Origin of the sequence: Allorhizobium undicola ORS 992 = ATCC 700741, from assembly GCF_000621665.1 — a bacterium.
GTDB classification, from domain to species: Bacteria; Pseudomonadota; Alphaproteobacteria; order Rhizobiales; family Rhizobiaceae; genus Allorhizobium; species Allorhizobium undicola.
Map to the genome: position 1 here is coordinate 228,901 of NZ_JHXQ01000002.1, position 57,671 is coordinate 286,571.

Sequence of the window (57,671 nt, forward strand, 5' to 3'; positions counted from 1 at the left end):
ATTCCAGCGAGGCTTCGATGGGCGAGGTGGTGGCGTCGATGTCATTGCCGTAAAGGCAAAGACCGGCCTCCAGCCGAAGCGAATCCCGTGCGCCAAGCCCAATCGGTTCGCAATCGGGATGCTCCAGCAACGCCTTTGCCAGCGCCTCGGCCTTTTCCGCGGGCACCGAGATTTCAAACCCGTCCTCGCCGGAATAGCCGGAGCGGGAGACGATACAGGCGCAATCGAGCAGCGGAATCTCGCGAACATCCATGAATTTCATGCCGGATACCCCGGCGAACAGCTCACCCAGCACCTGTTCGGTGCCCGGCCCCTGAAGGGCGAGAAGCGCGCGATCGTCCAGAAGTTCGATCGTGCAGGTTTCTGAGAGATGCGCCTGCATATGGGCAAGGTCGGCCTGCTTGCAGGCGGCATTGACCACCACGAACAAATGGGTGCCGCGATTGGTAATCATCAGGTCATCGAGAATGCCGCCGGTCTCGTCTGTAAAGAAACCGTAGCGCTGGCGGCCTTCCTTCAGGCCAAGAATATCGACGGGCACAAGGCTTTCCAGCGCTCGCGCGGCATCTTCCAGCCTGCCGCTTTTCGGTGTGACAACCACCTGACCCATATGCGAAACGTCGAAAAGCCCGGCATTGGCGCGGGTGTGCAGATGCTCCTTCAGTACACCCGCCGGATATTGCACCGGCATGTCATAGCCCGCGAAAGGCACCATGCGCGCGCCAAGCGCCAGATGAAGGTCGTGAAGCGGGGTGTGATGCAGTGGGGTCGGGTCGGTCAAGATCGCCTCCGGTTCGTGCGGGCCATGCCTGCACATGCTCAAGACTTAAGGCACGGTCGTGCCGGTTCATGAGCCCCCTCTGTCCCTTTGCCTGAGATTGTTATCCCTTCGGCGCGGCCTGCCTTTCCAAGCAAGCCTCTCTCCAGAGTCCGTCAGCGCCTTGTGGTCCTTTTGCCTGAGAGTTTCCGGGGCGGTTGCTCCTTCGGCACCGGATCGAACCGGTTTCTCCCTACAAGGTCTTGCTCGCCATTATCTGGCCTTGGGGGCGCTTGGCAAGGGCCTGTGTCGCGTGGAAACAAAAATTTGTCGCTCGCAACGCTGGCATCCGGTTGCCGGATTGATGCAGCGCAAGGACTGTCCAGAGAAAGCCATGCATCAGAATGAGATGTGGGGTTGTATTTCCCGAGTTTGTGATTATGCCTTGAAAGGCGGGAGGACAAAGCTGACATGAGGAAAAGGGGAAGGCATATCGGCACGGGCCTGCGCATTTTCTGCGCCCTGGTGCTGCTTACCCTTGGCCTTGCGCACCGCCCCCCACCGGCGCTTGCCGATCTTCAGCTTTCCCTTGCTTTGCAACTGCCGGATGGCAGCTTTTCAGACCTTTGCCTTGGCGATCATGGCTTGGCGGATGGCCATGGCGATGCCGCTGGGCTTGTGCCCTGCGATGCCTGCATTCTGGCCGCCTCCACCGTACTGCCTACGGCTCCTGATGAAGCGCTTGACCGGCCCTATGCCGGGGAATTCGATAACTCTTTTTTCTCCCGGTTTTCGCTGCCCGATGGCGGAGCATGGGTTGAGCCGCGTTCGCGTGGGCCTCCCGTTTCGGCTTGAAATCCTTCATCCCTGACGAATTTCGCGGTGGCCGCCGGAAAATGCACCTGCGTGCGCGTGCGCCCCGCATGGAGAAAACTCATGAGAAAACCATCTATTGCCAATGCGGCCCTGCTGGGCCTTTCTGTTGCGTTGTTTGCCTCTGAGGCCAGCGCCCATGCCACCTTTGCCAATGGCGAGGTCAAGGCCGAATCATATGTTTCCGCCGTGTTGCAGGTGCCGCATGGCTGCGACGGCAAGGCAACCACGGAAGTGCAGGTGACACTGCCGGAGGGCTTCATTGCCGCCAAGCCGCAGCCCAAGCCCGGCTGGGATCTGGAGCTGACCAAGGGCAAATACCAGAAGAGCTATGACAATCACGGCAAGCCCATGACAGAGGGGCTGGTGCAGGTGCGCTGGAAAAACGGCAATCTGCCGGATGATTATTACGATACCTTCGTGATTTACGGCAAGGTTGCCGGTGTTGCGCCGGGAAGCAGCCTGCCGTTCAAGGTGGTGCAGCTTTGCGGCAGCGAAGGCAAGGTGGCCTGGGATGAAATCGCGCCCGCCGGAACCGATCCGCACAGCCTGAAAAATCCCGCACCCGTTCTGAAAATCGGATCCGGCGATGAAGCGGGACATTCCCACGGGGAGCATGACCATGCGGCCATGATGGGTGAGGGGGCGGCTCCAGCCCCGGCAGAGGCCGCGCAGGCACAGACCGGCGCCCTGTCCTTGAGCAATGGTTATGTAAAGGCAATGCTGCCGGGGCAGCCGGTTGGCGGCGGCTATGTCGTGATCGCCAATTCGGGCAAGCAGGATGACCGGCTCGTCTCGCTTTCATCCCCTGCGGCCGCGCGGGTGGAGATGCACGAAATGGCCATTGAAAACAATGTGATGAAAATGCGCGAGGTGAAGGATGGTTTTGTCATTCCCGCCGGCGGCAAGCTGGAGATGAAGCCCGGTGGCTACCACCTGATGTTCCAGCAGGTAAAAGAACCGTTCAAGGCTGGCGGCAAGGTGCCGGTGCAATTGACCTTTGAAAAGGCTGGCACGGTTTCAATGGAGCTTCCCGTCACGCCTGCGGGGAAATAAGGCCTCTGGTAACGACAGAGCGGTTCATTGTTTCACGGAAACATTGAACCGCTCTAACTATTTGTTTTTACGCATTTTCAGGAAAACCGGCTTCCACTTTTCCTGAAAATGCTCTAGGAGGGATCGCTGAAAGCGGTTCTCCTTTCATTCGGCAAGTTTTTCCGCTTCTTCATAGGCGGCCTGGGTTTCTTCCAGGCTGGCGCGGGGCTGTTTGTTCTGGCCCGCCCGCATGAAGTAAAGGCCCATGGCAGACGATTCCTTCAGGTTGGCAATCGTTGTCTCTGTTGCGCCCTCTACCCGGCGCTTCTTGGCGTAAACCTGCTTGGCAATCTGCCCGACATAATCCGTCTGCCCAACCCGTTGCGGTTTCAAAGTATCCGCAACGTAGCCAGCCGATGTTGCCGAAACTGACAGAACCTGTGTCATGGTGACATCCGTATTTTCGTGTCCATGGACGCTTGCGCCATGCAAGCGAGCAGATATGAAATCCAAGTATAGTGGCGTCCGATGGATGCTCCCTTAAGTAGAATAGATAATTTTTACTAAAATACCTCGGTTCCCCTCAAATCACGGTGTTTTGCGCAGGCGCTCGGCGGCTTTCACCCTTCAACTGCTTGTGAATTCAACGCCACCACGGCTAATAAGACCTGAAACAGCATGAGGTCATTATGATACAGATTATCTATGTCGCCCTTGGCGGGGCGTTCGGTTCTGTCCTGCGTTACTGGACGGGGCTGGTGACGCTGCGGCTTTTCGGCCCGTTTCTTCCGTGGGGAACCTTTGCGGTCAATCTGATCGGCTCCTTCTGCATCGGGCTTTTCGCGGAAATGATCGCCCGCCGTTTCGATGCCTCTGCGGATGTGCGCCTGCTGCTGATTACCGGCGTGCTTGGTGGCTTCACGACGTTTTCGGCCTTTTCCCTCGATGCTGTTACCCTCATCAATCGCGGCGATATGGCCTGGGCGCTTGCCTATGTGGCGGGCACGGTCGTTCTGGCGCTTGCCGCCGTCTTTGCCGGATTGGCGGCAGGAAAGCTGGTGTTTTGAGTTTTTTCGGTTCCTCGCATTTCCGAACCGGGGATTATAGGCTAAAGCCTGCCCAATCGATCAAAAAGCCGCCGTTGCGGCAGGACTGAAAACCCATGGCAGGCATAGAACACATCAAGGTAGAGCCGGACGAGGCAGGTATGCGTCTCGACCGCTGGTTCAAGATCCATTATCCCGGCCTTGGCTTCGGGCAGTTGCAAAAGCTTCTGCGCTCCGGCCAGGTGCGGGTGGATGGCGGGCGGGTCAAGACCGATGCCCGCGTGCAGCCCGGCCAGATGGTGCGTGTGCCGCCGCTGGATGTGGATGCGCGCGTGGTGAAAGCCGGCCCCATCGCCGGCAAGGATCTCAAGCATTCCGGCGATGGCGAATTGCTGGCCCGCATGTTGCTGCACGAGGATGACAAGGTTTTCGTGCTGAACAAGCCCGCAGGCCTTGCCGTGCAGGGTGGTTCCGGCGTTGCCCGCCACATCGACAAGATGCTGGAAGCATGGACCAGCCAGAAGGGCGAAAAGCCGCGCCTCGTTCACCGGCTCGACCGGGATACCTCCGGCGTGCTGGTCGTGGCGCGAACGCGCGGTGCCGCACAGAAGCTGACGGCTGCCTTCCGCGAGCGCGATACCAAAAAGACCTACTGGTCGCTGGTCAAGGGCGTGCCGCGCAAGCGCGACGACAAGATTTCCACATGGCTTGTCAAGGAGCAGACCATGGATGGCGACCGGATGCGCATTGCCAGGCATGGCGAGGATGGCGCCGATCACGCCGTGTCCTATTACAGGGTGATCGAAACGGCGGCACAGCGCCTGTCCTGGCTGGAGATGGAGCCCTATACGGGGCGCACGCACCAGCTTCGCGTTCATGCCCTGCATATCGGCCATCCCATCATCGGCGATCCGAAATATTTCATTGACGATCCCAACTGGGATTTTCCCGGCGGCGTGCAGAAGCGGTTGCATCTCCATGCCCGCCACATCGATATTCCCCACCCCAATGGCGGGCGGCTGAAGGTGACGGCGCCGCTGCCGCCGCATATGGTGCAGACCTGGAACCTGCTGGGCTTCGATCAGAACCATGGCGGAGACGACGAGGAATGAAACTCGTCCTGTTCGATTGCGATGGCACGCTGGTCGATAGCGCGGCGACCATCCACGGCACCATGCGGCGCACCTTTCTGGAATTCGGCAAGCCCGAACCAAGCCTCGAGCAGACCAAGGCAATCATCGGCCTGACGCTGGACATTGCCATTGCCCGCATCGACGGCAAGGATCATGCCGATGAAGAAGCCGTGGCGATGGCCGCGCATTACAAATCCCTCTTCACGGATGTCCGTAAGGACCGCAGCTTCAATGAACCGCTTTTCAACGGGATCGGCGAGGTCTTGGAGCGTATTTCCCGTGAAGACCATATTCTCATTGGCGCGGTGACGGGCAAATCGCGTCGCGGCCTGTCCTTCATTCTCGATCTTCATGGATTGTCGCAGCATTTCATCGTGCGGCGCACGGCGGATGATTGTCCTTCCAAGCCACATCCGGCCATGGTGACAGAGTGCTGCGTTGAAACCGGCATTGCCGCTGACAGGACCATCGTGATTGGCGACGCCATTTACGACATGCAGATGGCAAGGGCGGCAGGCGCAAAGCCGATTGGCGTGAGCTGGGGTTATGGCCCCGTGCCGGAGCTCGAAAAGGCCGGTGCCGCAGTTATTGCCCATCATCCGCTGGACCTGATTGACCTGATCTTGCAAGAGTAACGACATGCGTGACATTTTCGACGGACTGGCGCCTGAGCCGAGTGACCCGGATCCCGTGCGCCGGGCGCAGATACAGATGAAGCGCCCGCTTCCCAAGCGTTTTTACAAGAACGTGACCGTCACTGCCGCCGAGGGCGGCTTTGCCGTGCAGCTTGACGGGCGCGCCGTAAAAACGCCGGGCAAGAACCCGCTGGTCATGCCCACTCTTGCCGCAGCAAAGCTGGTTGCAGGTGAATGGCAGGCTCAGGGCGAAGAAATCGATCCCGCCTCCATGCCGCTGACCCGTCTGGCCAATACCGCCATCGATGCCGTGTCCCGAACCATGGACGAGGTGCTGGAGGATATTGTCCGCTTTTCCGGTTCCGACATGGTGTGCTACCGCGCCGACGAACCACAGGCTCTGGTGGAGCGGCAAAGCAGGGATTGGAACCCGATTCTCGGCTGGCTGGACGCGGTGCATGAGGTGCGCCTCATCACCATTACCGGCATCATGCACCAGGAACAGCCGCAAAACTCGCTGGCCGCCTTTCGCCGTGCCGTTGAGCGTCACGCGCAACCTTTTCCTCTGGCGGCGCTGCACGTCATGACCACATTGACCGGCTCTGCCGCTTTGGCTTTGGCGCTCGCCGATGGCTTCCTGTCGCTGGAAGAGGGGTGGCGCCGCGCCCATCTGGACGAAATCTGGACGGAGGAGCATTGGGGCGTGGATGCCGAGGCCGAGGCCCGCCGCGCGGCGCGGTTCGTCGAGATGCAATCGGCTTACGCGCTGCTGTCAGCCTGCAAGGACTGAACCGGCAAGCCTGCGGCAAGGCTTCAGGCCCATTGAAGGTTTAGTCTTTCCCTGGGCCTTGCCATGCTTCTCAAACGTTTTTCCCTCGGTATTCTGCTGGCGCTCTCACTGATCGTGGCAGGCTGCGTTTCGTCGCTGCTGCCCGACAGGCCGAAGAAATTTTACTATGACGTGCGCGCCGTCACCGTTCTTGCCGGTACAGATGTGCCGGTGGCGTTGGTTCAGGCGGTGGAGCGGCGTATGCAGGCGGCGGTCGAGGCGACCATTCGCCAGGATGTTGCGCCGCGCGTGATCCTCACGGTTCGCATCCGTGATTTTGCCACGGGCAGGGGATTGCAAAAACGCCTGAATGAAGCAGATGTCATGGTGCGCGCCATTTATGTCGAAAACGGCGCAACCGCCTCGGAAGGCAATTTCAAGGTCCAGACAGAAACGCTCGATCCCAAACTTGCACCGGAAAGTCTGGCGGAAGCGATCTCGGCGCGGTTGAGAAGCCTGTTTTCACTCACCGCGCCCAAGGTATGAAGCTTTTGTTCCTGACGCAGGACCGTGTCGATCCTACTGCATAATTCCTTAAATCGGAATCGATTTAAGGTGAAAATTATGCAGCAGATTTAAAGCGTTACAGCGTCCTTCGTGCGTTTGATAAAACGCACGGCGCTGTAGCCCCACTCCGGTCGGGTCATGTCCTGAAACGTGGATATGGATACAACTTTAAAGATTATCGGTGCCGCCTTGTAACGTTTTGTCCCTATTTCATTCCTGCGTCGATTTATGACTGGATCAAAATGGCGCGGCATCTCGCATTGGGGTGGGATGCCTGGGGCTTAATCCGGTTTCGGGGCGAAATCGGACCCGGAAGAGTTGTGGGGACAAAATGAATTTTACCAAAATAAGCCACGCATTGATTGTATCTGTTGCGAGCCTTTCGTTGAGTGCACAAACGATCATGGCGCAAGGCGTCGAGCCGGGCATGGCTGCGGATGCCGCAGGCGCGGCCGCCGCCGCACCGCAGCCCGCAAATGCCTGGGAGCAGGAATATGCCTTGTGGCAGGCATCGGCCAACGGCAATACGACTGCGGATTATCAGGCATATCTTGCGGCCTATCCAGCCGGCAAATTCGCGGATCTTGCCAAAAATCGTGTCGTGCGGCTGGAGGCAGAAGCAACGCCGCCTGCGCCAGCGGAGGTGAAGCCTGTCTTTACGGCGGGGACACCGCTCAGCGAAGATGCGCTGCTGGACAGGGGTGCGCGCCGGGAGGTGCAGGGGCGCCTGACCTCGCTCGGCTTCCGGACGGGCGGAACGGATGGTGTGTTCGGCAATAATACGCGCCTTGCACTGTCCAACTGGCAAAGCGTGATTGGCGCGCCGGTCACGGGCTATTTGAGCTATGATCAGTTGCAACGTTTGCGGGCCGACAGTCAAGGGCGCTACGAAGACTGGCTGAGCCAGCAGACGGCTGCAAGGCGGCCACCGCGTCCGGCAGGCCCGGTCCTCGAAGGGCCGGTTCGCAGGAATAACGATGGAGAGGTGGCGGCCGCATTGGCGCTTGGTGTTATCGGCGGCGCGATTTTGGGCGGCGCCATTGGCGGTGGTCGCCATCACGGCGGACCCGGATTGCATCGCGGGCCAATTGGCTGCGGCCCGCGCCCCTGCCGATAAGGCTCTCTGCCGCTGCTTTCTTGAGCGCCGATCCGACCGGATCCGATCGGCGCTCAATATTTTTTCTGAATGAAATTTTACCCTCGCGCAACGACGCACCATCAGGAATTTACGCCGGTCCGGTTTTTCGCGCGTCACGCGCAAGGCGTCGTTATTGACTTGAAACATGTCCCATCCTATCACTTGAACCGGATGGTTTTTTCTTCGGCAAAGGCTGAAGGGAAAAGCAAAAGGGAATGCGAAGGGGCTGACCCATACAGGGAGCTTCAAACGCAGCCGACCCCGCGACTGTAGAGCAGTGAGGGTTTTCCATCCGGTCAGGCGTTTTTGTCGTGGCGTTTCTGCATGGTGCAGGGCGGCGGCAATGGCAAAAGGCCGGAAAAGCCACTGGAGCGGCAAAGCGATAAACCGGGGCAGGACGCCTCTATCATCTACGAATCGTCCGCCTTTTCGCCTTGCTACTGCATATTTCCTTAAATCGGAATCGATTTAAGGTGAAAATTATGCAGCAGATGTAAAGTGTTACAGCGCCGTGCGTTTGTTAAAACGCACGGCGCTGTAATACCTCCGGGAAGGTGAGGAAAGCCTGTAGGACGTGGCCACCACGTCCCGACATTGCGAGCCAGGAGACCTGCCGTCCGGCACGGGCAATCAAGCCCAATTGGGGATTTCCCCGCCGCCAGCACGGAGGTTGTCGTGGCGAAACAGTGTATCGGTAGAGCGTCCGCGCTCTGCTCCCATTTGCGCACCTCTTCGGAGGGCGACCATGGTTGACGTTTTCTCCTCCGGCCGGGCGACCATGATCGCCGTCGCAGCGCTTTTGCTTGCGGCTGTTGCCTTTGCATTTCTCCCCATGGTGAAGAAATCCACCTTGCGTGATCAAGGTCACGTAACGGAACCTGCCGAAATGCCTGGAAAATCCGGGTCATCCACCTTTGGTGGCCGACTGGCGGAGCCTCGTGGCGATGTGCGGGGTGCGGAGGCTACTCCCTCTGCCACGCAGCGCAATGCGTGGCCGGGCTTCGTGCCGCGCTCCAGCGGGCTTTACACGGCTCCGGGCGGCAATTGATCCATGAGCAAGCAAAATTCGAAGCGCGTCTTCGTTCTCGGAGGCGCGCGCTCCGGCAAATCCCGTTTCGCCGAACAGATCTGCATCGAAACCGGGGCGGAGCGCCATTACATTGCCACCGGCCGCGCCTGGGACGATGAGATGCGCGCGCGCATCGCCAGCCATCGCGAGGAGCGCGGCCCCTTGTGGACCACGCATGAGGAGCCGCTTGCGCTTGCCGAAACCTTGCACCGCCTCGATGCGCCGGGGCGCGTGGTGCTGGTGGATTGCCTCACCCTGTGGATCACCAATCTGATGATGGAGGAAAGCCTCGACATCGTGGCTGAAAGCGCGGCGCTGGCGGAACTTTTGCCGCAGCTTACGGCCTCCGTCATTCTCGTTTCCAACGAAGTCGGTCTTGGCATCGTGCCGGAAAACCGCATGGCGCGGGCGTTTCGCGACCATGCAGGCCGCCTCCACCAGATGATTGCCGCCAGTGCCGACGAGGTGTTTTTCGTCGCCGCTGGCCTGAGCCTGAAAATGAAGGGTTGACCATGTTGCAACAGAAAATTCCCGCCACCGTCATCACCGGCTTTCTCGGCGCTGGCAAAACCACGATCATCCGCAACATGCTGATGAATGCCGGGGGCAAGAAGATTGCCCTCATCATCAATGAATTCGGCGATCTCGGCGTCGATGGCGAGGTTCTGAAGGGCTGCGGCGCGGAGAATTGCAGCGAGGACGACATTATCGAGCTGACGAATGGCTGCATCTGCTGCACCGTGGCCGATGATTTCGTGCCGACCATGCAAAAGCTTCTGGAACGGGACGTCAAGCCCGATCACATCGTCATCGAAACCTCCGGTCTTGCCCTGCCGCAGCCGCTGGTGGCGGCCTTCAACTGGCCGGATATTCGCACCCGCGTGACGGTGGATGGCGTGGTGACGGTGGTGGATGGCGCCGCCGTGGCGGCAGGGCGTTTTGCCGACGATCACGACCGGCTGGAAGCGCAGCGCGCCGAAGACGAAAGCCTCGACCATGAAAGCCCGATCGAGGAATTGTTCGAAGATCAACTGACCTGTGCCGATCTGATCGTCCTCAACAAGACCGATCTTCTCGATGCCGATGGGCTTTTGCGCGTCAAGGCAGAGCTTGCCGACCGCATTGCCCGCAAACCCGCCCTGATAGAGGCGCGGCATGGCGAGGTTTCGCCGCTGGTGTTGCTGGGGCTTGGCGCGGGCTCGGAAGCGGACATCGAAAACCGCAAGAGCCATCACGAGCTGGAGCATGAGGCGCTGCATGAAAGCGGCGTGCCGCATGACCATCATCACCACGATCATGACGAGTTCGAAAGCTTCGTGGTGCCGCTTGACGCCATTGCTGCTCCCGACCTTTTCGTGGAGCGGCTGAAGCCGATCATCGAAGCCCATGACATTTTGCGGTTGAAGGGCTTTCTCGACGTGCCCGGCAAGCCGATGCGACTGGTGGTGCAGGCGGTTGGCAGCCGCATCGAGACCTATTTCGACCGGCCCTGGGCGGCGGGCGAAAGCCGCAAGAGCCGTCTGGTGGTGATCGGTCTGCACGATCAGGATGCCAAGGCGATTTTCGATGCCATTCAGGCCGCGGCCTGATCCATGCATCTGCTGCTGGCCCAGAAAGGCGCGTTGAACGACGGGGAAGAGGCGGTCGATCTCGGGCAGTCGCCCGGCGATATTCTGTTTCTTTCCGCTGCGGATACCGAGCTTTCGGCGCTGGCGGCGGTTCTGGATGGGCCGGGCCACGCATGGCGGCTGGCCAGCCTGATGAGCCTCAAGCACCCCATGTCGGTCGATACCTATGTGGAGCGCACCGCAAGACATGCGCGGCTCATCATCATTCGTGCGCTTGGCGGCGCCAGCTATTTTCATTATGCGCTGGAGGCGCTTTGCGCCATCGCCCGCAAAACGGGGGCGGCAATTGCCGTTCTGCCGGGCGATGACAAGCCGGATGCGGGCCTTGAGACCTTTTCGACAGTGAGCGCGGCGGTGCGTCAAGCGCTCTGGGCCTATCTCTGCGAAGGGGGCGAGCGCAATATGCGCCACTTCGCTGCTTTCGCCGTATCGCTGTTGACAGGGGAAGAGCCGCCGCCGCCTGCCGAACCCCTGCTGCGGGCAGGCATATGGTGGCCGGGAAAAGGCGCGATTGGCCTTTCCGAATGGCAGGCGCTGGCGGGCGCAAGGCCGGTTGCCGCCATCTGTTTTTACCGGGCGCTGGTGCAAAGCGGCGAAACCAGGCCGGTGGAGGCTCTGGTGGACGCGCTGGAGGCACGCGGCATGGCGGCGCTGCCTGTTTTCGTTTCCAGCCTCAAGGATGCGCTTTCCAGCGAAACGCTGCGGCAGATTTTTGCCGAGGCACTGCCCGTTGTGGTGCTGAACGCCACCGGCTTTGCCGTCTCCAGCCCCGGCAGCGCCCATGGCGGCACCGTGCTGGATGAGCAGGGCGCCGTGGTGTTGCAGGTGATTTTCTCGTCCTCGCAGCGCGCTGTCTGGGAGCAATCGCTTCAGGGACTGAATGCGCGGGATCTTGCCATGAATGTCGCCCTGCCGGAGGTTGACGGGCGCGTGCTGAGCCGGGCGGTCTCCTTCAAATCGGCAGCGCGTTATGCGGCAAATGTCGAGACCAATCTTGTGAGCCATGAGCCTGAAGCCAGCCGCATTGCCTTTGTGGCGGATATGGCGGCAAATTGGGCGCGGCTTCGACAAAAGGCAGCCAGCGAACGCCGGGTGGCGCTGGTCATGGCCAATTATCCCAACCGTGATGGCAGGCTGGGCAACGGGGTTGGCCTCGATACGCCCGCAGGCAGCATTGAGGTGCTGCGCGCCATGGGCGAATCGGGCTATGAGGTGGGACGCCTTCCCGCAGACGGCGATGCGCTGATGGCGCTCATCATGCAAGGTCCGACCAATGCCGCCCGCGATGGCAGGGTCGTGCGCGAGAAAATTTCCTTAGCCAGCTACCGGAGATTCTTAGCCGGCTTACCATCAGATGTTTCCCAACAGGTTTTCTCGCGCTGGGGCGAGCCTGAAAACGATCCGTTTTTCGATGGCGATGGCTTTGCCCTGCCTTTGATGCGGCTTGGCCATGTGATGATCGGCATTCAGCCAGCGCGCGGCTACAATATCGACCCGAAGGACAGCTATCATTCGCCCGATCTCGTGCCGCCGCACGGCTATCTGGCTTTCTATGCCTTTTTGCGACAGGATTTTGCGGCAGACGCCATTATCCATATGGGCAAACATGGCAATCTGGAATGGTTGCCCGGCAAGGCGCTGGCGCTTTCGCAGACCTGTTTTCCAGAGGCGATTTTCGGGCCTTTGCCGCATCTTTACCCCTTCATCGTCAATGATCCGGGCGAGGGCACGCAGGCCAAACGCCGTTCCGGGGCCGTCATCATCAACCATCTGACACCGCCGCTGACGCGGGCCGAAAGTTACGGTCCGCTCAAGGATCTTGAAGCGCTGGTGGATGAGTATTATCAGGCCGCAGGCAGCGATCCGCGCCGTCTGGTGCTGCTGCGCCGGCAAATTCTTGATCTCATGGCAGATACCGGCCTTGATGAGGATGCGGGCATTACCCGTGGCGAGGCGCCCGAAAGCGCTCTCGAAAAACTGGACGCCTATCTTTGCGATCTCAAGGAGATGCAGATCAGAGATGGCCTGCATGTTTTCGGGCGCTCTCCCGAAGGTCGCCTGTTGATCGATCTGACCGTGGCGCTGGCGCGGCTGCCGCGTGGTGGCGGCCATGCAGGCGATGCAAGCCTGCAAAGAGCGATCGCCGCCGATTGCGGCCTCAATCGCACCCTGGATGAAGGCGGTTTCGATCCGCTCGATTGCGATTTTGCCGCTCCCTGGCAAGGGGACAGGCCCGAACCGCTGCTCGGTGCGACGGTTGATCCCTGGCGCAGTGCCGGTGATACGGTGGAACGGCTCGAAATTCTGGCCGCCCGCCTTGTCAGCGGCGAGATGCCGTGCCCGGCGCATTGGCACCGTACGCGGCTGGTGCTGGACGAGATCGAAGGCGTATTGAAGCCCGCCATCGTCGCTTCCGGCCGGGCTGAAATCCTCGGACTGATGCAGGGGCTCAATGGCTGCTTTGTCGCGCCCGGTCCATCGGGTGCACCAACCCGCGGCAGGCCGGATGTCCTGCCGACAGGCCGCAATTTCTATTCCGTCGATAGCCGTGCCGTACCGACGCCTGCGGCCTATGAGCTTGGGCGCAAGTCCGCCGAGCTGCTGATTGCCCGCTATGCGCAGGATCATGGCGAATGGCCCACCTCCTTCGGCCTGACGGCCTGGGGCACCTCCAATATGCGCACGGGCGGCGACGATATTGCCCAGGCGCTGGCGTTGATCGGCGTCAAGCCTTTATGGGACACGGCGTCCCGGCGCGTGACGGGCTATGAAATCCTGCCGCTGGCAATTCTGGGCCGTCCGCGTGTGGATGTCACCTTGCGCATTTCGGGCTTTTTCCGCGATGCTTTTCCAGAGCAGATAGCGCTCTTCGACAAGGCGATCCGCGCCGTTGGAATGCTGGATGAGGAGGCTGCGGAAAATCCTGTCGCCGCCCGGATGCAGGCGGACATAGCGGGCTTTCTGGCCTCGGGCCATACGCAAGAGCAGGCGCGGCGAAGGGCGAGCTACCGGGTTTTTGGCTCGAAGCCCGGCGCCTATGGCGCAGGCTTGCAGGCTTTGATCGATGAGAAGGGCTGGGAGCGCCGGGAAGAGCTGGCGGAAGCCTATCTCGTCTGGGGCGGCTATGCCTATGGCGCGGGAGATGAAGGGCGGGCCGAGCGCCAACTGTTCGAGGCGCGGCTGCAAGGGCTTGATGCCGTGGTGCAGAACCAGGACAATCGTGAGCATGACCTTCTGGACAGCGACGACTATTACCAGTTCGAAGGCGGCATGACGGCAGCGGTCGAAAGCCTGTCCGGCAAGCGGCCCACTGTCTATCACAACGATCATTCCCGGCCGGAAAAGCCGGTGATCCGTACACTGGAAGAGGAAATCGGCCGCGTGGTCCGTGCCCGCGTCGTCAATCCCAAATGGATTGAAGGCGTGATGCGCCACGGCTACAAGGGCGCCTTCGAAATCGCCGCAACGGTGGATTATCTTTTTGCCTTTGCCGCCACCACCGGGGCGGTGCGCCAGCCGCATTTCGAAGCCGTTTACCGGGCCTTCGTGCTGGATGAACAGGTGCGTGATTTCATGGCGGAGAAAAACCGGCCCGCCTTGAAGGAAATGGCCGCAAGACTGATGGAGGCAATCGACCGCAGCCTCTGGACGCCGCGCAGCAATTCCGCCAGATACGATCTCACCAGGCTTGCCGCCCTTCCATGAAGGAAACACCATGACCGACGCTCTACCCATCGAAACGCCCGAGGATCTGGCCCGCCACGCCGAGAAAATGGCAAAGAAAAAGGCCGCCCGCGACAAGATCATGGCCACCAAGACCGGAGAAAAGGGTCTGATTATCGTCCACACCGGCAAGGGCAAGGGCAAGTCCTCTGCCGCCTTCGGCATGATCTTCCGGCAAATTGCCCATGGCCGCAAATGCGCGGTGGTGCAGTTCATCAAGGGGGCGATGTCCACCGGCGAACGCGATTTGATTCTGGCGCATTTCACCGATCTTTGCGCGTTTCACACCATGGGCGAGGGCTTTACCTGGGAAACGCAGGACAAGGCCCGCGATACGGCCATGGCGCGGGCCGCCTGGGAAAAAGCCAAGGAACTGATCCGCGACCCTTCCCATTCCATGGTGCTGCTCGATGAGATCAACATCGCCATCCGCTACGACTATGTGCCGCTTGCCGAGGTGCTGACATTTCTGGCGGAAGAAAAGCCGCCCATGACCCATGTGGTGCTGACCGGACGCAATGCCGCCGACGGGTTGATCGAGCTTGCCGATCTGGTGACGGAAATGGAACTCGTGAAGCACCCCTTCCGCTCTGGTATCAAGGCGCAGGCCGGCGTCGAATTCTAGAGCATTTCCGGGAGAAGTGTAGTAACGGTTTTCCGTCTGGAAATGCGCAAAAACAAAAGCTTGGAGCGCGTCTCGTGAACCGGTGTTCACCGGACGCGCCCTAGATAAACGGCTTCAGAACCCCATCCACACGCGGATGGGGTTGGTGGGATCGAGAATGAGCTTGGCGGCGAGCGCCACGCAGGTGATGACCAGCAGGGGCTTGATGAGTTTTGCGCCGCTTTTCATGGCAAAGCGCGATCCGGTCTGCGCGCCCAGAAACTGGCCGACGCCCATGACAATTCCCACTTTCCACAACACCACGCCATTGAACAGGAAAACGGCAAAGGCGCCGATATTGGAGCCGAAATTCAGAAGCTTGGTGTGGGCGGTGGCCTTCAACATGCCGAAGCCCGCCAGCGAAACGAAGGCGAGCATGAGGAAGGACCCCGTGCCGGGACCGAAGACGCCATCGTAAAAGCCGATCAGCGGCGCCATGGTGAGCGAGAAGATCAGCGGGCTCATGCGCTGGTGGCTATCCACATCCGACATGTTGGGTTTGAACGTGAAATAGGCGGCAATCGCCACCAGCAGAAAGGGCAGCAGCGCCTTCAGAACATCGCCCGGCACATAGGTTGCCACATAGGCCCCTACCGCGCCGCTGGCAACGGATATGGCGGCCATGGGCAGTTGCGTTTTAAGCTGCACATGGCCCTTCCTGGCATAGGCAATGGTTGCCGAGGATGAGCCGAACATGCTTTGCAGCTTGTTGCTGCCAAGGGTTTGCAAGGGCGGAATGCCCGCGATCAGCATGGCGGGAATGGTGAGAAGGCCACCGCCGCCAGCAATCGAATCGATAAATCCGGCAAGGAAACCAACGATAAACAGGAAAAGCAAAAGATGCAGCGCAAGATCGGTCACGGGAGAGATTCCGAAAGGGAAGGTTGTATTGCTTTTTGGAGCAAAGCCTTGACCGCCGCAACCTCTCCAGCGCCGATGACCCAATATAATTCCGGTTTGACCGCGCCAGCCGCATTGGCTAAACCACGTTTCAATGTGCGACGGCGCCTGTTCGACAGGCTGGAAATAGTCCGGTGCGGCCGACCCAATCCGGGGGCCAATTCCGGAGCTGTCCCAAAGGCCCATGGAGACGCCGGAAAACCGGTGGCTCTGGCGCTTCGTACAGGGGTGAAAACGAAGCAGGAGGCCTTGGTTTATGGCTGAAAAACTTGGAATCATGGTGTGCGGTCACGGCAGCCGCAACCAGAATGCCGCGCGCGAATTCGCGGTGATCGCAGAGGCGCTGCGCGCCCGCAATCCCGACATGCCGGTGGAATACGGCTATCTGGAATTCTGCAACCCGGTGATTTCCGCGGGGCTGGATAGTCTGCGCGAGCAGGGTGTTACCCGCGTTCTTGCCGTTCCCGGTATGCTGTTTGCGGCAGGCCACGCCAAGAATGACATTCCCTCCGTTCTCAACACCTATCAGGCCCAGCACAAAGGCTTCGTCATCAATTACGGGCGCGAGCTTGGCATCGACCTCAAGATGATCCGGGCGGCGGGGGACCGCATCCAACATGCGGTGGATCTTGCCAATGCCACGCAGGGCTTCGTTGACAAGCACGAGACCTTGCTGATGGTGGTCGGGCGCGGGTCTTCCGATCCCGATGCCAATTCCAACGCCACCAAGGTCATGCGGATGCTGTGGGAGGGCATGGGATTCGGCTGGGGCGAGACCTGTTATTCCGGCGTGACCTTTCCGCTGGTGGAGCCGGGCCTGACCCATGCGGCAAAGCTTGGCTACAAGCGCATTGTCGTCTTTCCCTATTTCCTGTTTACCGGCGTGCTGGTCAAACGCATCTACAGCTATACCGATGAGGTGGCGCAGCGTTATCCCGACATTCAGTTCGTCAAGGCAAGCTACCTGAATGACCATCCGCTGGTGCTGGACGCCTTCCAGGACCGTGTGCGCGAAATTCTCGATGGCGCGGCGGTGATGAACTGTCAGATGTGCAAATATCGCGAGCAGGTTCTGGGTTTCGAAGCCGATCTCGGCCAGCCGCAGGAAAGCCATCACCACCACGTGGAAGGCATTGGCGGCGGGCTGGAAAACTGTCCCTGCAAGGGCGATTGCGACGCCTCGTGCCGGGATGAGGAATTCTGTCGCCAGCATGACCTGCCGTTCACGCCGGTTCATAGCCATGCCGCCCCCAACGACTTGACGCCTGCCTTCGACTATTCGGCCTCCTTCACGCTCGGCGGCAAATATGCGCATTTGACCGATACAAAGCCCGATGCCGAACTGGAAGCAGCGATGAATGCGCCCTCCACCGGCAAATATGCCGATCACCATGAGCATGGTCCCAATTGCGGCTGCGGGCATCACCATCACGATGGCGGCCACCAGCATCATCACCATGGTCATCATCACCATGGTCATCATCACCACGATCATGGGCATTCCCACCACGATCACCACGGCCATCATCACGCGCCTTATCCCCATGCGGATCATCCGCTTGGGCCGAAATCGATGGAAAAGAAAAAGTAAGTGCCCCTCTTCGACCGCTATCTCATCGTTGACTGGTCGGGGGCCGGTGCGCCTGCGCGAGGGGCAAACTCGCTCTGGGCCTGCCTTGCCGAGCAGCACGGGCAGGGCGCGAGGGTATTGTGGCTGGAGAATTTTCCCACGCGGGCGCAATTCATGTCCAGGCTGTTGGCCGTGGTGGAAGAGACGACGCAGGCGGGCAAGCGCTTGCTGGCGGGCTTCGATTTTGCCTTCGGCTATCCGGCAGGCGCGGCCCTGCGGCTGGCGGGCAGGGCGGACTGGCGTAAGCTTTGGCACAAGATCGCCACTGAGGTTCAAGATCTGCCTGACAACAGCAATAACCGGTTTGAACTGGCCTCCCGCTGGAATGCCACCCACTTTGCAGGGGAGCCGCGCTTCTGGGGGCGGCCCCATCAACATCGCTATGCTGATCTGGGTGACAAGAAGCCGCCTGCGCCAACCACGCCGCCCTTTGCCTTCCGTCGCAGCGAGAGCTTTGCAAAAGGGGCAAAATCGGTCTGGCAGATGAGCTATAACGGCTCCGTTGGCGGTCAGACCCTGCTTGGCATTGCCCGCCTTTCCCGTTTTCTCGATGAAAGCGGGCATGGGGAGCGGATTTCCGTCTGGCCTTTCCAGACGGGATTTGCGGAGCGGTTTGAAAAGCCGGTGGTGTTTGCCGAAATCTATCCTTCGCTGTTTCCTCTGACGGAGTGCCATGCGGTGCGGGATGCCGCGCAGGTGGCGACGGTTGTAAAGATCTTTGCCAGATATGACGAAAATGACCGTTTGGCGCGGCTTTTTGCCCCGCCGCCCATGCTGGGCGAAGAAGAGCGGGCAATTGCCATTGCCGAAGAGGGTTGGGTTCTGGGGATCGGCCATGAAAAGCTGGAATGTGCCGCATGACGCTTTGCTATATTCGTGATCCGGCGGAAATTTATCGCCAGTCCTTCGAGACCATCCGTCGCGAGGCCGATCTTTCCCGCTTTGCCGCGCAGATGCAGCCGCTCGTCATCCGCCTCATCCATGCCTGCGGCATGGTGGATCTGGCAGAGGATGTGCAATTTTCCGAAGGCGCCGTGGCAGCGGGCGCAGAAGCGCTGCGGCAGGGCGCGCCCGTATTGTGCGATGCCGAGATGGTGCGGCACGGCATTATCCGGCGGCTTCTGCCTGCCGAAAACGAGGTGCTGTGCCTGTTGAATGACGAGCGCACTCGTCCATTGGCGGCGGATCTGAACAATACCCGCTCCGCCGCGCAGGTGGATCTCTGGGATGCGCATCTGCAAGGGGCGGTGGTTGCCATCGGCAATGCGCCGACCGCGCTATTCCGCCTGCTGGAGCGGCTGGACGCAGGCGCCCCGAAGCCTGCGCTGATTCTCGGTTTTCCGGTGGGGTTTGTCGGCGCCGCGGAAAGCAAGGCGGAGCTTGCGGCCAATAGCCGGGGCGTGCCCTTCATCACGGTTGGCGGCAGGCGCGGCGGGTCCGCCATGGCCTCCGCAGCAGTCAATGCGCTGGCGGGAGGGTTAAATGGCAATGTCTGAACCATGGCTGACGCTGATCGGCATGGGCGATAGCGGGCTGGACAGCCTTGACGCCTCGCAGCGTGCCGTTCTTGCAAAGGCCGAAATTCTGGTGGTGGGCGAGCGACTGGAGCACGTCCTTGCCGGTGCAGCACCGAATGCCCGGCGCATCCTCACCTGGGGCGCCGGATTTCGCCCGACGCTGGATGCGCTTTTAAAGCTGCGCGGCACGGCGGTCGTGGTGCTTGCAACCGGCGATCCCATGCATTTCGGCATTGGCGCAACGTTGCGGCGTTATATCGAGGCCTGGGAAATGCGGGTATTGCCCAGCCCCTCGGCCTTTTCGCTGGCGGCGGCCCGGCTTGGCTGGCCCTTGCAGGCGGTGGCGCAGATTTCGCTGCATGGCCGGTCTTCCGCCTTTCTCAATCGCCATATCCTGCCGGGCCAGCGCATATTGGCGCTGACGTCTGATGCAAGGACTGTGTTCGAAGCTGCCGAACACCTGGTCCAGCGCGGCTTTGGCGCCTCGAAACTGACGGTGCTGGAACATATGGGCGGGCAGGACGAGCGTATTATGCGTTTTTCCGCCGAAGACCTTTTGAGGGAGGCGCCAGCGCTTGCGGATTTCAACACGCTGGCGGTGGAATGCCTGGGAGCGGGCGCATGGTTTGCGCCGCTTGCCGGCCTTGCCGATGAAGCCTTTCGCCATGACGGGCAATTGACGAAAAGCGAGGTGAGGGCGGTAACGCTTTCCAAACTCCAGCCTTTCCCGAATGCGCTGCTATGGGATGTGGGGGCCGGTTGCGGCTCCATCGCCATCGAGTTTTTACGGGCGGGGCTTGGCACCCGCGCCATTGCCATCGAGGAAAAACCGGAGCGGGTGGCGATGATCCGTGACAATGCGCAAAATCTTGGCACGCCCGATCTTGAGATCATCGAAGGGGCGGCCCCCGCCGCCTTGCGGGGGCTGGAGGGGCCGGACGTGATTTTCATTGGCGGCGGCATTACGGTTGACGGGCTTTTTGAAACCTGCTGGCAGAGCCTTAAAGATGGCGGACGGCTGGTTGCCAATGCCGTGACCGTCGAAGGGGAGGCGCGGCTTGCGCATTTGCGAAGCCAGCATGGCGGGGAGTTGTTGCGGCTATCCGTTTCCCGTGCCGCGCCCGTCGGCCGCTATTGCGGCTGGAAGTCGCTGATGCCCGTGACGATGTGGAGTGCGCGCAAATGACCGGCAGACTTTACGGGCTGGGGCTCGGTCCCGGCGATCCCGAACTTCTGACGCTGAAGGCATATCGGATTCTCACGCATTCGCCGGTGATTGCCTATCCGCAGCCGGATAACGGTCCAAGCTTCGCACGGCAGATTGCCGCGCCCTATCTGCGCCCGGACCAGTTGGAAGTGCCGATCATCGTGCCGATGCGGGTGGAGCGTTTTCCCGCCCAGGATGTCTATGACGAGGCGGCTGAGAGGCTTTCCCGTCATCTGGATGCCGGTGCCGATGTGGCGGTGCTGTGCGAGGGCGATCCCTTTTTCTATGGCTCTTTCATGTATCTCTTTGAGCGGCTGGCCCTTCGCTATCCAACGGAGGTGGTGCCCGGCGTTTCCTCCATGATGGCCGCTGCCGCCGCCTATGGGCGTCCGCTGGCGGCCCGCAACGATGTGCTGACCATTCTGCCGGGACCGCTGGACAACGACGTGCTGAAAGCAAGGATCGAAGCCTCGCAGGCCGTTGCCATCATCAAACTCGGGCGGCATTTTTCCCGCATCAGGACCTTGATTGCCGAAATGGGGCTGGCACCTTGCACCGGCTATGTGGAGCGCGTTTCGCTGGACGCGGAGCGCATTTCGCCATTGGCTGACATTGCCGAAAACAGCGCCCCCTATTTCTCCATGCTGCTGATTTACAAGGGTGCGGAAGGCTGGGCCATATCCTCCGCCGCCAGACTGGAAAGATGACAATGCCTGAGATGAATAAGCCCGCCATCATAGTCCTCATGCCGGGGGCATTGCCGATGGCGCAACGCCTTGCCGCCTGTGTCGGGGGCGAGGTGCATGGGGCGGAAGGGCGCGTTTCTGATGCGCAGGTTCGTTTTGCGGAGGTCAAGCCGCATGTGCGAGACCTGTTCCGGCAAGGCCGCCCGATTATTGCGTTGATGGCAAGTGGTGCGGTCATTCGCCTGCTTGCGCCGCTTCTCGACGACAAGCACAGCGAGCCGCCTGTTCTGGCCGTGGCGGAGGATGGCAGTGCTGTCGTGCCGCTGCTGGGCGGCCACCACGGCGCAAACGATCTGGCCCGCCAGATTGCCGGAGAACTCGGCATTGCCCCCGCCATCACCACGGCGGGCGATTTGCGCTTCGGCGTGGCGCTGGACCAGCCGCCGGAAGGTTACAGGCTTGCCAATCCCGATGCGGCAAAGGCCGTAATGGCGGAACTGGTGGCCGGTGGAGCGGCAAGGTTGAATGGAAAAGTGCCATGGCTGGAGGCCTCGCGCCTGCCTTTCGCCGATAATGGCCGTGTCACGCTGACTGTGACGGATGCCGTAAAGACACCGGAAGCGCTCGAACTCGTCTATCACCCGAAAACCCTGGTGCTTGGCATGGGATGTGAACGTCATGCCCCGGTGGAAGAAGCGATAGCGCTGGCGGAAGAAGCGCTTGCCAAGGCCGGACTTGCACGGGAAAGCCTCACGGCCATTGCCTCCATCGATGTGAAGGCGGATGAAAGGGCGGTTCATGCCGTTGCCGCGCATTTTGGCGTTCCGGCCCGCTTTTTCCCCGCCGACAGGCTGGAGGCGGAAACACCGCGTCTGAAGACCCCATCCGACGTGGTTTTTGCGGAAGTGGGCTGCCATGGCGTGGCAGAGGGTGCGGCCCTTGCGGCAGCGGGCGCGCAGGGTGAGTTGATCTTGCCGAAGATCAAATCCCGTGGTGTGACAGCGGCCATTGCACGAGCGCCACAGGTGCTGGAGGCGCAAGGCTTTGGCCGCGCTCGTGGCAGGTTGTTCGTGGTTGGCATCGGCCCTGGCGCCGAGGGCTGGCGCTCGCCGGAGGTGTCGCGCATGGTCGAGGCCTCCACCGATCTCGTCGGCTATTCGCTCTATCTCGATCTGCTGGAAGGGCTTGCCGACGGCAAGAAGCGCCATGATTTCGATCTTGGCAAGGAAGAGGCCCGCGTGGTCCACGCCATGGAACTGGCAGGTGAGGGGCGAACGGTCGCGCTGGTCTGCTCCGGCGATGCCGGGATTTATGCCATGGCGACGCTTGTCTTCGAACTGCTGGACAAGGGCGGCATTTCCGATGCGGCAAGCCGCATCGAGATTGCTGTTTCACCGGGCATTTCAGCGCTTCAGGCGGCAGCGGCCCGCGCCGGTGCGCCTTTGGGGCATGATTTCTGCACCATTTCACTCTCCGACCTTCTGACGCCATGGGAGCATATTCAAAGGCGGGTGAAGGCGGCGGGCGAGGGCGATTTCGTGATCGCATTCTACAATCCCGTCTCGCTGAAGCGCCGCACGCAACTGGCCTATGCGCGAGATCAATTGCTGACATACCGGCCCGCCGATACGCCCGTCATCCTCGCCAGCAATCTCGGCCGCGAGGGTGAGAGGGTGCGGGTGGTGCCGCTCGGTGGCCTGAATGTGGATGATGTGGACATGCTGACCGTCGTCGTCATCGGCTCTTCCGAAAGCCGCGTGGTCAAGACAGGTGACGGGCGGGCATGGGTCTATACGCCGCGCGGCTATTCCGGCAAGGCAGGTACGGGAATGAAGAAGGAAGATGTGGCATGACGGTTTATTTCATTGGCGCCGGTCCCGGCGCGCCGGACCTGATTACCGTGCGCGGCCTGCGGCTGATCGAACGCTGCCCGGTCTGCCTCTATGCCGGTTCGCTGGTGCCGGAGGAAATCGTCAAGGCGGCTCCGGCGGATGCGCTGGTGCGCGACACCGCTCCCATGCATCTGGAAGAGATCATCGGCGAGATCGAAAAGGCGCATGGTGAAGGCAAGGACGTGGCCCGCGTCCATTCCGGCGATCCCTCCATCTATGGCGCGATTGCCGAGCAGATGCGGCGTCTGGATGCGCTTGGCATTCCCTATGACGTCGTGCCGGGCGTCCCGGCCTTCGCCGCGACTGCCGCCCGGCTGAAGACGGAATTGACGCTGCCGGAAATTGCCCAGACGGTGATCGTGACCCGCACGGAGATGAAGGCCTCCTCCATGCCGGAATTCGAGACGCTGGAGATTCTTGGCAAATCGCGCGCCACACTTGCCATTCATCTTTCCATCCGCAACCTCGCCCATATTCGCGATGTGCTGACGCCCTATTATGGCGCGGATTGCCCGGTGGTGATTGCCTATCGCGCCACCTGGCCGGATGAGCTTTTCATACGCACCACACTGGAAAATATGGGCGAGGACGTGCGCAAGGCCAAGATCACCCGCACGGCGCTTGTCATGGTGGGGCGCGTCTTCGGCCATGTGGAGTTTCGCGATAGCGACCTCTACAATGCCGACTTCACCCATGTGCTGCGCAATGCCGGCAAGAAAAACAAGGTGAAAGGTCCGCAAGGCTGATTGCCTCACGGCTCGCGGCGCGGTTATTCTGGGCGGACCAGCAGAAGGAAAAGACATGCACAAGGTGATTTTCGATACCGATCCCGGCGTAGACGATGCTATGGCATTGCTCTTTTTGCACCATCATGCAGAAATCGATCTCCTCGGCATTACGACTGTTTTCGGCAATGCCACCATCGAAACCACCACGCGAAATGCGCTTTTTCTGAAACGCGAATGGAACATAGACGCCCCCGTTGCGCGTGGCGCCGGTGAAACCTTCATTCCGCATCGCGTGACCCATGAGCCGCCGAAATTCATCCATGGCGATGACGGGCTTGGCAATATCGGCGTGCCGGAGGTGATCGATCTGCCGGTCGATCCGCGTCCGGCCCATCGTTTCATCGTGGAGACGGTGCGCGCCAACCCGCATGAGGTGACGATCGTTGCCGTTGGTCGCATGACCAATCTCGCCAATGCCCTCAAGGATGACCCGGAAATTGTCTCGCTGGTCAAGGAAATCGTCATCATGGGTGGCGCCTTCGACGTGAACGGCAATGTGACGCCTGCTGCGGAGGCCAATATTCACGGCGATCCGGAGGCGGCGGACGTGGTTTTTACCGCAAGCTGGCCACTGGTGGTCGTGGGCCTCGACGTGACGACGAAAACCGTGATGACCCGCAGCCAGCTTGCCGATATTCGCGATGCGGCGGGAAAGCGGGCCGAGCTGCTTTTCGATCTTTCGCAATTCTACATCAAGTTCTACGAAACCCGCGTTCCGGATGGCATGGTGGTGCATGACAGTTGCGCCTGCGCCTATGTGGTGCGCCCGGACCTGTTTACGACGCGCACCGGCTCGATGCGGGTTATCTGCGGCGGTCTTGCCGACGGCCAGACCATCCAGAAACCGGATGACATGGGCTTTGGCCCCAGTGACTGGGATGGCCTGCCCAGCCAGAAGGCCTGCATGGACATCGATGCGGACGGCGTACTCAAGCTTATTCACGACACCATCGTTTCCGTGCGCGAGGGGTGATCTGCCGAAGCCTGGCAAACGTATGAGCTCATGTCGCAATTGCAGGGAGCCCATGATGTTTCTCGACTTGCAGGGCTATGGACGCAGACCCGAAGAGCCGCCGCCACCGCCGCGACGGCTATCCCCGCAAGGCGAAAAGGTCATGCTTTGGGTGATCTGCGTCAATATTCTGCTGCTTTTCATCGCTCCCATCGCGGGCGGAAGCGTGGTCATGACCCTCATCAACGTTATCCGCCATCTCTTTTGACCGTTCCGCAAGGGATCGGTTTTTTCATTCAGGATAAAGCTCATGTCGAATTCGGAAATCGTGACTGCCGCCATGCTGGCCATCGGGGATGAATTGCTCTCCGGCCGCACCAAGGACAAGAATGTCGGGCATCTGGCAGAGGTGCTGACGCTGGCGGGTATCGATCTCAAGGAAGTGCGGATCGTTTCAGACGATGAAGAGGCAATCGTGGAAGCGCTCAATGCCCTGCGCAGCCGCTATGATTACGTCTTCACCTCTGGCGGGATCGGCCCCACGCATGATGACATCACCGCGGATTCGGTTTCCAGGGCATTCGGTATGCCCTGTGTTCATGACGAGAAAGCCATGGAATTGCTGGGTGCGATGTATGCCCGCCGCAACATGGAATTTACCGAGGCACGCCAGCGCATGGCCCGTATGCCGAAGGGGGCAACCCATATCCCGAATGCCGTTTCCACCGCGCCCGGTTTTCAGGTGGAGAATGTCTATGTCATGGCGGGCGTGCCGCAGGTATTTCAGGCCATGCTGGAGGTTGTCATCAAGACGCTTCCGGCAGGAAAGCGCATCCTGTCTCGCGCCATTGCCTGCCCCTTCGGCGAGGGCGACATTGGCACGCCGCTGGGAGAGGTGCAGAAGGCTCACCCCGAAACCAGCATTGGCTCCTATCCGCGTTATGACGAGATGAAGGGCTTCCATGTGGAACTCGTGGTGCGCGCCCGCGACGAGGCAGTCCTGAATGCGGCGGCTGCCGATGTCGAACGCATGATTGCCTCCCTGAAGGCAAGCCGCCCGGTGTTGGAGGCCTGAAATTTCACCTGCCAGCCTTTGACCGAAGTCAAGGAACTGCCCCGCGTTTGGCGCATTATTCTAGCCGGTGGAACAAAATCCGCCAGCCTGCCTTCCGGTTTCCGAATATCGGAAGGCCGCGCCTTTTGCGACCGCCGAAAGGCCTTGTCGGGGCAATGCGGACATGACTTTGGGAGAATGACGATGGGTTACAAGACTATTCTCGCCGTGCTGGACAGCACGAAAACCGCCAGACAGATTTCGGATTTCTCGATTGCGCTGGCCGAGCAGTTCGGCTCTCACGTTATTGGCCTGCATTCGGAAGCGGTGGCGGCCATGCCGCTCATTGCCCCGATGGAGATTCCAGACCCCGTGGCCGTTCAGGCCATGCAGGATATGGCGCATGAGGAAACCCGGACGATCTGCCGCTTGTTCGAAGAGGCCGGACGTCGCGAAGGCCTTTCGACGGAGTGGCGCAGCTTCATGGCGTCTTCCGGTCTCGGCAAGACTTTTGTGGAAAGTGCGCGGGCGGTCGATCTGATCGTGGCTGCTCAGGGCGAGCAGGGTTCCGCGTCGGAAAATCGCAGCGAGCTGGAAACCGTGATGCATGAAAGCGGCCGCCCGCTTTTGCTCGTGCCGCATATTCTCAAAGAGCCGCGTCCCATAAAGCGCGTATTGGTCGCGTGGAACGGATCGCGGGAAGCCACCCGCGCCACCTTCGACGCGCTTCCTTTCCTGAAACAGGCGCAAACTGTCGAGATTTTCTCCGCAGTGAACGGGGAAAATATGGATGCATCCCGAGCCTTGCCCGGCGGCGAAATTGCCGCCACCCTTGCCCGGCATGGCGTCAATGTCACCGTCGTCACCAAGGATCTTGCCGAATTGCAGGCTTCCGCCCATATCGAAAACCGCTTGTCGGATGCCAGCATCGACCTTCTGGTCATGGGCGCCTATTCCCACAAGCGCTGGTGGGAGGTGCTGTTCGGCGGCGTGACCCGTACCGTACTGGACAGCATGACAGCACTGACGCTTCTGTCGCGGTAAGGCTCATTCAGGCTATGCAACCCCCTGTCGTTCGGACGAGGGATTGAGTGCGAGGCGCCTAGCCCTTTGCAGTAAACACGCTACACGACGCAATGATGAGAACGGCTTGAGATAAGAGATTCTTCCCCAAAAGGCCCGCTCCATGTTTTCCTCAGTTCATACCGTTCTCATCGACACTTGAGAGCATTTCCAGCAAAAGTGTTTTCGGTTTTGTGTCTGGAAATGCGTCAAAACAAGGGCTTATACCAAGGGTCATTGAAAATGACTTTTGGTATTCCCTTTTCGAACATCTCAAGTCTCTGACGCAGTTGAAATATTCGAAATCCCTTCAAGGCGAGGATCCGGTAGCATCTTCGAGCCTTGGCATTAGAGCGCCGTGAATTTTGTCAAACGTACAAAATACGCTGTAAAATGCTGAATCTGTTGCATAATTTTTACATTCAATCGATTCCCATTTAAGGAATTATGCAGTGGCGAAGAGGGACCAGAAGGCCTGACCCGCCATAGGAAACGGCCGCCCGGCAAGGCTCCATTTGGCGCCAGCGTCACGGCACGCGTGCTGGCGCTGAGCTGCTCGGAGCCACCCGCTTCGATAACACTGTGGACCGGGCGTATCATTGGCATCTCGCTTGGGTCTGTCCAGGCGCCCGAAATCAGAAAGCCCCTAAAATCTCCGAAAGGCCAGCACTGCATTTGTGCCGCTCATGCCGAAGGCGTTGCTCATGGCGACCGAAATCTTGCGCTCGCGCGCCACATTGGGGGTGACGTCAAGATCACAGGCAGGATCATGTTCACGATAATTCGCCGTAGGCGGCACGACGCCTTCCCGGATCGCCATCACGCATGCTATCATCTCCAGTGCGCTGGCGGCCCCTAGGCAGTGTCCGTGAACGGATTTGGTGGACGAGATAGAAAGATCGGTGGCATGAGGCCCGAAAACCCGCTTGATGGCCGTTGTTTCCATCTGGTCATTTGCCTGGGTACCGGTCCCGTGAGCATTCAGGTAATCGACATCTGCCGGATTTAGACCTGCGTCGCGAAGACAAGCGCGCATTGCCGCTTCAGGCCCTTCTACAGCGGGTGCAACAAGATCATAAGCATCGGCGGAAAGGCCAACCCCCACAATTTCAGCAAGAATCGTTGCTCCTCGGGCTGCTGCATGTTCATAACTTTCAAGAACTGCCATGGCAGCTCCTTCGCCAAGCACCAGCCCCCTTCTATCGGCAGAGAAGGGCCTGCACATATCAGGAGCCAGCACCCGCAACGCTTCCCAGGACTTTAAAATCCCCCATACGAGCGGCGCTTCACTGCCTCCCGACAGCATCACGTCAGCCCGACCCAGCCGGATCTGGTCCACCGCCGCCGCAATGGCATGATTTCCCGATGCACAGGCGGAGGTCACGCCAAACATCGGTCCGCGCAGGCCCAGGTTCATGCTGACATGTCCAGCCGCCGCACAAGGCATGACCTTTGGCGCGGTAAGAATGTCTGCGCGCTTGCTGCCATGCAAAAGGATGTTGCGATAATTGTTTTCAATCGGCATCCATCCGCAAACTCCCACACCGACTGTGGCGCCGTAGCGGTATGTGTTATCGGCATTTATCGAAAGGCCTGCCTGTTGAACGGCTTGCCTTGCCGCAATAACGGCAAGCAAACTGAAACGGTCCATGGAAATAAGCTGCCGACGATCGATATCGTGGTCCGGCAGTGTTCTTATTTCACATCCAACCAACCCCTTGAGATCATGGAGTTCGCTGTTCTCGATCGGCCCAATGGCGCAACGGCCATCCCGCATTCCTGCCCAGATTGAGGCTACATCCGCTCCCAGGCCGCAGAGGCCGCCCATTCCTGTAATGACAACGCGGCGTGTCATCAATTTGCCTTCGCCCGCAAACCCCGAACGACCTCCACGAGATCGCCGATTTTCTGGATGCTCGCCCATGCATCAACAGTATTGAGTTCAATTTTGATGTTGTAGGCCTGCTCGATATCCCAGAGCATATCGGCCAGAGTCAGAGAATCGATACCCAGCGCATTCAATTCAGTGTCGCTCGTCATCTCGGCATCAGCCAAGACGGCCAGATCCGCGTCCCCTGTCGCTGCCTTGGCCTTGGCCTTGAACATAGCGATGATTTCGGCAGTCAGTTGATCTTCCATAATCTATCCTTCAGCAGCAACCAGAGCACGTCGCACGCCCTCCAGTTTTTGATTTTGCGCATGTTGAACCGAAAAACTGCGACTATACTTTTCCTGGGAAATGCATTCATCGCTCCGCATCAAACAGATATGCCAACATAATCAGGACATCCTCACCACTACGGGTTGAGTAATTACTGATGAAAGGCGCATTGCCTTTCCATGAACATTGGTTGATCTTTTGATTTAAAGGCGCAGACGCAGCCGTGTGCTCTTGATTATGTATTTTCTTCACACGAGAAATGCCCCGAATTGCAACCCTTACACAGGCACATTAAGGGTATTTGATGAGGTGGGTAAAATCGATTGTTTCAATTGTATCAATTTGTATTTTGGATGGATGGAGACCAGCCGCTTCAAAGGATTCGATCTTAATCTACTTGTAATGCTCAACGCGCTGATAACCGAACGCAAAGCTCACGGCGGTTGCACAAAGCATTGACCTCGGCAACCCTTCATGAGCGCTACCAGTTTTGCTTTTGAACCTTTTCGGCTATGAACTTTTCACGATGCAAGGCTGCGAACTCATGTCTGTTCGGTCAGGTCTTATACCAAGGGTCATTGAAAATGACCCTTGGTATTCCCTTTTCGAATATCTCAAGCCCCTGACGCAATTGAGATATTCGAAAAATCTTCAGGGTGAGGATGTGTGAGCATCTTCGAACCTTGATATTACGGAATGATACTCATTCTCAGTAAGCCTGTCAGATAGCCAGTGAATGAAATGGGCCAGATTGGAACCCTGATCATCTAGATGTGAGCTTTTCGATCTGATTGAATCAGATCGGCGTTCTAATGTTTTCTTTTTGAGGCATAATCTTGTCGATCCTCGTTTCACTCCGGTCGGATTATGCTCTAGCGGGTGACAGAATCGGGAATTAAGACATAGGAGGATTTTTGTGTGTGTTTTTTTGGTGAGCGCGCAGGGATTCGAACCCTGGACCTACTGATTAAAAGTCAGTTGCTCTACCGGCTGAGCTACGCGCTCCCTTGAGGAATCTCGTGACCCTCTGGAAGTGCGCGGACCATATTCAGGGGGGCTTTCGCGGTCAACCCAAAATTTTCAGAAAAGCGCGCTTTTTCACAGGCATGGTTGCTGCGACGAAAAGGTGATTGGTTTCCAATGGCCATCTTGGCTATAGCGGGCCGATCATGTGTGATGCGCCATGCGTGGCAATTGACACAAGTTGCATATAGTCTCCGGGAGACCATTGGTGTCGATTGCTGAAATTCCGTTTCTGACTGCGCTGCTTGCCGGTGCGCTTTCCTTCCTTTCTCCCTGCGTGCTGCCGCTCGTGCCGCCATATCTTTGCTACATGGCGGGCATCAGCGTGGAAGAGTTTCGTGGCAAGGACGGACAGGGCGCCACTGCCGCCGCCCGTGGGGCGGTGATGGTTTCGGCACTGTGCTTCACGCTCGGCTTTGCCACGGTATTCGTGGCGCTTGGCGCGGGCGCTTCATCCATCGGCATGATGCTGCGCCAGCATCTCGACCTCCTGTCCAAGGTCGGGGGCTTAATCATCATCGTTATGGGGTTGAATTTTCTCGGATTGTTCCGCATTGGACTTCTGGCGCGGGAAATGCGGTTTTCCGGCAGCGGCAAGCCGGCAACGGCCACGGGCGCCTATATCATGGGTCTTGCCTTTGCCTTTGGCTGGACCCCCTGCATCGGGCCGGTTCTCGGGGCGATACTGGCGGTGGCCGCGGCCCGCGATACCGTGGGGCAGGGCGCTTTGTTGCTCTCCGTCTATTCGCTCGGTCTTGCCGTTCCCTTCTGGATTGCGGCGGGCTTTTCCGGTGCCTTCATGCGGTTTCTGGCAAGATTCCGCCGCCATCTGGGTCTGGTCGAGAAAGCGATGGGTCTGCTTCTCGTGCTGACCGGACTTGCCTTTGTCTTCGGCTTCGTGTCCGATCTTGCAATCTGGTTCCAGCAGAGCTTTCCGATCCTGTCGAAAATCGGCTAAGGCGCGTCAGCGTCTTGCCATAATCCGCTCTTTCAGCATTTCCGGAAAGGCCTTGAAGCCTCTGCCGGGCTCCACGCCTTCACGCATCATCAGATGGCGCAGCGGCGACAGGGCGGAAAGCACATGCAAACCGGCAGCGCGCACCATCTGCACAGGCAGGAAGGATGAAAGCAGCGATCGATTCAAAAGATCGACGCTTGCCGTGCGTGTCCAGACATCGACCCGGCGGCTGCGATCGAAGCGATCTCCGAAATCCTGCGGAACCGGCGTCTTCATATCCTTGCCCGCCAGTTCATCGAGCGCCATCACATCGCGGAGGCTGAGGTTCAGACCCTGCGCGCCAATCGGCGGAAAAGCATGGGCCGCCTCGCCGATCAGCACGGCGCGTCCACGGCCATAGCGGGTCGCGCTCATGCCGGACAACGGCCAGGCCTGCGGAAGCTCCGTCACCTCGACGTGACCAAGCAGGGAATCCATGCGCCGTTCCACCGCCTGCGAAAGCGCCTCCGCCGAAAGGGTCATCAACCGCTCTGCTTCCTGTGGCTGCACCACCCAGACAAGGCTGGAAAGATTGCGGGAGAGCGGAACCTGCGTGAAAGGGCCGCTTTCCTGATGAAACTCGGTGGAGCAATTGTTATGTGGAAGGCTGTGGCGAAAATTAAGCACCACGGCCGTCTGCGGATAGGACCACTCACGCGTGGAAATCCCGGCTGCCGCACGTGTCGCAGAGCGCTTGCCATCCGCCCCCACCACGAGGTCTGCTTCAAGCGCGGTTCCGTCGGCAAGTGTGAGAAATACGCCATGCGGCTGGATGTCGATGTGCCCGGCGGCCTGGTCGTGCACGGTCAGATTGGGCTCTGCGGCCACCGCCGCATCCAGAAGGTCGAGCAGGGTGGCATTTTCGAAATTGTATCCAAAAGCGGAAAGACCGATTTCGGAGCTGCGAAAAGCCACCGGCGGGGCGCGAAGCAGACGCTGCGTCCCGTCAACGATCTGCATGGTGGACAAGGCCTCCGCCTTGGGACGCAGGCTTTCCCACAGCCCAAGCCGATCGAGATAACGGATCGATTGGTCCATCAGCGCCGTCGTGCGCCGGTCCCTTGGGCCGCGAGGCCCGGCGATCAGCGCCACCTTGCGTCCGCGCCGTGCCAGTGCCAGTGCGGCAATGGAGCCCGCAAGACCCGCACCGATCACAGCAATCTCGATTCTCTGCATGGCAAACTCCCTTCTTCCCGTTTTCATGTAGTGCTTTGCTCTGCTGAAATCCATGGGATGAAATGGCGCAGTTGCATCCTGCTTTTCAAAAGGCACGCTTTGGAAGGTTGCATTCGGCTGGAATTCAGTGATTATCCGGGCCGGTGCGGTCTTGAACGGGCGCATGAAGTGACGATTGGTCTGCGCCGGGGCAAAATGTGGTAGCCGGCGCGCAAGACGATCGGAAACAGAAACACAGGGGCATTGCGTCATTTGCCGTTTTCGGCACAATGCCAGAACACGGCGCGGCAAGGCAGGAGCTGCCTTCATGCCGCTCCTGAGCCGGGGCTTGAGATCAGCGCATCATGAAAATTTTCAATTACAAGCGTGTACCCTATGCGGAAATGCGCGCTTTTTCCGTGCATATTCTCACGGCATCCGGTTCGTTTCTGGCGTTTCTGGGCGTTGTGGCCGCAGCAGAACACCGCTTTGTCGATATGTTCTGGTGGCTGGGGCTGGCGCTGCTGGTGGATGGCATTGACGGACCCATTGCCCGCAAGGTGCGGGTCAAGGAAGTGTTGCCAAACTGGTCTGGCGACACGCTCGACAATATTATCGATTACGTGACCTACGTGCTGTTGCCTGCCTTTGCCCTTTATCAAAGCGGCATGATCGGCCAGCCATGGTCGTTTGTCGCCGCCGGCATGATCGTCGTCTCCAGCGCCATCTACTATGCCGATATGGGCATGAAGACGGATGAATATTTCTTCTCCGGCTTTCCCGTGGTGTGGAACATGATCGTGTTTACGCTGTTCGTGATTGATGCCTCGGCCCTGACGGCGATGATCGTGGTGACGGTTTCCGTCTTGCTGACATTCCTGCCCATTCACTTCCTGCATCCGGTGCGGGTAAAGCGGTTGCGCCCTCTCAATCTGGGGATTTTCCTCTTGTGGTGCGCCCTTGGCGGCTATGCGCTGCTCATGCATTTTTCCACACCGTCCTATGTGGTCATTCCCTTCATCATCACAGGAATCTACCTTTACGCAATTGGAGGAATTCTTCAGATTTTTCCAAGGCTTGGGCGATGATTGCAGAAGGCTTCTGCCTTAAAAAGGGGCAAGCTCCAAAAAATAATCTTTGGCCCGGTTGTGCGGCGGCTAAAACTCGGTATCAATAAGGATATTAGGGCATATCACGGGTGTTTACTCCCGCTGAAATTTGAATTGGGCCGCCCCCAACGCCGCTTGGGCGAAGACGGGCGCCAGGGAGGCAGAGTGCCGCATAGCCAAGAGGTCGCGCAGCCCTCGCTGCTTTCGGTTCAGGGATTAACGAAGCGGTTCGGTGATTTCACCGCGTGCAACGCCATTGATCTCGATATCCGGCCCGGTGAAATCCACGCTTTGCTGGGTGAGAATGGCGCAGGTAAATCCACCCTCGTCAAAATGCTGTTCGGCGTTCTCGCACCCAGCGCGGGGTCGATTGTGTGGAATGGCGAGGAGGTAGAGATCGCCTCTCCGGCGGCGGCGCGCAAGCTGGGCATCGGCATGGTGTTTCAGCACTTCTCCCTTTTCGAAGCCCTGACGGTTGCGGAAAATATTGCGCTTTCGCTGGACGATGGAAGCTCCATTGCCAGCATTTCAGCCCGCGCCAGGGAACTCTCGCAAGCCTACGGCCTGCCTCTCGACCCGCAGGCGCATGTGGCCGATCTTTCGGTGGGCGAGCGCCAGCGCATAGAAATCGTGCGCGCCTTGCTGCAAAATCCGCGCCTGATCATTCTGGATGAGCCAACATCCGTGCTGACCCCGCAGGAAGCCGACAAGCTGTTCGAAACGCTTGAGAAACTGAAGGCCGAAAACCGCTCCGTTCTCTATATCAGCCACAGGCTGGAGGAAGTGCAGCGCATTTGCGACCGTGCGACGGTGCTGCGTCATGGGAAGGTTACGGGAGCTTGCGATCCGCGGCAGGAAACGCCCGCTTCGCTGGCGCGGATGATGGTGGGCAGCGAGGTGGCGGGCGTATCGCCGCAGGCGCCGGTCGCTGACGGCCCTGTGCGCATTGCCATAACGGGCCTTTCAGCCCCGGCCAGAACGCCCTTTGCCATGCCTCTCAAGAATGTTTCGCTGACGGTTCGGGCAGGAGAAGTGCTCGGCATTGCGGGGGTTGCGGGCAATGGCCAGAGCGAATTGTTCGATGTGCTGTCGGGCGAAACCACCGTTGCCGATCCGCAGGCCGTGAGCCTTTGCGGCCAGCCGGTCGGCCGGCTTGGTATAAACCGCCGCCGCTTGCTGGGGGCGGGCTTCATTCCCGAAGAGCGGCATGGACATGCGGCGGTATCCACCATGGTGCTTTCGGATAATCTCCTGCTGGCCCGCCACCGTTCCGATGCGGCCCGCTTCCTTGGCGGCGGCATCCTGCGCCTCATCCGGCACGGGGCGGTAAAGGCCGCAGCCGCCGCAATCTGTCGGGAAATGGACGTGCGCAAGAGCGGTGAAGACCCCGCCGCCGCCTCGCTTTCCGGGGGGAACCTGCAAAAATTCATCGTCGGCCGGGAGCTGGACCGCAAGCCGGAGGTGCTGGTCGTCAATCAGCCAACCTGGGGCGTGGATGCGGGCGCCGCCAGCCGCATAAGGCAGGCGCTGGTCGATCTGGCTCGCCAGGGCTCGGCCGTGGTGGTTATCAGCCAGGATCTCGACGAGATTTTCGAGGTTTCCACCGCAATTGCCGCCATTTCGGATGGCCGGCTTTCCGCAAGCTATCCCGCAGAAGGCATGACGCGGGAAAAAATCGGCCTGCTGATGGGCGGGCTGCATGGCATGGAGGGCGCCCATGCGCATTGAACTGGAGAAGCGCGCCCGCGCTTCGGGCTTTTTCACGCTGGTTTCCCCGCTTCTGGCGCTGGTGTTGACGCTGGCTTCAGGGGCTATTCTCTTTGCCGCATTGGGCAAGGATCCGGTTTCGGCGCTCTACAGCTTCTTTATCGAGCCGCTGACGGAAATCTGGTCGCTGCATGAATTGGCCGTCAAGGCGGCCCCGCTTATTCTCATTGGTGTGGGGCTCTCCGTCTGTTACCGCTCCAACAACTGGAATATCGGGGCGGAGGGCCAGTTTACCATTGGCGCGGTGTTTGGCTCCTTCGTGCCGGTCATTTTTTACCAGTGGGAATCGCCCCTGCTTTTGCCGCTGATGATGGTGATGGGGATGATTGGCGGCGCGCTTTATGCCGCTATTCCGGCCCTGCTTAAAACCCGCTTCAACACCAATGAAATTCTCACCAGCCTGATGCTGGTCTATATCGCCCAGTTCATCCTCGATTACCTGGCCCGTGGCCCGTGGCGCAATCCTGAGGGCTTCAACTTTCCGCAAAGCCGGGATTTCAACGATAGCGGGGTGCTACCGGCGATTTTTGCCGAGTCGGGCCGGGCGCATTGGGGATTCGTCTTCGCCATTCTGGCGGCGCTGCTGGTGTGGTTCATCATGCGCTATACCATGAAGGGCTTTGAAGTCGTCGTTCTGGGGCAATCCGAACGGGCAGGGCGGTTTGCCGGTTTTTCCTCGCGGGGCATGGTTTGGTTTTCCATGCTGTTTTCCGGGGCGCTGGCGGGACTTGCCGGTATTTCCGAGGTTTCCGGCTCTATCGGCCATTTGCAGCCGTCGATCTCGCCGGGTTATGGCTTCAGCGCCATCATCGTTGCCTTTCTTGGACGCCTCAACCCGCTCGGCATCATCGCCGCAGGCCTCGTGCTGGCCCTCACCTATCTCGGGGGAGAGGCGGCGCAGCTTTCCATCGGCGTATCCGACAAGGTAACGCGGGTATTCCAGGGCTTGCTGCTGTTCTTCGTGCTGTCCTGTGACACCCTCATTTATTACAAAATTCGCATTGTCTTTTCCAAGGCAAGGGCGTCTCTCGGCGGAGGACGCTGAATGATTTTCGAAGCCATTTTGTTGACGATCATCACGGCATCAACGCCGCTGGTCATCGCCGCCATGGGTGAATTGGTTACGGAACGCGCAGGCGTTCTCAATCTCGGCGTCGAAGGCATGATGATCATGGGGGCGGTCGCGGCCTTTGCCGCCGCCCAGCTCAGCGGATCGCCCTTTATCGGCATCTTTGCTGGTATTGCAGCTGGCGCATCGTTCTCGCTTCTGTTCGGGTTTCTGACGCTGACGCTTGTTACCAATCAGGTTGCCACCGGCCTTGCGCTGACCATTCTGGGCCTTGGGCTTTCCGGCCAGTTGGGCGAGGCTTTCGTGGGGCAGCCGGGCACCAAATTGCAGCCGATCGAGATTCCGCTTCTCTCGGATATTCCCGTGGTGGGAACGGTGCTGTTCCGGCAGGACCTGATTTTCTATCTGTCGATTGCGCTTGTCATCGGAGTCAACTGGTTCCTTTTCAAAAGCCGCAAGGGTCTTGTGCTGCGGGCGGTCGGCGACAATCACGCCTCCGCCCACGCCCTCGGCATCAAGGTCATTCGTGCCCGTTATCTGGCGGTAATGTTCGGCGGCGCCTGTGCGGGCCTTGCCGGTGCGCAGCTTTCGCTGGTCTATACGCCGCAATGGGTGGAAAACATGTCTGCGGGCCGCGGCTGGATTGCCTTGGCGCTGGTGGTTTTCGCCTCGTGGCGGCCATGGCGCGTCCTTGCCGGAGGCTATCTGTTCGGTGCTGTTACCATTGGGCAATTGCACGCACAGGTTCTGGCGCAAACGCTGGGCATTGCGGTGCCCTCGCAGTTCCTCTCTGCACTGCCCTATGCCGCGACCATTGTGGTTCTCATCGTCATTTCGCATAATCGGCGCGCGACGCTGATCAATACGCCCGCTTCACTCGGCAAGGGCTTCGTGCCCGATCGCTGAGCTATCGTTCAACCTGAACCTCTAGGGGAAACCATGAAAAAACTTACCATCGCTCTTGCGGCAACAGTTGCTTCGGTGCTGTCCTTCGGCGGCGCGGCCAGTGCTGCGGACAAGACCAAGGTCTGCTTCGTCTATGTCGGCAGCCATACGGATGGCGGCTATTCGCAGGCGCATGATCTGGGCCGCCAGGAATTGCAGAAGCATTTCGGCGACAAGATCGAAACCACCTATCTGGAAAACGTTCCGGAAGGACCGGATGCCGAGCGCGCCATCGAGCGTCTTGCCCGCGACAACTGCCAGCTGATCTTCTCCACCTCGTTTGGCTTCATGGATGCCACCATCAAGGTTGGCAAGAAATTCCCCAAGGTGAAGTTCGAACACGCCACCGGCTTCAAGTCGGCTGAAAATGTCGCCACCTATAACTCGCGCTTCTACGAAGGCCGTTACATTCTGGGCGTGATTGCCGGAAAAATGTCGAAGAAGGGTGAGGCAGGTTACATCGCTTCCTTCCCGATCCCGGAAGTGGTGATGGGTATCAATGCGTTCGAACAGGGCGCAAAGTCCGTCAACCCGAACTTCAAGATGAAGGTCGTCTGGGTCAATAGCTGGTTCGACGCAGGCAAGGAAGCCGACGCCGCCAAGGCGCTGCTGGATCAGGGCGTGGACATTCTGACGCAGCACACCGATTCCACCGCCCCCATGCAGGTTGCCGAAGAGCGCGGCATCAAGGCCTTCGGTCAGGCGTCCGACATGATCGCCGCCGGTCCGAAGTCGCAGCTCACGGCCATCAAGGATACCTGGGGCAGCTACTACATCAAGCGCACACAGGACCTGATGGACGGCAAATGGAAGACGCAGCAGAGCTGGGATGGCCTGAAAGACGGCATTCTCACCATGGCGCCCTATACCAACATGCCCGATGACGTGAAGAAACTGGCCGAGGAAACCGAAGCCAAGATCAAGTCCGGCGAATTGCACCCCTTCACCGGCCCGATCAACAAGCAGGACGGCACGCCCTGGCTGAAGGCTGGCGAAAAGGCCGACGACGGCACGCTTCTTGGCATGAACTTCTACGTTGAAGGCGTGGACGACAAACTGCCGAAGTGATCTTGCAGCCAGTGTGAATAATCGTGCGGGGCGCTTTCAAGCGCCCCGTTTTCGTTTTGGCAGACTCATGCTGCTTTACCTCAGGGGTGGGCCCTCTTACTATGCGCAGACCTATCGGCCCGGCCTACCCGTTTTCCCCTTCGTCCGCCCCTTGCGCTTCTGCTCCGCCGGGTCCTCATAAGACCCAGCACCCACTTTGCCGCGGATGATGGGGCGGGGGTCTGCCCCACTCTGCCCCGCCCGCAAGCTCCTCTGATCGTCGTCGCTGGCGGGGACACCGGCGGGCTTTTCCGGGAGCTTGCCGGGCACGGGTTTTTCCGTGCGGCCAACTGTCATTTCGTCCAGCGTGTTTTTGCGGAATAGGCCTGCGGTTTGTGGTTCCGCGTTGGATAGTGCCGCTTGGCTGGACGCGCGCTCCATGGCCTTTGTTTCGTCGTTGATCTGCCCGTCGCTTGGGCTCCGGGCGTTCGTCCTTCGGAACGATTCGCCGGATCTTTCCGTCGGCTGCGCCGACCAGTCCTCACCGTCCATCGTTTCCAGTTCGATGGCCTTGAGCCGTTTGATTTCGTCGCGCAGGCGGGCGGCGGTTTCGAAATCGAGGTCGGCGGCGGCGTCGCGCATCTGTTTTTCCAGCGCGGTGAGGTGGCTTTGCAGGTTGTTGCCCACCAGATGGCCGCCCGCCGCAAAGCCCTTGCCGCTGGCGCCAGAAATGTCGGCGCGAACGTGGTCGCGTTCATAGACCGAATCCAGAATATCGGAAATCTTGGCCTTGACGGATTCCGGCGTGATGCCGTGTTCCAGGTTATAGGCCACCTGCTTTTCGCGGCGACGCGCGGTTTCATCCATGGCGCGCTGCATGGAGCCGGTGATCTGGTCCGCATAGAGGATGACCTTGCCATCCACGTTACGCGCGGCGCGGCCAATGGTCTGGATCAGCGAGGTTTCAGAGCGCAGGAAGCCTTCCTTATCCGCATCCAGAATAGCGACGAAGCCGCATTCGGGAATATCGAGCCCCTCGCGCAGCAGGTTGATGCCCACCAGCACATCAAAGGCGCCAAGGCGCAGATCGCGAATGATTTCAATGCGCTCCAGCGTGTCGATATCCGAGTGCATATAGCGCACGCGCACGCCCTGTTCATGCAGATATTCCGTCAGGTCTTCCGCCATGCGCTTGGTCAGCACCGTCACCAGCGTGCGATAACCCTTTTTGCTGGTTTCGCGGATTTCGCCCAGCACGTCGTCCACCTGCGTCTTGGCGCTGCGGATTTCCACCGGCGGATCGATGAGGCCTGTAGGACGAATGACCTGTTCGGCAAACACGCCGCCCGCCGCTTCCATTTCCCAATTGCCGGGCGTTGCGGAAACCGCCACAGTTTGCGGACGCATCGCATCCCATTCCTCAAAACGCAGGGGCCGGTTATCCATGCAGGAGGGCAGGCGGAAGCCGTATTCCGCAAGCGTTGCCTTGCGCCGGAAGTCGCCCCGATACATGCCGCCGATCTGCGGGATCGTGACGTGCGATTCATCGATGAAAATCAGCGCATTATCAGGAATATATTCAAACAGCGTCGGCGGCGGTTCGCCCGGTTTGCGGCCCGTGAGATAGCGCGAATAGTTCTCGATGCCAGCGCATGAGCCGGTGGCCTCCAGCATTTCAAGATCGTATTTCGTGCGCTGTTCCAGCCGCTGCGCTTCCAGCAGACGACCGGCCTTTTCCAGTTCGGCAAGGCGCTGCTTCAGCTCGTCCTTGATGGATTTGATCGCGCCGTTCAGCGTGGGGCGAGGAGTGACATAGTGAGAGTTGGCATAGATCTTTACCGACTTCATATCGCCGGTTTTCTTGCCGGTCAGAGGGTCGAATTCGGTGATGGATTCGATTTCATCGCCAAACATGGTGATGCGCCAGGCGGCATCCTCAAGGTGGGCGGGAAAAAGCTCGATCGTATCGCCGCGCACCCGGAAGGAGCCGCGCACGAAATTAATATCCTGCCGCTTATATTGCTGCGCGACGAGATCGGCCAGCAATTGCCGCTGATCCAGCCGGTCGCCGACCGACATCTGGAAGGTCATGGCCGTATAGGTTTCGACGGAACCGATACCATAGATGCAGGATACCGAGGCCACGATAATGCAATCGTCCCGCTCCAGAATGGCGCGGGTTGCGGCGTGGCGCATACGGTCTATCTGTTCGTTGATCGAGCTTTCCTTCTCGATATAAGTATCCGAACGCGGCACATAGGCTTCCGGCTGGTAATAATCATAGTAGGATACGAAATATTCTACCGCATTATCGGGGAAGAAGTTCTTGAATTCGGAATAAAGCTGCGCGGCGAGCGTCTTGTTGGGCGCCAGAATGACGGCGGGACGCTGCGTTTCCTCGATCACCTTGGCCATGGTGAAGGTCTTGCCCGATCCGGTGACGCCGAGCAGCACCTGCGAACGCTCGCCGCTGTTCAATCCCTCCACCAGATCGCGAATGGCCGTGGGCTGGTCGCCAGCGGGGCTATAATCGGACGCCATGCGAATACTGATGCCGCCCTCGGATTTCGGCGGGCGGGCAGGGCGGTGCGGTGTCCAGATTTCCCCGTTTTTGAACAGCGGATTGCCGCTTTCAATGAGTTTGGATAGCGCATCCACCGTGGCGGTCACGGCATTTTTCGCCAGTTGCCCGGCTTCCTCCAGGCTCACATCCATGCCCGCCACCGGGTTTAGACCAGCCGCAGCGCGGGTTTTGGGGTCCGACGACCCGCCGATGGAGACACCGCGCGACGTTTTTGCAGCCGTTGCCTTTTGCGGCGTAGCTTCAGAGGCTTTACGGCGATGCTTGCCTGCCTTGGACGCGATCTCACGCTGTGTTTCTACGCCGGAAGCCTCGGCCTCCGCCTCCAATTGCTTCACCCAATCCGCGACAGAACCGGAAAGTTGCACGGGCGCTCCTTCAAAAGCGGCCTGAGGCGCTTCTTCGAAGCCGGGATGACTGGAGGATTTCTTCGGTGCTTTGGCCATGAGCCGAATATGGATAATCCGCGACCGGAAGGAAAGGGGGTGAATGCCTGTCAGAACAAAAAAGCAACATGGGGATGTCTCTGGGCCTGTAAATTTCAAAAAAATGCTTTTGACAGGGAGATTTTAATTTTAAGAAATGTTAAAAGCCCCTGATCGTTGTGGGGCGAGAATGACTGATTTCGTACTGATTGGCACGTTAGCGGGTGCCGGAATCGCTGTTGTTGCCGCCTTGCTTCTTGCAATGGTGCTGGCCAGAACCGGACTTGTGTTGCCGCAAGATCGGCGCGGCTCTGGATGTCTTGATGGATTGCGGGGATTTCTGGCTCTGTCCGTCGTGGTGCATCATTTCTGGATGTGGGTCGCTGTCACACGATTTGGTGCAGATTGGGAGCCGCCGGGGATTAATTTTGTCAATCAGCTTGGGGCAGGTGCGGTTGGTCTGTTTTTCATGATCACCGGATTTCTGTTCTATGCCTATGTGTTGCAGGGTTTTTCCGCGACATCATGGCACCGGGTTTACGTCGGACGTTTTTTCCGCATCGTTCCACTCGTCGGTTTTTCCGTCTTGGTGATCCTGATGATTATTTGCGTGCGAAACGGGACGCTGCCCGATGCGTCGGTTCTCCCTGCCCTGGTGAAATGGATCTCGACATGGGCAATGCCACCCTTGCTTGGAGAAGCAGATGCCGGACGGATCAACGCATATGTTCTGTGGTCGCTGAAGTTCGAATGGCAATTTTATATTTTTCTCTTGCCAGCCTGTGCTGTCGCCATGGACGTTCTTCGTCGGCGAAAAGGTCTTTCCAGTGATAATGCTCTGCGGCATAGCTGGATTATTCCCGCAGGTCTTCTTGGCCTGGTCATCTTGCTCAACCTGCTGCAAATTCGGTCAAAATTTTTGATATACGTCCCGCTCTTTGCGGCTGGAATGCTCGCCAACGAAGCCAGCCGTATCGAACGGCTCGCCTCGGCCTTGCGGACATCACGGGCAAGTGTCGCGGCGGGGGGTGCGCTTATCTCCGCCATGCTGGTCAGCCCAACGCCCTATGGCTGGTCGATGCCGCTCTTTGGATTTTTCTTCCTCTGCGTCGTCTGCGGCAACAGCATGGGTGGCCTGCTACGATTGAGGGCTGCCTGTGCGCTGGGCGAGTGTTCCTTTGGCCTTTATCTCATGCATGGCATCGTATTGAGCCTGTTCTTCACGGACGCGGGTAAAGGTCTCGATCCGCTCATTCTACCATTTTTCCTTCCGCTGCTCGTCGTAATCTCGATTGCCGTCTCCGTGGTTGGACATGTCCTCATTGAAAAACCCGGCATCCGGCTTGGAAGACGCCTGTTAAGCATGACGCAGGTTAACGGCCCCAGCGTGGAGCGAAGCGGTTTGGCTGCCAAGCAAGCCGCACGTGTCTCCATATAAATTGGCTTATCGCTTGAATTGCTAAACTAGCCCAGAATTCGCCGTTGAGTTTAACTGCTTATGAATTGCATCCTCACGAGCCAAAGATATTTTGCGCCCGCCCTGAGAGGCGCGGGAAAATTTCAGGCCGGATTTCAGGCTGGTGTGGGGACACAATTTCATGACGAGCTATGCTGATATTTTGAATCAGATTTCTACAACCGGCAGCAGCAGTGTCAATTTGGCCGATGACAAGGCAAGCCTCACTCTAGCCCAGGCGCTGTCGCTGGCCTCGCAAGGTGTGGTCTTCGCAAGTGGCGACACCATCGAAATTCAGGATGCCGCCGCTACCCTGCAAACCTTGACCGGCGATCAGGTCTCCACTCTCAAGACACTGGGTGTTGATGCGGTTCTCGCAAACGACACTGTCCTTGCCCTGAGCGTCGCGCAGGTCGAGGCATTCGCACAACAGAATATTTCGATTTCTTCTGAATATGCTACACTCAGCGAGGCAAGTGGACCGACCGTCATTGACGGCGGCGCGCAATCCGGACGCGAGAGCATCTCTACGCAGACGAACGGTGATTACCTGATCGCCTATTTGGTCATCAACGGCTCTTCGTCGAGTGTTTTCGCAAGTCTTTATGACTCCGACGGCGTGCAAACCAAACAAATTGACCTTTCACAACTGGATATAGCTTCGTATCTGACGACAACCGCAATTTCCGGCGGTGGTTATGTCGTGACGTGGGTTGAGTCGGACGCTTCCGGGGACAGTGTCTTTAGCGCCCAGCTTGATGCCAGCGGCAACCTCGTAGGGTCCGTAGATCTTCTGGCATCGGCCGGGCTCTACTATGCGCCAACGGTTACGGCGCTTTCCGACGGCGGCTACATTATCGTCTGGCAGTCCAATACAAATGAAGTTTATGAGGCTCGCTATGACTCAAGTGGAAATCTGCTAGGATCCGTTGAGCTTCTCGACAGCAATACCCCTGATTATACTGGGAGTCTGGGTAATCTTGACGAGCTTAAGGTGGGTGCTGTCGTCGAGTTGGGTGACGGCAAGGTTCTGGTCCTTTGGAACTCCTACTCGATCGATGGCAGCAGCACTGGCGTTGCCGCACAAATCATCAGTTCGACAGGTGCTCTTGTCGGGTCGGCCTTTGCCATCAATGAGACAACGACCTCGGCACAGTCCGGCGGATCGGCAGCGACGCTGGAAGATGGCACGATAGCGGTGTCCTGGATCTCATTGCGCAAAGTGTATTTGCGCCTACTCGACGCCGACGGCAATTTCGTGACATCCGAAGTTCAGGTAAGCACCGACTCTGCCTCGGCAACGTCTGTGACAGCACTGGAAGGCGGCGGCTTTGTTCTGGCGTGGCGGCTGACCGCTTCGAGTGATACGCAGATTGCCTATCGTGTGTATGATGCCGATGGCAACGCAAAGACGGCGGCCATTTATATCGATGCCAATGACGGTCAGATAGACCGGGTTCCAACGGTCGAAGCGCTGGATGGCGGCGGCTACATTATTGTATGGACGAAAAATTCATCGAACGTCGAAACCCTCTATGCGGAGGTTTTCGACGCAAACGGAACGCTGGTGGGAAGCCGGATCGAGATTGGTGGGTCTTCCGGCGTTGGCTCCTATTCGGTGGATACGTTTTCTGATGGCGGTTTCGCAATTACATGGTCGGTAAACGGCGTAAGCTATGTCGCGACCTTCCGGAACGACACGGCTGCGGCCACGTTATCGACGACTGCGTCGGGTCTCTCCGCTTTGACGGCAAGCGATGCCTCCGATCTTGCGGAACTGGGGATTACGACCATTACCGTTTCCGATAGCGCCGATGTTTCGCTGACGAAGGCGGTAGCGGCCGCGCTTATTGCGGTCACGGGGCTACACATTGTCGGCGACGCAAGTATTTCGGTGACGGGAACAGGTTCTTCGATTGACGACTTTACGGCTTCCGAAATTGCCAGCCTCGCCAGCCTTGGTGTTTCTGCGATCGATTTGAGCGATGATGCGGCCACGCTAACGCTTGCGCAGGCGCTTGCTTATGTGAATGCGGGCATCTCATTCGCCAGCGGTGATGCGCTGACCGTGCAATTGTCATCGACTGATTTTTCGGCGCTGACGTCTACTGAGCGCACCCAGCTTGCCGAACTCGGCGTTCATACGCTTGATCTCAGCGATAATGCTATTTCGCTGACGGTCGAGGAGATAACAACCTTGCGGAACACGGGCCATTCCAGCGAGGGCCTGAGTTTTGCTTCGGCCGATGTGGTGACGCTTGCCGACACCAGCGCCAATATCGCGGCCCTTTCGGCCGAGAATATCGCAACGCTGGCAAGCTGGGGCGTGGACCAGATTCAACCGACTGACGGTACGGTGACGGTCAGCCTGACGCAGGTTGAGGCTCTGGAAACGGCTGGCATCGGTTTTACGGCAGCCAGTAGCGTGGTGCTTTCGGCTGAAGTGGCCACTATTGCCGCCTTGACGACGACCGAGATTGCCGCCCTTGCGGCAGCCGGGGTGGATGAGGTTTCCGTCGATGGCGACATCAGCCTGAGCGTCAGCCAGATTGAGGCCTTCCTCAGCAATGGTCTGGCGCTGGAAGCCACGGACCACAAAGTGATGATCTCCGACACGGGCGCGAATTTCGCGAGCCTTTCGGCCACGGGCATTGCCGCTCTGGCCACGCTTGACATTGCTTCAGATGGCAAGATCTGGCTGGATGCCTCGGACAATAAGGTGACACTCACCTTCACCCAGATCGAGGCCTATACCACAATCAACGCCAGCTTCAGCGATACCGACCTGCTTTCGATCACGACCACGTCGAGCGAACTGGCAAGCCTTTCCTCGTCTGATCTTGCGGAGGCTGCGGCACTTGGCGTGACCCTTGTGACCTCCTCATCCACGACCATCGACGTTTCGGCGGCATCACTTGCGCTGATCCGCACGGCAGGCCTGACCTTCGATAGCACCGTCACCACCCGTTATGCCGATACGGCTGCGACGCTGCTGGCCACCGCCGCCGATGATTTGACGGCATGGAAGGCGCTTGGCGTGGACGAGCTGCGCCTGGCTGATAGTGGTACCAACATTGCTGCGCTCACCTCTGCCAATATTGCCGCACTCGATACCCTTGGCATCAGCACGATTGACGTGACGAGCGCTTCCGCAACGATCAGCATGGCAAAGGCGCTGCTGTTTGCGCAATATGGCATGGTCTTCGACAGTTCCGATACGGTGATCGTCTCGGCCGCTTCCACCACGCTTTCCGATCCTGACAGTTTCGATCTGGCCGGTCTTCAGTCCATTCATGTGGACAAGATTGATGCATCGGACAACAAGCTGGCCTTCTCTCTGGATCAGGCTGAGACCTATGTGAATGCCGGGATTGGTTTTGTCTCCGGCGATGCCGTGTCCGTGGACATGACGCTGACGGAAGCCAAAGCGCTTGGCAGTACGGCAGGTCAGGCGCTGCGCGCTGCCGGTGTCGATACCATGCGCGTGGACCTTTCCGCTTCCGAGGTGAAGTCGCTGACGGTGGCGCAGATTGCGGCGCTTGGGGCTGCGGGCATCAATGCCATCGATATTTCCACCACTAGTACGGTGGTATTGAGCAGGGCACAGATCGCCGCCTTTACCAGTGCAGGCATCAGCTTTGCCAGCGATGACGTGATCTCGCAACACAAGGCCCCGACCCTTGCAAGCGACACTGCCACCACCACCGAACACGCCACCGCCAAGGTATCGGTTCTCAGCAACGATACCGTTTATGACAGCATGACGCTCAGCGTGGCGTCCGCCACAGTGACGTCGGGAAGCGGCCGTGTCACGGTCAACTCCGACGGCACGCTTTCTGTGACCTATACCGGCGCGGACATCGATGCGTCGCAAACGGCAACGGTCGTGGTATCCTATACTGTCACCGACAGTATCGAAACCGCCACGTCGCAGCTCACCGTCTCCTTCACCGGCGTGACCGATACGGTGAGCGGTACAAGCGGCGCCGACACCATTACGGGTTCAAACGCCGGGCAGATCACCAAGGGCCTTGATGGTGATGACAAGCTCTATGGCCTGGGCGGCAACGATACGATCTATGGCGGCAACGGTAATGACACGATCAATGGTGGCGCGGGCAATGACAAGCTTTACGGTGAGGCCGGCAATGACACGATTGCCGGGTCGGATGGCAACGATACGATCTATGGCGGTGCTGGCGATGACAAGCTCTATGGCGAAGCCGGAACCGACACGATCTATGGCGAGGCTGGCAACGACACGATCAGCGGCGCGGCCGGAACCGACACCATCAGCGGCGGCGACGGCAACGATACGCTGAACGGCGGCGATAGCAGCGACACCATCACCGGCGATGCCGGTAACGACACGATTGCGGGCGATGCTGGCAACGATATACTGAAGGGCGGCGCAGGCAATGATGTGGTTCATGGCAATGCCGATGACGACAAGGTCTACGGCGAAGCCGGTGACGACAAGCTCTATGGTGATGCGGGCGCCGATACGATCTATGGTGGAGACGGCGTCGATACGATCTCCGGTGGCGACGGGAACGACACGCTCTACGGCGATGCGGGCAACGACACCGTCACGGGCGACGCAGGCAATGATACGGTCTATGGCGGCGCTGGCATCGACACGCTCTATGGCGGCGCTGGCGACGACAAGATTTATGGCGAAGCCGGTGACGACAAGCTTTATGGTGATGCGGGCGCCGATACGATCTATGGCGGAGACGGCGTCGATACGATCTCCGGCGGCGACGGGAACGATACGCTGAACGGCGATGCAGGCAACGACACCATCACGGGCGACGCGGGCAATGATACGCTGCACGGCAATGCGGGCGATGACAAGCTCTATGGCAGTGCCGGAGATGACAAGCTCTACGGTGAAGCTGGTGCCGACACCCTGTCGGGCGATGCAGGCGCAGATACGCTTTCGGGCGGCGATGGCAATGATACGCTCAACGGCGGCGACGGCAACGACACGGTTTCCGGCGATGCGGGCGACGACGCGGTCAATGGCAATGCTGGCGATGACACGTTGAACGGCGGAGCAGGGGCCGACACGCTGCGGGGCGGTGCAGGCGCGGACAAGCTCTATGGCGATGCCGGCGACGACAAGCTTTACGGCGATGCCGGCAACGACACGCTGACCGGCGGCGACGGCGCCGATACGCTTTACGGCGGTGACGGCAATGACAAGCTGATCGGCGGGGCAGGGCGCGACACGATGCAGGGCGGCGCTGGCGCCGATGAATTCGTATTCACCAAGCTGAGCGACCTGACGACCACAAAGACCACAACCGATGTGATTACCGACTTCAGCCACAGCCAGGGCGATCATATCAACCTCTCGGCCATCGACGCCAATACATCGTCCTCCGGGGATCAGGCCTTCTCCTTCATCGGCTCCGCAGCCTTCACAAAGGTCGCAGGCCAGTTGCGCTACGAGGTCAGCGACAGCAAATATTACGTTTATGGTGATGTAAACGGCGACGGAAAAGCGGACTTCGTTCTCGAAGTCGCTTCAACCACCAAACTCGTCGCTTCCGACTTCATACTATGACGAAACCAAGCGCAACGCCTGAAACAGGGCGTTGCGCAGGAGCCTGCCTTGCTTAGAGTAATCCGACCGAAGTGAAACGAGGATCGACTAAAGCATGTCGCGCAAAAATGTGCAGCGGTTTTGCGATAGCGACATGCGAAAAAACAATGACTTAAAGCGTCAGGAGCGAATCTGAACCACAGTACACGACTCAATTTGATTTGAGTCGTTTTGGGAATGTTTTCTTCCATGCGTTGACAGCGTTTTGTGGATTGAAAGCGATCCATGCCCTGAGTGCGTCCAGGCCGATGCGAAACCATGATTTCTCGCGGCGGCCATGGGTTTTGCGTTTGATGGCTTTCATTCCCATTGTCTTTGTTGCGCAGCGGTAAGACCACGTGATCGCGAGTGTGAGGATGGCTGTCAGGGTGTCGATTTTCTCTGATGCCGTCATTCTGGTATCTTCGATGTTGAAGCCTCTGGTTTTTGCATCGCCGAACAGGCATTCGATAGCCCATCTTCCTTTGTAGGCGCGCAGTGCGGACTTTGCGTCCTGGCTGTTGGTCATGACCACCAGCCACTCGCCTTGGGCTCCCTTTCTGCCTTCGATCCATTTGGCGGCGAAAAGCACAGGAACCGATGCCGCAGGCAGAAAGGCTTCGAACGTCGTGATGCTGCGGCTCCTGCGACGTTTGCGTAGCAAGGTGCGCAGTGCCCATAGCCGTCCATCGCTGAGAGCCACGCGCTGGTTTTCCTTCACGCGAATGGCAAAGGCAACATTGTTTTTCCTCAGGAATTCGATCCAATCGCCACCAATAAACTCGCGATCGGCCATCAGCAGTTCAATGGAGGAGGCGCCGAACAGATCCAGATAACGCTTCATCAAAGCAATGCGCTGATCGGTGTTGCTGTTGCCTTGGCGGTCAAGCACCGTCCACAGCAATGGCACACGAAAGCGCCGCGTCACGATGGCGAGCATGAGAATATTGATGTCCTTGCGACCAACCTTCCAGTTGGTCCGGTCAAGCGCCAGACATTTGGGCCGTGAGAGGTTCAGCATTGCCACAACGATCTGCGCAACACTTGCCTGATCAAGACGGATCATTTGAAAAAAGCGTTGCAGACGGCGATAGTTCGAGCTGTGCTGAGCATGTGCGGGAAAATGGCTGGCAATATGGCTCAGGTTCACTGTGCGGCACTGTATCAGGCCGACGATAAAAACGGCCAGTGTTTCCAACCGCGAATTGCGCAACACAAAATGACGGCTTAATGTCTCGATGAGAGCGGCGTGAACATGGGCCTGCATGGAACGATCCTTCTGGCGAAGAATCTTCCAAGCAACCACATCAAGCCGTTCTCACCCTTGCGTCGTGTACTGTGGGGATTAAATCAGATCGGCGCTCTAACTCCCTGTTTTGACGTATTTTCGGACGCAAAACCGGCTTTCACTTTTTCGGAAAATACTCTAATAGCAAACAACAAGGGTGCCGTTTGCGGAGCTTACAGCCTCCCGGCTCCGGTCGTTTGACTGATTACAGGCCGGGGCCAGCATCGCCGCCGTTACCTGCGTCCGGTCCATGCGTGTCCGGGCTTATCACTGTCATGCCGGAGCCTGCCCATGTCCCTTCCCGATAAAGCCTTTCCCGTTTCTTGGGACCAGTTCCACCGCGATGCCCGTGCGCTTGCCTGGCGGCTGGCGGGGCTGGAGCAGGAATTTCGCGCCATCGTGTGCATTACGCGCGGCGGTCTCGTGCCTGCGGCAATTATTTCGCGAGAGCTGAATATTCGTCTCATCGAAACGGTCTGCATCGCGTCCTACCACGATTACACGACCCAGGGGCAGATGAACCTGTTGAAGGGAATTTCCGCGGAGTTGACCACCGATGGTGGCGCGGGCGTGTTGGTGGTCGATGACCTTACCGATACCGGCAAGACGGCAACGGAGGTCCGGGAAATGATGCCCAAGGCGCATTTCGCTTGCGTTTATGCCAAGCCGAAAGGCGTTCCCACCGTTGATACCTTCGTGACCGAGGTGAGCCAGGATACCTGGATCTATTTCCCGTGGGATATGGGGTTCACCTATCAGGAGCCGATTGCCAAGGGCAGCAAGGGCTGATTTCGTAAGCGCCACGCGCGTCCGCTTCAAAGTAAAAGAGCGTTTCAAGCCGTGCTTGAAGCGCTCTTTTTTGTTTCAATCAAAGCTTCCCGCACAAGCATCAAAAGGGTCGGCTCCGTTCCAGCATCAATTTCATTTCATCCTGCTCGCGTCGCAGTGCGCTTACCGTGGAAACCACACATGCTGCAAACATAACGCTGATCAACGCCGCAAGGGCGCAAAGAATAAAGAACATCATCTCAACCTCTTGTTCGTGTTTCTACACGGACAATGCCCGTAAACTTCGAAAGTTCCGGTAACGTGTTCACATGATCTGTGTTCTGACGTGAAATACGGGTAAAAGATGAAGTTTTGTCTTGCCTTCCCGCAGCGGCGCGCGGGTCGCCAGCAAGGCGCACTCGCTATCTGGCCGTTGTTTTCATTGATTTAATTAAAATATCTGCAAAACCATGTCTTGCATGGCCCTCAACCGTCAAGGCTAACGAAAGCGTGATTGACCCTGCTGCATTTTCGCCGTGATGAATAGCCAAAAACATAAAGCGCGTCAGCGATTATCGCGACACGCTTTACGCAGATTCTATTTTTGAGTTTTCGATCCGCTTCACAAGCCTCTTGGGAGGTCAGGCTTTCGAACGGCAATCGGGAAAATTAGCGCACGGTCTCATAACGAGCGGTTACGGACGGGCCATACATGGAGGCGGTCTTTTCCTCATTCATGTGAAACCCGATGCTGGTTGCGAGCATAGCGCCGATCATGGCAGTCCATACCAAGTTAATCATCGTCACTTTGTCGAGCATTGATTTCATCCTTTTGTGAGGCTCACCGGAACGGCCTACCCTCGTGGCCGCCATTTGCTCCCGATGAGCATTGCACCTCTTTTACGATGGCCGGGCTGAAGCTGCCCTTAACACCCCGTTCATCTGGCGTTCATCTTTCCTACTGCGGGAAGGCCAGATCGGGTTGCTGCCCTTTACCGGTCTGCGCCAAGATCCAGCAGGAGTTCCAGAAGAATGGATGCGCAAATTGCCATGATGACAGTAATGACGAGCATTCTTCTCTCCACTGGCCTCAGTTCGACCGTGGATCAATGTATAATCGCGCTGCGCTGAAACGGCCCTGAATGGGGCGTTCATTCGGCATTCATCGGGCAAGTCTGCCTCAAAGATGAACAGGATCGTTCATTTTCGTCGCTTGCGGCAGCCACCTCTCCATGACAAAAGGCTTTGACTGCTTTTCTGGGGGTGCCATGACAATTGCCTTCTATCCCGGCTCTTTCGATCCGATGACGAACGGACATCTGGATGTTCTGGTCCAGGCGTTGAATGTGGTGCCTCGCGTTATCGTGGGTATCGGGGTGCATCCCGGCAAAACTCCGATGTTTTCTTTCGCTGAACGCTCCGAACTCATTCGCCGCAGCCTGCACGAGGTTTTGCCGCAAAGGGCAGGGGATATTCATGTCATTGCCTTTGATGGTCTGGCGGTCGATGCCGCTCGCAACCACGACGCCACACTCCTGGTACGGGGCCTGCGCGACGGTTCCGATCTCGATTATGAAATGCAGTTGGCGGGCATGAACCGGCAAATGGCACCGGACATACAGACGATTTTTCTGCCTGCGGGCACCGCCTCCCGGCCCATAACGGCCACATTGGTTCGCCAGATCGCCACCATGGGCGGCGATGTGAGCGCTTTCGTGCCGAATGCCGTTCTACAGGCGCTAATTGCGCGTATTTGAAGACGGGTTGCGTCTTTGACATTCAGGGTGGGCTACTGAACGCCCCCTTCAACGGAGTCTTTCATGAAACTGATCAAATTTGCCCTTGCGGGTCTCGTGACGCTTCTGGCCTCGTTTTCGTTGGCCAATGCGCAATCTGCCGATAATTATCTGACCATCCAGCTCAAGGATGGACCGGTCGTGGTTCAGCTCATGCCGGAGGTCGCGCCCAAGCATGTGGCCCAGATCAAGACGCTGACGGCATCTGGCCAATATGACAATGTTGCCTTTCACCGCGTCATCCAGGGCTTCATGGCCCAGACCGGCGATGTCCAATACGGCAACATGAAGAGCGGTTTCGACAAGGCACGGGCGGGCACGGGCGGTTCCAAGCTTCCGAACCTTCCGGCCGAGTTTTCCAAGGTGCCGTTTCAGCGCGGCACGGTGGGCATGGCGCGTTCACAGGATCCCAACTCCGCCAATTCGCAGTTCTTCATCATGTTTGCCGATGGCAGCTTCCTGAACGGCCAGTATACCGTCGTCGGCAAGGTTGTTTCCGGCATGGAGTTCGTGGACAAGATCAAGCGCGGCCAGGGTGGCAATGGCGAAGTGGCCGATCCCGACCGCATGGTCAAGGTTACGGTTGGCCGTGCGCAATAAAGATGATAAGTGCGGCGGCAGAAATGTCCGCCGCATCTTGTAAACGGCGGCATTACAAGCCGTAAACGGGCGGGAAGCCCGCAAAGGAGAGAGACATGGCCGAGATCAAGGACCCGGAAAACACCATCATCATGGAAACCACCAAGGGCAAGGTGGTCATCAGCCTTTTCCCGGATCTGGCCCCCGACCACGTAGCCCGGATCAAGGAACTGAGCCGCGAAGGCGCCTATGACGGCGTTGTTTTCCACCGCGTCATCGAAGACTTCATGGCCCAGACCGGCGACGTCCAGTTCGGCAAGAAGGGGGCGGAAACCTTCAACCCGGCCCGCGCCGGCATGGGCGGCTCTTCCAAGCCGGACCTGAAGGCCGAATTCTCGGCAACGCCGCATGTGCGCGGCACCTGCTCCATGGCCCGTTCGCAGATGCCGAACTCCGCCAATTCGCAGTTCTTCATCTGCTTCACCGATGCACCCTGGCTGAACAAGCAGTATTCCGTCTGGGGTCAGGTCATCGAGGGCATGGACATCATCGACCAGATCAAGCGTGGCGAGCCGGTAAAGGATCCCGACTCCATCGTATCGATGAAGGTTGCTGCCGACGCCTGATGCCGTCATTTTTGAAAGCCCGCCCGGCGTTGTGAATGCCGGGCGGGTTTTCGCGTTTCCAGATGTGTGAAAACCATGCGCGTAGACCTCTTCGATTTCGACCTGCCGGATGCCAATATCGCGCTGCGGCCCGCAAGCCCGCGTGACCATGCGCGCTTCCTTGTCGTGCGCCCGGATGACGAGCCGCGATTGCAGGATGCGCATGTCTATGATCTTCCGTCGTTTCTGAAGCCCGGCGATGCGCTGGTGTTCAACGATACCAAGGTTATTCCGGCGCAACTGGAAGGCCTGCGCCTGCGCGAGGGGGCCGAGCGCACGCCGGTTTCCTGCACCTTGCACATGCGGGTGGCGGCAAATTGCTGGAAGGCTTTTGCCCGTCCGGGCAAACGTATCAAGCAGGGCGACCGCATCGTTTTTGGCGCCACCGAAAACAATGCCTGCATGTCGGGCGAATTGATTGCGACTGTGACTGAAAAATGCGAGGCGGGGGAAATCGATCTTGCTTTCGATCTTTCCGGCCCTGATCTCGATCAGGCAATTGCCATGGTTGGCCACATTCCGCTGCCGCCTTACATCGCCGCCAAGCGGCCTGAGGATGAAAAGGACCGCAGCGATTACCAGACCATTTATGCCCGTGAGGAAGGGGCCGTTGCTGCACCGACCGCCGGCCTGCATTTCACTCCGGACCTCTTCGCGGCCCTCGACAAGGCCGGCATAGAGCGGCATTTCGTGACGCTGCATGTGGGCGCGGGCACCTTCCTGCCGGTCAAGGCCGATGATACGGCCGACCACAAGATGCATCACGAGATCGGTCATGTCTCTGCCAAAACGGCTGCCGCCCTGAATGCCGTTCGCGCCCGTGGCGGGCGTGTCGTTTCCGTTGGCACCACCTCGCTTCGGCTGCTGGAGAGCGCGGCAAACGAAGCGGGCGAAATTCTGCCGTGGTCCGGCGCGACCGATATTTTCATCACGCCCGGTTATCGTTTCCGGGCGGTGGATATGCTGATGACCAATTTCCACCTGCCGAAATCCACGCTGTTCATGCTGGTTTCGGCCTTTGCCGGTCTGGAGACAATGCAGGGCGCCTATGCTTATGCCATTGCCTCCGGCTACCGCTTCTATTCCTATGGCGATTCCAGCCTGCTCTTCCGGAAAGACAAAGAATAATGAGCGAGCAGTTCACCTTCACCCTCAAGGCCACCAGCGGCAAGGCGCGGCTTGGCGAAATTACCATGCCGCGCGGCACGATCCGCACGCCTGCCTTCATGCCCGTGGGCACGGTGGGCACGGTCAAGGCCATGTATCTCGATCAGGTGCGGGAAGGGGGCGCCGACATCATTCTCGGCAACACCTATCATCTGATGCTGCGGCCCGGCCCGGAGCGTGTGGCGCGCCTTGGCGGCCTGCACGAACTGATCCGCTGGCCGCAGCCGATCCTGACCGATAGCGGTGGTTTTCAAGTCATGTCGCTTTCCGGCCTTCGCAAGCTCGACGAGCAGGGCGTGACGTTCAAAAGCCATATCGACGGTTCGCTGCACCACATGTCGCCGGAGCGCTCCATTGAAATCCAGGGCCTGCTGGACAGCGACATCCAGATGCAGCTTGACGAATGCGTGGCATTGCCCGCCGAGCCGCGCGAGATCGAGCGCGCCATGGAAATGTCGCTGCGTTGGGCCGAGCGCTGCCGGGTGGCGTTCGGCAACCAGCCGGGCAAGGCCATGTTCGGTATCGTGCAGGGTGGCGATCAGCCTGCCTTGCGCATTCGCTCCGCCGAGGGGTTGAAGCAGCTCGACCTCAAGGGCTACGCTGTCGGCGGTCTGGCGGTAGGCGAGCCGCAGGATGTCATGCTGTCCATGCTGGATGTGACGCTGCCGGTTCTGCCGACCGAAAAGCCGCGCTACCTGATGGGTGTCGGGACGCCGGACGATATTTTGAAGTCGGTTGCACGAGGCATCGATATGTTCGATTGCGTCATGCCAACGCGGTCCGGGCGCCATGGTCTGGCCTTTACGCGGCGTGGCAAGGTGAATATCCGCAATGCCCGCCATGCCGAGGACATGCGCCCGCTGGACGAGCAATCCTCCTGCCCGGCGGCACGCGATTACTCCCGCGCCTACCTGCATCACCTCGTGCGCTCAAACGAGGCGCTGGGCGGTATGCTGCTTTCCTGGAACAACCTGTCCTATTATCAGGAACTCATGCAAGGCATTCGCCAGGCAATTGCCGAGGGCCGCTTCGAAGACTACATGGCCGAAACCATGGAAACATGGGCCAGGGGAGACGTCGATCCGGCTTGAGGTTTCCAAACTGCAAGCCAGACCGGTTGACCATCGCTCAATGCGAGGCGGGAGACTGTGGATGAGAGCCGAAGCCCGCCACATCTTCCGCCACGACCCCCATTGTCAGCGCTTCGATGAGGCACTGCTGAATGGCCTCGCGAAGTTGCTGTGATGTCCGTAGGGTTTGTTTCTTGTCAAGCCACTGCGCCGCCTGCATCAGATTGGCTCCCTCGCGAACCATGATGCGGTGAGCCCGCTCGAGAGCCCAGCTCTCCATTTGATCGACACTAGACATATCATTCGCCCCGTATTGCCGCCGCCAGACAATGCCGCCAATGCCAGCATCTCTGTTTGTTTGAAAAGCATTGTCTGAAGAAACCCCTTACGCTTTCTCCAAAAATACTTCCGCTTCGCGAGTCATTCGCTGAATGCACAATAACAAGCGTTACGATTCGCTAAAAAAGGAATTTTGTCTTCGCAGCGCCCAAACCCTTGGCCCTCTTTCGAGGAAAACAGGTAAGGCATTGATATTATTATATTATATATGCCTTTAAACTTCATTGCTCGCGGGATTTCTCCCAAAAATGAAGCAAAAATCTCCTTTTGCGCGAATATTTTCGCGTTTCGCCTGATAGAATTAAACGTTAAAAAAAACGGCCATGGAGCATGGCCGTCTGCTGGATCGGCAGGCGCTGCACGATGTGCGGTTTTTGTTTTTTTCAGGCCGCCTCATGCGTGCGTGAGGTGGCATTGCTGACCTTGCGTTCAGCGCGCTCCTGCTGCGGCGAGCGACTGTAGAGTTCGCGATAACACTTCGAAAAATGCGATGCCGAAACAAAGCCGCAGGCCACAGCCACTTCGACCACGGGCATGGAGGATTGCACCAGCAGATGCCGGGCGCGATCGAGGCGGATTTCCAGATAGTAGCGGGCGGGCGAGCGGCCCATTTCCTGCCGGAAAAGCCTTTCGATCTGGCGCCGCGACAGGTCAACCTTGTCGGCGATTTCCAGAAGCGACAGCGGTTCCGAAAGATTTGCTTCCATCAACTCGATGATATGCAGCACCTTGGAGTTCTGAACACCAAGGCGCGCGCGCAAGGGAAGGCGCTGGCGGTCATTGGCGGCGCGAACCCTGTCTGTGAGGTGTTGTTCGCAGACGCGATTGACGAGCCCCTCGCCAAAATCCTGACCAATCAGGTTCAGCATCATGTCAAGAGAGGCCGTGCCGCCGGCACAAGTGTAGAGGTTGCCATCCACTTCGTAAAGATCGGCATAGACCTCGGCCTGCGGAAAGCTTTCTGAAAATCCTGGAAGATTTTCCCAGTGAATGGCGCAGCGCTTGCCATTCAGCAATCCCGCCTGCGCCAGAACATGCGCGCCGGTGCAAAGGCTTCCCACGGCAACGTTGCGATTATACGCTTCCCGCAGCCATGCATTCACGGACTTGTTGTTGAAGTCTTCCACGAAAACGCCGGAACAGACGATGGCCATGTTCGGCCTGTTTTCGCCCGACAGAAACCGTCGTTCATCGGCAAGAGAGGAGTTGACCTCTATCCCGATGCCCGAGGAGGAACAGACCCTCTCGCCATCGGCAGAGGCAATCCGCCATTCATAAGCGGTGTAACCGAGCATCCGGTTGGCGATGCGCAAGGTTTCGATCGCACCCGCAAACGGCAGGAGCGTGAAATTCGGAACCAGAAAAAAAACGATGCTGCGTTTGGTGGAAGGCGTTTTGCTCATTTGGACACCGTACTCAGAGGGATAGCCAAATTTGCCCGGAATCAATTTCTCCGATGGCTTAAAAGCGACAATAGCAGCCACGAAAACGACATCAATAGCTATCGGCAGAGAATTTCCGCTGATTTACGTTTCTTATAGGCGGTGTGACTAATTTGTTTGCAAAAACAGCAAGTAATGGATGATATTTAATCTGTAATTTTGAAAATTGAATAAAAGATTGGCATGTGACGGCGGCATTTTTCGGGCCATGAAGAGATCCGCCGCCACGTGCTTTCATCCGTGGCGTTCGTCATGTGCGGCAGGCCATCCAATATCCTTCAGAATAGCCTCTGACAGTCCGGCATATTGGTTTTCCTGCGCCTGACGGATGCGTCGCAAACGGACTTCGCTGAAGATCCGGGCAATAGTCTGCAACAGGCCCTTTGACCTCAGGGGGCGATCACGACAGGGCCTTGTCGTGGGGTCGCATTGCGAAAGCGTATAGCTCATGAGTTTCTCCTTATCGTTCGGTGCTGAGTTTTTCCCTTTGCGCAATCAGAAACGTGA

General features: G+C 58.7%; 50 protein-coding genes, 1 tRNA gene, 1 pseudogene and 1 riboswitch (1 of these 53 running past the window's edge). Of the genes and pseudogenes, 39 read left to right on the plus strand and 13 right to left on the minus strand.

Annotation, left to right across the window (positions count from 1 at the left end; all coding sequences use genetic code 11):
* Positions 1–781, minus strand: the 5' portion of a protein-coding gene (gene gcvT / locus T424_RS0103165; RefSeq protein ID WP_027486436.1) for a glycine cleavage system aminomethyltransferase GcvT. Its footprint begins 359 nt before the window's first position; 781 of the gene's 1,140 nt are visible here — the first part of the coding sequence; its start codon is at positions 779–781; the stop codon falls past the left edge of the window.
* A gap of 154 nt (positions 782–935) precedes the next feature.
* A riboswitch (glycine riboswitch) is annotated at positions 936–1,022 on the minus strand.
* A gap of 206 nt (positions 1,023–1,228) precedes the next feature.
* Here gcvT and T424_RS20055 point away from each other — a divergent pair.
* Together T424_RS20055 and T424_RS0103175 are read left to right on the plus strand one after the other, a co-directional pair.
* Positions 1,229–1,612, plus strand: coding sequence for a hypothetical protein (locus tag T424_RS20055; RefSeq protein WP_051558753.1), 384 nt, complete (start codon positions 1,229–1,231; stop codon positions 1,610–1,612).
* Between the two features lie 81 nt (positions 1,613–1,693).
* Positions 1,694–2,686, plus strand: a complete 993-nt coding sequence (locus tag T424_RS0103175; protein ID WP_027486437.1) for a DUF1775 domain-containing protein — start codon at positions 1,694–1,696, stop codon at positions 2,684–2,686.
* Positions 2,687–2,830: 144 nt separating this feature from the next.
* Here the strand turns inward: T424_RS0103175 and T424_RS0103180 are convergent, their stop codons facing one another.
* On the minus strand, positions 2,831–3,112 hold the full coding sequence (locus T424_RS0103180) for a hypothetical protein (protein WP_027486438.1): 282 nt from the start codon (positions 3,110–3,112) through the stop codon (positions 2,831–2,833).
* A gap of 242 nt (positions 3,113–3,354) precedes the next feature.
* On the opposite strand from T424_RS0103180, the gene crcB reads away from it, so the two are divergent.
* From crcB to cobO, 11 genes are all read left to right on the plus strand, one after another.
* On the plus strand, positions 3,355–3,732 hold the full coding sequence (gene crcB / locus T424_RS0103185) for a fluoride efflux transporter CrcB (protein ID WP_027486439.1): 378 nt from the start codon (positions 3,355–3,357) through the stop codon (positions 3,730–3,732).
* 95 nt (positions 3,733–3,827) lie between these two features.
* A complete protein-coding gene (locus T424_RS0103190; protein WP_027486440.1) occupies positions 3,828–4,823 on the plus strand; it encodes an RluA family pseudouridine synthase in 996 nt (331 codons plus the stop codon).
* Positions 4,820–5,479 carry an HAD-IA family hydrolase gene (locus T424_RS0103195; RefSeq protein WP_027486441.1) on the plus strand — a complete coding sequence of 220 codons (660 nt, stop codon included), beginning with the start codon at positions 4,820–4,822 and terminating at the stop codon, positions 5,477–5,479. The genes T424_RS0103190 and T424_RS0103195 overlap by 4 nt, the downstream gene beginning before the upstream one ends.
* Positions 5,480–5,483: 4 nt before the next feature.
* On the plus strand, positions 5,484–6,269 hold the full coding sequence (locus T424_RS0103200) for an ATP12 family chaperone protein (protein ID WP_027486442.1): 786 nt from the start codon (positions 5,484–5,486) through the stop codon (positions 6,267–6,269).
* Between the two features lie 63 nt (positions 6,270–6,332).
* Positions 6,333–6,794, plus strand: a complete 462-nt coding sequence (locus T424_RS0103205; protein ID WP_027486443.1) for a hypothetical protein — start codon at positions 6,333–6,335, stop codon at positions 6,792–6,794.
* A 406-nt stretch (positions 6,795–7,200) separates the two neighbouring features.
* Positions 7,201–7,932, plus strand: a complete 732-nt coding sequence (locus T424_RS0103210; RefSeq protein ID WP_161712516.1) for a peptidoglycan-binding domain-containing protein — start codon at positions 7,201–7,203, stop codon at positions 7,930–7,932.
* Positions 7,933–8,698: 766 nt separating this feature from the next.
* On the plus strand, positions 8,699–9,001 hold the full coding sequence (locus tag T424_RS0103215) for a hypothetical protein (RefSeq protein WP_027486445.1): 303 nt from the start codon (positions 8,699–8,701) through the stop codon (positions 8,999–9,001).
* A 3-nt stretch (positions 9,002–9,004) separates the two neighbouring features.
* Entirely contained in the window at positions 9,005–9,532 is a 528-nt protein-coding gene (gene cobU, locus T424_RS0103220) for a bifunctional adenosylcobinamide kinase/adenosylcobinamide-phosphate guanylyltransferase (protein ID WP_027486446.1), read from the plus strand.
* Between the two features lie 2 nt (positions 9,533–9,534).
* Positions 9,535–10,611: a cobalamin biosynthesis protein CobW gene (gene cobW / locus T424_RS0103225; RefSeq protein WP_027486447.1), complete on the plus strand. Its 1,077-nt coding sequence runs from the start codon at positions 9,535–9,537 to the stop codon at positions 10,609–10,611.
* A gap of 3 nt (positions 10,612–10,614) precedes the next feature.
* The gene (cobN, locus tag T424_RS0103230) at positions 10,615–14,355 is read left to right on the plus strand and encodes a cobaltochelatase subunit CobN (protein ID WP_027486448.1); all 3,741 of its coding nucleotides are present in this window, start codon (positions 10,615–10,617) and stop codon (positions 14,353–14,355) included.
* 10 nt (positions 14,356–14,365) lie between these two features.
* On the plus strand, positions 14,366–14,998 hold the full coding sequence (cobO, locus tag T424_RS0103235; protein WP_027486449.1) for a cob(I)yrinic acid a,c-diamide adenosyltransferase: 633 nt from the start codon (positions 14,366–14,368) through the stop codon (positions 14,996–14,998).
* A gap of 114 nt (positions 14,999–15,112) precedes the next feature.
* Here the strand turns inward: cobO and T424_RS0103240 are convergent, their stop codons facing one another.
* Positions 15,113–15,898 (minus strand): TSUP family transporter, encoded by a 786-nt coding sequence (locus tag T424_RS0103240; RefSeq protein WP_027486450.1) that lies wholly within the window; start codon positions 15,896–15,898, stop codon positions 15,113–15,115.
* 295 nt (positions 15,899–16,193) lie between these two features.
* On the opposite strand from T424_RS0103240, the gene T424_RS0103245 reads away from it, so the two are divergent.
* From T424_RS0103245 to T424_RS22995, 12 genes and pseudogenes are all read left to right on the plus strand, one after another.
* Positions 16,194–17,528, plus strand: coding sequence for a sirohydrochlorin chelatase (locus tag T424_RS0103245; protein ID WP_027486451.1), 1,335 nt, complete (start codon positions 16,194–16,196; stop codon positions 17,526–17,528).
* Positions 17,529–18,428, plus strand: a complete 900-nt coding sequence (locus T424_RS0103250) for a hypothetical protein (RefSeq protein WP_027486452.1) — start codon at positions 17,529–17,531, stop codon at positions 18,426–18,428.
* Positions 18,425–19,063, plus strand: a complete 639-nt coding sequence (locus tag T424_RS0103255) for a precorrin-8X methylmutase (RefSeq protein WP_037066557.1) — start codon at positions 18,425–18,427, stop codon at positions 19,061–19,063. Before T424_RS0103250 ends, T424_RS0103255 begins: the two co-directional genes overlap by 4 nt.
* Entirely contained in the window at positions 19,050–20,270 is a 1,221-nt protein-coding gene (locus T424_RS0103260) for a bifunctional cobalt-precorrin-7 (C(5))-methyltransferase/cobalt-precorrin-6B (C(15))-methyltransferase (RefSeq protein ID WP_027486454.1), read from the plus strand. The genes T424_RS0103255 and T424_RS0103260 overlap by 14 nt, the downstream gene beginning before the upstream one ends.
* Positions 20,267–20,998 carry a precorrin-2 C(20)-methyltransferase gene (cobI, locus tag T424_RS0103265; RefSeq protein ID WP_037066442.1) on the plus strand — a complete coding sequence of 244 codons (732 nt, stop codon included), beginning with the start codon at positions 20,267–20,269 and terminating at the stop codon, positions 20,996–20,998. The genes T424_RS0103260 and cobI overlap by 4 nt, the downstream gene beginning before the upstream one ends.
* A gap of 11 nt (positions 20,999–21,009) precedes the next feature.
* Positions 21,010–22,830, plus strand: coding sequence for a precorrin-3B C(17)-methyltransferase (cobJ, locus tag T424_RS0103270; protein WP_027486456.1), 1,821 nt, complete (start codon positions 21,010–21,012; stop codon positions 22,828–22,830).
* Positions 22,827–23,615 (plus strand): precorrin-4 C(11)-methyltransferase, encoded by a 789-nt coding sequence (gene cobM, locus T424_RS0103275; protein ID WP_027486457.1) that lies wholly within the window; start codon positions 22,827–22,829, stop codon positions 23,613–23,615. The genes cobJ and cobM overlap by 4 nt, the downstream gene beginning before the upstream one ends.
* 55 nt (positions 23,616–23,670) lie before the next feature.
* A complete protein-coding gene (locus tag T424_RS0103280; protein ID WP_027486458.1) occupies positions 23,671–24,630 on the plus strand; it encodes a nucleoside hydrolase in 960 nt (319 codons plus the stop codon).
* A 52-nt stretch (positions 24,631–24,682) separates the two neighbouring features.
* Positions 24,683–24,877: a hypothetical protein gene (locus T424_RS0103285; protein WP_051558755.1), complete on the plus strand. Its 195-nt coding sequence runs from the start codon at positions 24,683–24,685 to the stop codon at positions 24,875–24,877.
* Positions 24,878–24,919: 42 nt separating this feature from the next.
* The gene (locus T424_RS0103290; protein WP_027486460.1) at positions 24,920–25,684 is read left to right on the plus strand and encodes a competence/damage-inducible protein A; all 765 of its coding nucleotides are present in this window, start codon (positions 24,920–24,922) and stop codon (positions 25,682–25,684) included.
* Positions 25,685–25,867: 183 nt separating this feature from the next.
* Positions 25,868–26,707, plus strand: coding sequence for a universal stress protein (locus T424_RS0103295; protein ID WP_027486461.1), 840 nt, complete (start codon positions 25,868–25,870; stop codon positions 26,705–26,707).
* 475 nt (positions 26,708–27,182) lie between these two features.
* Positions 27,183–27,350, plus strand: a pseudogene (locus T424_RS22995) (IS630 family transposase); the annotation flags it as partial.
* Positions 27,351–27,371: 21 nt separating this feature from the next.
* Here the strand turns inward: T424_RS22995 and T424_RS0103300 are convergent.
* The 3 genes from T424_RS0103300 to T424_RS0103310 all read right to left on the minus strand — a co-directional run bounded on the left by T424_RS0103300 (position 27,372) and on the right by T424_RS0103310 (position 29,891).
* Positions 27,372–28,580 (minus strand): beta-ketoacyl-[acyl-carrier-protein] synthase family protein, encoded by a 1,209-nt coding sequence (locus tag T424_RS0103300; protein ID WP_027486462.1) that lies wholly within the window; start codon positions 28,578–28,580, stop codon positions 27,372–27,374.
* Positions 28,580–28,864, minus strand: a complete 285-nt coding sequence (locus T424_RS0103305; protein ID WP_027486463.1) for an acyl carrier protein — start codon at positions 28,862–28,864, stop codon at positions 28,580–28,582. The genes T424_RS0103300 and T424_RS0103305 overlap by 1 nt, the downstream gene beginning before the upstream one ends.
* 951 nt (positions 28,865–29,815) lie before the next feature.
* A tRNA-Lys gene (locus T424_RS0103310) sits at positions 29,816–29,891 on the minus strand.
* A 226-nt stretch (positions 29,892–30,117) separates the two neighbouring features.
* Between T424_RS0103310 and T424_RS0103315 the strand changes: the two genes are divergently transcribed.
* A complete protein-coding gene (locus tag T424_RS0103315; protein ID WP_027486464.1) occupies positions 30,118–30,867 on the plus strand; it encodes a cytochrome c biogenesis CcdA family protein in 750 nt (249 codons plus the stop codon).
* A gap of 6 nt (positions 30,868–30,873) precedes the next feature.
* Here T424_RS0103315 and T424_RS0103320 read toward each other — a convergent pair whose 3' ends face one another.
* Entirely contained in the window at positions 30,874–32,082 is a 1,209-nt protein-coding gene (locus T424_RS0103320; RefSeq protein WP_027486465.1) for a UbiH/UbiF family hydroxylase, read from the minus strand.
* 344 nt (positions 32,083–32,426) lie between these two features.
* On the opposite strand from T424_RS0103320, the gene pcsA reads away from it, so the two are divergent.
* From pcsA to T424_RS0103350, 5 genes are all read left to right on the plus strand, one after another.
* Entirely contained in the window at positions 32,427–33,149 is a 723-nt protein-coding gene (gene pcsA, locus T424_RS0103330; RefSeq protein WP_027486466.1) for a phosphatidylcholine synthase, read from the plus strand.
* Between the two features lie 186 nt (positions 33,150–33,335).
* A complete protein-coding gene (locus T424_RS0103335; protein WP_037066560.1) occupies positions 33,336–34,898 on the plus strand; it encodes an ABC transporter ATP-binding protein in 1,563 nt (520 codons plus the stop codon).
* Complete coding sequence (locus tag T424_RS0103340) at positions 34,888–35,982, plus strand: ABC transporter permease (protein ID WP_027486468.1); 1,095 nt, start codon at positions 34,888–34,890, stop codon at positions 35,980–35,982. The genes T424_RS0103335 and T424_RS0103340 overlap by 11 nt, the downstream gene beginning before the upstream one ends.
* Positions 35,983–36,912: an ABC transporter permease gene (locus T424_RS0103345; RefSeq protein ID WP_027486469.1), complete on the plus strand. Its 930-nt coding sequence runs from the start codon at positions 35,983–35,985 to the stop codon at positions 36,910–36,912. It begins immediately after the preceding gene.
* Positions 36,913–36,945: 33 nt separating this feature from the next.
* A complete protein-coding gene (locus T424_RS0103350; protein ID WP_027486470.1) occupies positions 36,946–38,019 on the plus strand; it encodes a BMP family ABC transporter substrate-binding protein in 1,074 nt (357 codons plus the stop codon).
* A 111-nt stretch (positions 38,020–38,130) separates the two neighbouring features.
* Here the strand turns inward: T424_RS0103350 and uvrB are convergent, their stop codons facing one another.
* A complete protein-coding gene (gene uvrB / locus T424_RS0103355; protein ID WP_027486471.1) occupies positions 38,131–41,025 on the minus strand; it encodes an excinuclease ABC subunit UvrB in 2,895 nt (964 codons plus the stop codon).
* 169 nt (positions 41,026–41,194) lie between these two features.
* Here uvrB and T424_RS0103360 point away from each other — a divergent pair, with 169 nt between their 5' ends.
* Both T424_RS0103360 and T424_RS21675 read left to right on the plus strand, forming a co-directional pair.
* Positions 41,195–42,442: an acyltransferase family protein gene (locus T424_RS0103360; RefSeq protein WP_027486472.1), complete on the plus strand. Its 1,248-nt coding sequence runs from the start codon at positions 41,195–41,197 to the stop codon at positions 42,440–42,442.
* A gap of 160 nt (positions 42,443–42,602) precedes the next feature.
* The gene (locus T424_RS21675) at positions 42,603–48,032 is read left to right on the plus strand and encodes an Ig-like domain-containing protein (protein WP_154664785.1); all 5,430 of its coding nucleotides are present in this window, start codon (positions 42,603–42,605) and stop codon (positions 48,030–48,032) included.
* A gap of 190 nt (positions 48,033–48,222) precedes the next feature.
* Here the strand turns inward: T424_RS21675 and T424_RS20065 are convergent, their stop codons facing one another.
* On the minus strand, positions 48,223–49,317 hold the full coding sequence (locus T424_RS20065; protein WP_051558775.1) for an IS4 family transposase: 1,095 nt from the start codon (positions 49,315–49,317) through the stop codon (positions 48,223–48,225).
* A gap of 312 nt (positions 49,318–49,629) precedes the next feature.
* On the opposite strand from T424_RS20065, the gene gpt reads away from it, so the two are divergent.
* Entirely contained in the window at positions 49,630–50,127 is a 498-nt protein-coding gene (gene gpt / locus T424_RS0103375; protein WP_027486473.1) for a xanthine phosphoribosyltransferase, read from the plus strand.
* 648 nt (positions 50,128–50,775) lie between these two features.
* Here the strand turns inward: gpt and T424_RS22400 are convergent.
* Positions 50,776–50,925: a hypothetical protein gene (locus T424_RS22400; RefSeq protein ID WP_154664786.1), complete on the minus strand. Its 150-nt coding sequence runs from the start codon at positions 50,923–50,925 to the stop codon at positions 50,776–50,778.
* 449 nt (positions 50,926–51,374) lie between these two features.
* Between T424_RS22400 and coaD the strand changes: the two genes are divergently transcribed.
* The 5 genes from coaD (at position 51,375) to tgt (ending at position 55,404) form a co-directional block, all read left to right on the plus strand.
* Positions 51,375–51,863 (plus strand): pantetheine-phosphate adenylyltransferase, encoded by a 489-nt coding sequence (gene coaD / locus T424_RS0103390; protein ID WP_027486474.1) that lies wholly within the window; start codon positions 51,375–51,377, stop codon positions 51,861–51,863.
* A gap of 63 nt (positions 51,864–51,926) precedes the next feature.
* A complete protein-coding gene (locus tag T424_RS0103395) occupies positions 51,927–52,502 on the plus strand; it encodes a peptidylprolyl isomerase (RefSeq protein WP_027486475.1) in 576 nt (191 codons plus the stop codon).
* 95 nt (positions 52,503–52,597) lie between these two features.
* Complete coding sequence (locus T424_RS0103400) at positions 52,598–53,107, plus strand: peptidylprolyl isomerase (protein ID WP_027486476.1); 510 nt, start codon at positions 52,598–52,600, stop codon at positions 53,105–53,107.
* A 75-nt stretch (positions 53,108–53,182) separates the two neighbouring features.
* Positions 53,183–54,274: a tRNA preQ1(34) S-adenosylmethionine ribosyltransferase-isomerase QueA gene (gene queA / locus T424_RS0103405; protein WP_027486477.1), complete on the plus strand. Its 1,092-nt coding sequence runs from the start codon at positions 53,183–53,185 to the stop codon at positions 54,272–54,274.
* Positions 54,274–55,404, plus strand: coding sequence for a tRNA guanosine(34) transglycosylase Tgt (gene tgt / locus T424_RS0103410; protein WP_027486478.1), 1,131 nt, complete (start codon positions 54,274–54,276; stop codon positions 55,402–55,404). Before queA ends, tgt begins: the two co-directional genes overlap by 1 nt.
* Before the next feature lie 37 nt (positions 55,405–55,441).
* Here tgt and T424_RS20070 read toward each other — a convergent pair whose 3' ends face one another.
* From T424_RS20070 to T424_RS0103430, 3 genes are all read right to left on the minus strand, one after another.
* Positions 55,442–55,681: a hypothetical protein gene (locus T424_RS20070; RefSeq protein WP_037066445.1), complete on the minus strand. Its 240-nt coding sequence runs from the start codon at positions 55,679–55,681 to the stop codon at positions 55,442–55,444.
* 424 nt (positions 55,682–56,105) lie between these two features.
* Positions 56,106–57,125 (minus strand): GlxA family transcriptional regulator, encoded by a 1,020-nt coding sequence (locus T424_RS0103425; RefSeq protein WP_027486479.1) that lies wholly within the window; start codon positions 57,123–57,125, stop codon positions 56,106–56,108.
* Positions 57,126–57,398: 273 nt separating this feature from the next.
* Positions 57,399–57,614 carry a hypothetical protein gene (locus tag T424_RS0103430; protein WP_027486480.1) on the minus strand — a complete coding sequence of 72 codons (216 nt, stop codon included), beginning with the start codon at positions 57,612–57,614 and terminating at the stop codon, positions 57,399–57,401.
* Positions 57,615–57,671 lie beyond the last annotated feature (57 nt).

Bases quoted from the DNA above. Each gene is read 5' to 3' on its own strand.
- T424_RS20055 (WP_051558753.1), top strand. From the start codon at position 1,229: ATGAGGAAAAGGGGAAGGCATATCGGCACGGGCCTGCGCATTTTCTGC.
- T424_RS0103175 (WP_027486437.1), top strand. From the start codon at position 1,694: ATGAGAAAACCATCTATTGCCAATGCGGCCCTGCTGGGCCTTTCTGTT.
- T424_RS0103180 (WP_027486438.1), bottom strand. From the start codon at position 3,112: ATGACACAGGTTCTGTCAGTTTCGGCAACATCGGCTGGCTACGTTGCG.
- crcB (WP_027486439.1), top strand. From the start codon at position 3,355: ATGATACAGATTATCTATGTCGCCCTTGGCGGGGCGTTCGGTTCTGTC.
- T424_RS0103190 (WP_027486440.1), top strand. From the start codon at position 3,828: ATGGCAGGCATAGAACACATCAAGGTAGAGCCGGACGAGGCAGGTATG.
- T424_RS0103195 (WP_027486441.1), top strand. From the start codon at position 4,820: ATGAAACTCGTCCTGTTCGATTGCGATGGCACGCTGGTCGATAGCGCG.
- T424_RS0103200 (WP_027486442.1), top strand. From the start codon at position 5,484: ATGCGTGACATTTTCGACGGACTGGCGCCTGAGCCGAGTGACCCGGAT.
- T424_RS0103205 (WP_027486443.1), top strand. From the start codon at position 6,333: ATGCTTCTCAAACGTTTTTCCCTCGGTATTCTGCTGGCGCTCTCACTG.
- T424_RS0103215 (WP_027486445.1), top strand. From the start codon at position 8,699: ATGGTTGACGTTTTCTCCTCCGGCCGGGCGACCATGATCGCCGTCGCA.
- cobU (WP_027486446.1), top strand. From the start codon at position 9,005: ATGAGCAAGCAAAATTCGAAGCGCGTCTTCGTTCTCGGAGGCGCGCGC.
- cobW (WP_027486447.1), top strand. From the start codon at position 9,535: ATGTTGCAACAGAAAATTCCCGCCACCGTCATCACCGGCTTTCTCGGC.
- cobN (WP_027486448.1), top strand. From the start codon at position 10,615: ATGCATCTGCTGCTGGCCCAGAAAGGCGCGTTGAACGACGGGGAAGAG.
- cobO (WP_027486449.1), top strand. From the start codon at position 14,366: ATGACCGACGCTCTACCCATCGAAACGCCCGAGGATCTGGCCCGCCAC.
- T424_RS0103245 (WP_027486451.1), top strand. From the start codon at position 16,194: ATGGCTGAAAAACTTGGAATCATGGTGTGCGGTCACGGCAGCCGCAAC.
- T424_RS0103255 (WP_037066557.1), top strand. From the start codon at position 18,425: ATGACGCTTTGCTATATTCGTGATCCGGCGGAAATTTATCGCCAGTCC.
- T424_RS0103260 (WP_027486454.1), top strand. From the start codon at position 19,050: ATGGCAATGTCTGAACCATGGCTGACGCTGATCGGCATGGGCGATAGC.
- cobI (WP_037066442.1), top strand. From the start codon at position 20,267: ATGACCGGCAGACTTTACGGGCTGGGGCTCGGTCCCGGCGATCCCGAA.
- cobJ (WP_027486456.1), top strand. From the start codon at position 21,010: ATGAATAAGCCCGCCATCATAGTCCTCATGCCGGGGGCATTGCCGATG.
- cobM (WP_027486457.1), top strand. From the start codon at position 22,827: ATGACGGTTTATTTCATTGGCGCCGGTCCCGGCGCGCCGGACCTGATT.
- T424_RS0103280 (WP_027486458.1), top strand. From the start codon at position 23,671: ATGCACAAGGTGATTTTCGATACCGATCCCGGCGTAGACGATGCTATG.
- T424_RS0103285 (WP_051558755.1), top strand. From the start codon at position 24,683: ATGATGTTTCTCGACTTGCAGGGCTATGGACGCAGACCCGAAGAGCCG.
- T424_RS0103290 (WP_027486460.1), top strand. From the start codon at position 24,920: ATGTCGAATTCGGAAATCGTGACTGCCGCCATGCTGGCCATCGGGGAT.
- T424_RS0103295 (WP_027486461.1), top strand. From the start codon at position 25,868: ATGGGTTACAAGACTATTCTCGCCGTGCTGGACAGCACGAAAACCGCC.
- T424_RS0103300 (WP_027486462.1), bottom strand. From the start codon at position 28,580: ATGACACGCCGCGTTGTCATTACAGGAATGGGCGGCCTCTGCGGCCTG.
- T424_RS0103305 (WP_027486463.1), bottom strand. From the start codon at position 28,864: ATGGAAGATCAACTGACTGCCGAAATCATCGCTATGTTCAAGGCCAAG.
- T424_RS0103320 (WP_027486465.1), bottom strand. From the start codon at position 32,082: ATGCAGAGAATCGAGATTGCTGTGATCGGTGCGGGTCTTGCGGGCTCC.
- pcsA (WP_027486466.1), top strand. From the start codon at position 32,427: ATGAAAATTTTCAATTACAAGCGTGTACCCTATGCGGAAATGCGCGCT.
- T424_RS0103340 (WP_027486468.1), top strand. From the start codon at position 34,888: ATGCGCATTGAACTGGAGAAGCGCGCCCGCGCTTCGGGCTTTTTCACG.
- T424_RS0103345 (WP_027486469.1), top strand. From the start codon at position 35,983: ATGATTTTCGAAGCCATTTTGTTGACGATCATCACGGCATCAACGCCG.
- T424_RS0103350 (WP_027486470.1), top strand. From the start codon at position 36,946: ATGAAAAAACTTACCATCGCTCTTGCGGCAACAGTTGCTTCGGTGCTG.
- uvrB (WP_027486471.1), bottom strand. From the start codon at position 41,025: ATGGCCAAAGCACCGAAGAAATCCTCCAGTCATCCCGGCTTCGAAGAA.
- T424_RS0103360 (WP_027486472.1), top strand. From the start codon at position 41,195: ATGACTGATTTCGTACTGATTGGCACGTTAGCGGGTGCCGGAATCGCT.
- T424_RS21675 (WP_154664785.1), top strand. From the start codon at position 42,603: ATGACGAGCTATGCTGATATTTTGAATCAGATTTCTACAACCGGCAGC.
- T424_RS20065 (WP_051558775.1), bottom strand. From the start codon at position 49,317: ATGCAGGCCCATGTTCACGCCGCTCTCATCGAGACATTAAGCCGTCAT.
- gpt (WP_027486473.1), top strand. From the start codon at position 49,630: ATGTCCCTTCCCGATAAAGCCTTTCCCGTTTCTTGGGACCAGTTCCAC.
- T424_RS22400 (WP_154664786.1), bottom strand. From the start codon at position 50,925: ATGCTCGACAAAGTGACGATGATTAACTTGGTATGGACTGCCATGATC.
- coaD (WP_027486474.1), top strand. From the start codon at position 51,375: ATGACAATTGCCTTCTATCCCGGCTCTTTCGATCCGATGACGAACGGA.
- T424_RS0103395 (WP_027486475.1), top strand. From the start codon at position 51,927: ATGAAACTGATCAAATTTGCCCTTGCGGGTCTCGTGACGCTTCTGGCC.
- T424_RS0103400 (WP_027486476.1), top strand. From the start codon at position 52,598: ATGGCCGAGATCAAGGACCCGGAAAACACCATCATCATGGAAACCACC.
- queA (WP_027486477.1), top strand. From the start codon at position 53,183: ATGCGCGTAGACCTCTTCGATTTCGACCTGCCGGATGCCAATATCGCG.
- tgt (WP_027486478.1), top strand. From the start codon at position 54,274: ATGAGCGAGCAGTTCACCTTCACCCTCAAGGCCACCAGCGGCAAGGCG.
- T424_RS20070 (WP_037066445.1), bottom strand. From the start codon at position 55,681: ATGTCTAGTGTCGATCAAATGGAGAGCTGGGCTCTCGAGCGGGCTCAC.
- T424_RS0103425 (WP_027486479.1), bottom strand. From the start codon at position 57,125: ATGAGCAAAACGCCTTCCACCAAACGCAGCATCGTTTTTTTTCTGGTT.
- T424_RS0103430 (WP_027486480.1), bottom strand. From the start codon at position 57,614: ATGAGCTATACGCTTTCGCAATGCGACCCCACGACAAGGCCCTGTCGT.